This window comes from Nitrospira sp. Nam80, assembly GCF_965152575.1.
On the sequence record NZ_OZ224216.1, the window covers coordinates 855,668 to 913,338 of the forward strand.

The window sequence follows — 57,671 nt, forward strand, 5'->3', positions numbered from 1 at the left end:
CGACGGCCTTCGACGACGAGCAGATGATGGAAATGGAATTCAGTGAACAGCGCCTGAGCCTTGGCGAGGGTGTCATCCATCGAGACGGTCACAGGCTTTCGAGACATGATCCGGCCGATGGTGACGGTTGCCGACGGAGCTGCCGAGTCTCGTGAGGCTGAGTGGTGTTCAGGGAGATGGGGCATACGGTGCTCGCTGGGTTTTCCGGAAAAACGGCTCGCTCCGTATACGTGTATCGGTAGAACATGCCGGATTCTTGAATGGGGGCGGCGTAGATGACATTGCACATTTTCTTGTTTGGCAGTAGGATGCGCGCCCTACGTATTGCAGAGAGAGGCGACGCGGATATATCACAGCGATGATCCGATCTGAAAGGAGCAGTGGGGTGAACCAAACGGGCCGAACATACCGGGTGTGGTATGGACCTGCGGTGCTTCTATTGGCATGGAGCATTGGAAGCATGGCCGGGTGCGGTGCTGTGCCTTGGAGCTATCTCAATCAGGCCGAGCGCGGCGTCACCTTGACGGATCTAACCGCGCATCCCACCGAGTATCAAGGAAAGGTGGTGATCCTGGGAGGCACCAGGCTCGGCGAGGAAGAGCATGACGGGCATGTGTGGCTGCATCTCAGGAACCGTCCGCTGGACAACGAATATAAGCCGCATCTGCCCCGCGACCCCGCGAGCCAGGAAGGCAGTACCTATTGGGTCGCTGTGACGGATCGTTCCGAATTTCCGCCGCAGTATCAACATTGGGCGCGCATGACGGTTGTCGGCCGCGTGATTGGTTGGAAACATGAGTCGTTTGGAGGCCCCCGCGAACCAGTGCTGGGACTGATGTACGTCAGGGGGTGGGGATTGAGCTCCCGTCAGGACGGAGCGTGGGAGAACCGAATCGACCCGCGTTATCTGCTCACTACTCCGCGTGGGCTCCTCTACCCGAGACAGCAGACTAATTAGGCGAGGGTTGAAATTAACCTGCTCTTCTCCTGCCGCTGACCCGTCCGTAACCGGATAGGGATATCCTAAAGGTGAATGACCGGTTCCTCTTCATGCACAGACCATTCTGTCAGCAGCCGGACAGAAGTGAACAACCTCATCTTCATACGGCCGACGCATATACGTGAAATTCTTGTCAAATCACAGATGCCACTGTATAAGGGCCATGGCGCAAAGTTTGCCAACATCGACCGGACCCCTATGAGAATGGCCTCTCGTAACAGGCGACTCTGTCATGTCGGATAGAATCGGATTCGATGGGCCGGAATCGCCTCCACTGCTCGGTCGCGCGAGACTCTCGAGCGGCTGCTGTGTCACGAGATCCTTTCCCTTGGGGCAGTGAGGGCGGGGAAAGGGACGCTTGTGGGTGAGACGCCTCTCGGCCGACCATCGACGAAATCTAGAATTCTGAATGATGAATTAGGAGGGCTGCATTCTCAAGGCTGGATGCGGATTGTTCAACGATGAATCTTGTAGCGAGGTATCGTGCACTCGAAGAAGAAAGGATAATGATGATGAAGGAGATGTTGGCCGGGCTGCGCGACATGATCCGATCCAGCTCGTGGTTGTGGTTTCATGTCATGGTCATTATGCTCAGCACCGGCATCGCCTGGTCCTTGCCGACGATCGCAAAAGCGTTTTTGGTCCAATGGTCAAAGCTCGAACATGACCATATGTTCCTTCTTTCCATGGAAGTGACGGTCGCGGTGACGCTGATCCTGGTGCTCAACTTCATCGGCCGGAGTATCAGCGACCGCCGACTCACTCGCATTGCGATGGAAGCCGGCCTCGTGTCCTTCTTTCCTTATCACAATCGTCAGGCAGAGAAGAAAATTCGGGAATTGCGGGAACGACATGGATTAGGCCGGACGATTCTCTCAATCGGATCCACCGGCTACGGCACCTTTGTCGACAACGAAGGAGAATTACACGCGATCCTCGAAAAAGCGCTGCAGGTCAATATCATGTTGATGAATCCCTATAGCGAAGAGGCCGGGCTGCGCGCCCGCTCGCTGGTGCAGGCCGGAGCGCCACCGCCGCGCTTTCAGGAAGAGCTGGTTGAGACCGTGCGGCTATTCAGAAGACTCAAAGCGGCGGGCAAGGTGCTGAAACTCAAGTTGTATTCCGACCGCCCGCACGTGAAGATGGTGATCCTGGGCGATTATCTCTGGCTGCAGCACTACCATACCGGCATCGACGTGAAGAGCGTGCCGGAGTATGTGTTTCAAAATAATCTCAAGAACCATGGGCTTTACACCTTGTTTTCCCAGTACTTTATGAAGCGCTGGGAAAATCCCGACATTCCGGAATATGATTTCGACACGGGAGAGCTGGTCTATCGCACAAAAAGCGGTAAGGAAATCAGACGAGAAGGTTTTCCTCTTGAAAACGTCGGCGAGCCGCGCGAAGTGATTCAGAAGGTGGCGCCCGAGCTTGCACTGCAGGCCGGCTCTCTCGCCGGCATCTGATGAAACCGGTCATCCAGGAAGAGAAAACCGGCTGCGGGATCGCAGCGGTGGCGACATTGGCCGGCGTGACGTACCGGCAGGCCCGCCGGGCCGCACAAGCATTGAATATCTCCGCGGCAGACCCGCGGCTGTGGTCAAACAGTGTGTATATCCGCCGACTGCTCGCCCACTACGGCATTCACGCGGTCCCCGGCGACGCGAAGTTCGTCACGTGGGACCGTCTGCCTTCCAAAGCGGTGCTCGCCATCAAATGGCATCGGGACAAGGGACGAGCGTCCTGGCATTGGGTGGTGTTCTGGCGCGGGCCTCACGGCGAGGTCGTTCTCGACTCCAAACGCTCGCTTCGCACCAATCGGCGAACGGATTTCGGCCGTATGAAACCCAAGTGGTTTATCGGGATCGAGGAGCCCATTGCTCCCGGCTGACGCGGGTCCTTCTCTCACTCAGTCCAGCGTTTGGCGATAGCGCATGATGCCGATGGTCAGGACCACCACGGTGAAGAGACCGATCTGCCACATTTGCAGCAGGACATCTTCGATGCCGTTGCCTTTCAAGAGAATGCCTCGGACAATCCGCACGTAATGAGTGAGCGGAAAGATCTCGCCGATCACCTGGGCCCAGCCGGGCATTCCGCGGAAGGGAAACATGAATCCCGATAACAGGAGCGAAGGCAGGAAGAAAAAAAAGGACATCTGCATGGCCTGGAGCTGATTTTGGGCGACGGTCGAGAAGGTCAACCCCACCGCAAGATTCGCCGCAATGAACAGCAGCGACACCGCAAGCAGAAGCCCAATGCTGCCGATCATCGGCACATGGAATAGGCCCCAAGCGGCCAAGAGGATCAGCGCGAGTTGAATATAGCCGACGAGAATATAGGGAACGATCTTGCCGATCATGACCTCGATGGGGCGGGTGGGCATCGACAGCAAATTTTCCATGGTTCCCCGCTCCCGTTCCCGCGTGATGGCCAAGCCGGTAATAACCACCATCGTCATGGTCAACACCACGCCCATCAATCCCGGCACGATGTTGTACTGCGTGATCGCTTCAGGATTGTAGAGGGGATGGATGCGTAGGTCGATCGGAGCTGGAGCGGCCGCAAGAAAGCCCAGCGGGCCTTTCAGATCATTGAGCAACGACATGTTGATCACCGCGGTCAGCGATCCGATCGCGTTGCTGGTGGCAGCCGGATCCGTGGCGTCGGCTTCCACCAACACCTCCGGCCGATCGCCGCGCAGCAAATCACGTGTGAAGTTAACAGGAATGTTGACGACGAATTGGACCTGCCCACGCGCGAGCAAGTCGTGGCCCTCAGATTCCGTACCGACCAGCCGGGCTAGACTGAAATACCCGCTGTTTTGAATTCCATAGAGCAAGGTCCGCCCTTGCATCCCGCGGTCGGCGAGCACGACGGCGGTCGGCAAATGCTTGGGGTCCGAATTGATGACCAGGCCGAAGAGGATCAGCTGGATCAGCGGGATACCGATCATCATACCGAAGGTCAGCCGGTCCCGGCGCATTTGAACGAACTCTTTGACCACGATCGCCCAGAAGCGGTTGAGGGAGAAGAGGGATCGGCTCCTCATGAGGCGACTTGGTCCTCCGCCCGTTCCATCAAATGAATAAAGGCTTCTTCCAGGCCTACTTCGGATCTGCTCCACTGGTAGGGTGGCTTGTGAAAGGGAGCGAGAGATCGCTCGAGCGACGCGGCATCGTCTCCGCTGACATGGAGTGTATTGCCGAAGGCCACGGCCTGGGTCACGCCGGGAAGGCGCCGGAGCTGCTCGGCCAGCGACGCCAAACCGGGACCCCTGACCGCCCAGGTCGTGAGGTGCGTTTGCCGGACGACCTCTTCGACCGTCCCATGGATCAGCAACCTGCCCTTCAAAATGAACGCGAGCCGGTGGCAGCGTTCGGCTTCGTCCATATAATGGGTGGCGATTAAAAACGTGAGACCTCGTGCGGACAATTGGTGAATCTCTTCCCAGAATTCACGGCGCGCATGGGGATCGACTCCGGCGGTCGGTTCATCCAGCAACAGCAGTTTCGGTTGGTGGAGCATGCAGGCCGCCAGGGCAAGGCGCTGTTTCCATCCGCCCGATAGCTCGCCGGCCAGCTGGTCCCTGCGCTCCGCTAGCCCCAAACGCTCCAGCGTGTCATTCACGGTTTGGCGGCGATTCGGCATGGAATACATCCGTGCGACGAAGTCCAGATTTTCGTTGATGCTCAAATCCTCGTAAAAGCTGAACCGTTGGGTCATATAACCCACTTGCCGCTTGATCGCTTCACTCTCGGTGATGACGTCATGCCCCAAGCAGGTGCCGCTTCCCACGTCCGCTTTCAAAAGGCCGCAGAGCATTCGGATAAAGGTCGTCTTGCCGCTTCCGTTCGGTCCGAGAAATCCGCAGATCTCGCCCGTGCGGACCTGCAGATCCACATGATCGACCGCCGTGCGGCTCCCAAATCGCTTCGTCATGCCGCGAACATCGATGGCGAATTCACCGGGCATGGTTCATTCCCAAATGCACATCCACCGGCTGGCCGGGATGAAGAATCGTAGAAGTATCGTGATCAAACACCGCTTCGATCATGAAGACCAATTTGCTGCGGGCCTCCTGACTGTAGATAACCGGCGGCGTGTATTCCGCCCTGGGCGAGATGAAGCTCACCGTTCCGGTCAAGGGTTGAGTCAATCCATCGACCGTGACCTGAATGGAATCACCATGCTGGACTGTGCCGAGGCGGGGTTGCGAGACGAAGGCTCGGACTTTGACGTTGCCCGGAGGTAAAAGGACGACGACCGGTCTGCCGGCCGGCACCCATTCCCCTTCTCGATACAGGGTGTCGAAGACCAACGCGTCCTGCGGGGCCGCCTGGCGTTTTTGGGACAGGTCCCACTGCGCCTTCTGAAGCGCCGCCTCCAGCGCCCGCACGTTGTTCTCTGCGGCGGTGATCTGATCGCTTCGTGAGCCCAGCCGTGCCGTTTTCAAATCGGCGTCCAATTGCGCGACACGCTGTCGATTCTGATCCCGGACTGATTGCGCCCGCAGATATTCCAGTTCAGCGGTCGCCCCCGGCGTGCGCATGAGCGTGTTCTGGCGCGCCAATTCCTTTTCGGACAGAGCGAGCGCCACGCGGGCTTGCCTGAGCTGGGCTTCAATCGACGCGATCTCCGACGGCCGTTTGCCTTTCTTCACGTCTTCCAGATTGGCCTGGGCTTCCGCCAGCTTGCGTTCGGCTTCATCCCGTGCGGCGGTTTCGGGGATGCTGTCCAGTTCGAAGAGCGGCACGCCGGCCTGTACCTGCATGCCCCGGCGGACAGTCAACGATCGAAGCGCGCCGGCCAATGGAGACGCCACATAGACAAATTCTCCTTCCACGTAACCTTGAACCACATCGGGCTCGGGACGATCACAGCCGGCGAAGAGAATCAGGGACGCGAGCAGGCCGATCATCCGGCGCACCTCGAACCGAGCCAATAAGGTCGAGACGTTCATAGACGGGACCTGCCTGTGCCGGTGAGGACCCCTTGAAGAATCACGGCGATGATGGCCGAGAAGCCTGTCTTTGGAGTGAGGCCCAAGTCCGCCATCTTGGCCGGATTCAGAATCGCCTGGACTCCGGCCAATAAGAGTTCCGTAATCAGCGCCGCCGGAATATCCTCTCGTATCAAGCCCGCCTTGCGCGCATCGTCAAAACATCGCCCGAAATAGCGGCGAATGAGCCGGCTGCGGCGGGTCTCGATCAGCGCGAACAATTCCGGCGCCTCCCGCCGGATATCGCGTACGAATGCCGGTTGAATCTCTCCGGTGTGTCGTTGGACGCAGGCCAGCAGGTCATGCAGTACTTCGGACATGTTAGAACGGTCGGATGCCACCCGCTGAAGATCCGCGTCGACCTCGCGAAACTTATCGACCAGAACCGCCTCCAGCAACGCCGATTTGCCGGGGAAGCACCCATAGAGCGTCTTCTTGCTCATCCCCAGTTCATGGGCCAGGTCATCCATCGTGACCGTGCGAAACCCGTGAAGAAAAAAATGGCGCCTCGCCGCGGCGATGAGACGTTGAGTCGCGGAACGGTTCTTGGATCGGCCATGAATGTGTGATGTGTCGCGTTTCACGGCGGTGGTCTTCGAATCCACTATGGAAACTAGTATAGTGTTATCAGTTTCCTGTATGTTTCTACAAGTCCGGTAAGGGCCGAAGCCGTCTGCCCTTCGGCTGGTTCGGAAAGGGAGGCAGCGGCAACGATGAAACGGAGCGCCGGGATACTGCTCTATCGGAAGCGCGATAACGTATTGGAAGTGTTTCTGGTTCACCCGGGTGGTCCCTTTTGGAAGAATAAGGACGACGGCGCCTGGTCCATTCCCAAAGGTGAATGCGACAAGGAAGTGGACCTGTTGTCGGAAGCGAAGCGGGAGTTCTTCGAGGAGACCGGCGCAGAACTTCGGGGAGGGTTTCAGCCGCTGACACCCGTGAGACAAGCGGGGCGCAAGGTTGTCTATGCCTGGGCGGTCCGGGGCGATCTGGAACCCGGCAAGTTGAGAAGCAATACCTTCACGATGGAATGGCCGCCCCGGTCGGGAAAGCGCCAAGAATTCGTCGAGGTGGATCGAGGCGACTGGTTCACGCTCTCCAGGGCTCGGGTTAAAATTCTGACGGGCCAGCGTCCGCTGTTGGATGAATTGTCGAGACTGATCGGGGCCGACTAGAACACGAATATCATGGTGACGCATGGATTACTGCCAAGGGAAGGACCACAATCATCATGACAGGGAACGAACGGACCGGCCTTTGTATAATATGAAAGGTGTCGTGCCGTTGCTCCGTCGAAAGTCAGCATGATTGAAGTCGTCGTGATAGTGATCTGCCTTCTCTGCAACGCCTTGTTGGCGGCGGCGGAAATGGCCTTCGTGGCGGTAAGTCGGCCCGTGCTCCGCCAACTTGCTCGGCAGGGCCATAAGAAGGCGGTTCTTCTCCTCTCCTTGCGGGAAGTTCCGGAACGCACCTTGTCGGTGATTCAAATCGGAATCACGGTCGTGGGCGCGCTCGCCGGTGCGGTGGGTGGAGCGGGAGCGGAGGAACTGCTGAGCCCGATTCTCGAAACAAGACTCGGCATGAGCGCCAGCGCCGCCGATACGATCTCGATTGCGCTCGTCGTGGTCCCCCTCGTTTATTTCACCGTAGTTGTCGGCGAATTGATGCCGAAGTCCTTGGCTTTGCGGAATAGTCTCAAGCTTGCTCTGTTCGCGGCGCCGTGGCTGTCGGCCTTTGATAAGCTGCTGGGACCGATTGTGACTCTGCTCGAATGGTCCACCAAGCGGCTACTTCAATTGCTTCGCGCGCTTCGCGTGTGGGACAGCGGGCAGACTCAAGAAATCAAAGCCGGTGATCAGGCGGATACTACCGTCTCACTCGATGCCCTGTCTTCCCATCACCGCCAGTACGTCCTCAATTTGGTCGATTTGGAAAGCAAAACGGTGAAGGAAATCTTTGTTCCTTGGGCAAGTGTCGTGACCATCGAATTGACACAATCCCCGAACGAGGTGGAACGCGTTATCTTGACATCGGGCCACACCCGCCTGCCCGTCATGGGAGCAGGACGGGTGACCGGCATTCTCAACTCCAAAGAGTTCATGGCGTTGCGCGCGTCGGGCGGAGAGGATTGGGCATCGCTCGTGCGGCCGCCCGTCGTGTTACAGGCCGGCACTCCGTTGCTGACCGGGCTCAGGTTGCTACAAGAACGGCGCATGCATATGGGCGTGGTGTATGCCGATCGCCTCCTCCTGGGCATCGTCACGCTCGAGGATATCCTCGAAGAGGTGATCGGAGAAATTTATGATGAAGACGACGACGGCAAGCTGAAGAGACTGTTGAGTACGACGCCGAGAACGTTACGATTGGGTCGTGCATTGGAGCCTCGTTGATGCTGTAACGGTGTTCCGGTTCACAAGCCTCATGCTTCCCTAGGTTTGAAAATGACGCCATCTGCTCTGTCCCCCTCTGTGGCATTTCACCCCTCTCGAAAAATACCAGCCGGTGGCAAAAGGCCCCTTTCCCGCTGAAGAAGCGGATAATTCCTGTATTTCGCAGTAGTATGACAGGCTCGGAGCTAAGAAAAGAACTTGCATAGATCCGCTACAGGCTATGATATTGCACGCTTACCGCATGTACCGGACCGACGGGCCGTCCACCAGTCGTCTCTACGCCGGAAGATGGATCGTTTTGGCCTGCCTCTGTATATCGTTAGCGCTATCCCACGGATGTCAGCGAGATCCTGCCTACCAAGAGGAAAAACAACTGAACGGTTCAGACGTGGATGGCGACAAATGGATTCGTCTCACCGCGGCTGAGGTGGCGCAAGCCGGCATTGAAACCATTACCGTCACCCGCGGGGTATTCCGCGTGCATCGACAGTTTCCCGCCACCGTTCAGCCGAATGAAAATGAGTTGGCAGAGGTAACCACACTTATCGGCGGCCGCATCGTGGACGTTCCTGTGGACTTCGGCCAGGACGTGCAAAAGGGAACAACGCTCGCGCTCCTCCATAGCACGGACTTGGGCTTGGCGGAAGCAGCCTTTCTCAAGGGGGCGGCGAAACTGCATGAGGCGGATCTGGCTTACCGGCGGGCAAAGAACCTCCTGGACAACAAGGCGATTAGCCAGGCGGAATTCTATCGCCGGGAAGCGGAAATGAAAAGCGTACGGGCGGAAGCCCGGGAAGCCAAGCAGCGACTGGAATTACTTGGCGTGGCGGACCAGGAAATTCGACGGCTGGAACGGGAACAGACCATTCGTTCCGATGTAGCCATCACCGCCCCGTTCGCGGGAAGGGTCATCAGCCGTAACGTGACCAGAGGGGAAATAGTCGACCAGCATAAAAGTCTGTTCACGGTGGCCGATCTCTCGGATGTATGGGTAGTCGGGAGCGTCCCGGAGAAAGACGTCCAATTCATCCACAAGGACCAACAGGTCGAGGTGGTGGCCGCGGCCTATCCCCATGCGATTTTTCCGGGGAAGATCACCTATGTGTCCGATGTGCTGGATCCCGCTACGCGAAGCATGCGGCTGCGGGTTACCGTGCCGAATCCCGATAAGGTCTTGAAGTCGGAGATGTTCGCGCTGGTTCTCGTGTATGGGGCGGCCATGCCGGATGTCGTGAGCGTCCCGCTCGCCGCCGTTCAAAACGGCGGAACCGATCCCGTGGTCTTCGTTCGACGGGACGGGCTGGAGTTCGAAGTGCGCGCAGTGAAGGTTGGGGAAGAAAGCGGCGAAGTCGTGATGATTCGCGACGGGCTGCAAGCAGGGGAGCAAATCGTCATCAAAGGCGCGTTCGTGCTCAAATCCGAAGTGGAAAAACTCAGCATCGACCCCACGCAATGATCGCCGCGCTGTCGGAATTCTCTTTGCGCCAGCGTGTCCTCGTCTTGGGGCTTGCCGGGGTGCTCGTTTTCCTTGGCTTCAACGCCTTCAGATCTATTCCTATCGACGCGTATCCGGATGTCACGAATATTCAGGTCCAGGTGCTGGCCGAAGCGCCGGGGCTCTCGCCGGTCGAGGTGGAACGGTTCATCACCTATCCGATCGAGCTGCAGATGACGGGGCTGCCGGGCTTGTCCCAGATCCGGTCGCTGTCGAAATTCGCCCTTTCACAGATCACCGTGGTCTTTCATGACGACGTGGATGTGTATTTTGCCCGGCAATTAGTCCTGGAGCGGATGCTTGCGGCCAAAGACCGATTGCCGGCGCACGTCGAACCGATCATGGCCCCGGTGACGACGGGATTAGGCGAAATCTATCAATATTATTTTGAGAGCCGGCGCGCGCAATCCGGTGACCCGGCCGTCTTGCAGGCGGAATTGATGAATCAGCGGACCCTGCAGGACTGGGTGTTGCGGCCGTTGCTCAAGCAGGTGCCGGGCGTCATCGACGTGAACGCGCTGGGCGGCTTCGTCAAACAGTATCAAGTGCTGGTCGATCCGCACAAGTTGCGAAAATATGATTTGACGATTCACGAGGTCTTCCAGGCGGTGGAACGAAATAACATCAATGCCGGCGGAAACGTGCTGGAACGCCATGCTGAGCGGGCGATCGTGCGCGGCGTGGGATTGATCAAGTCACTACAGGATATAGAGCGAATCATCGTCAAGGAAGCGGGCGGGACGCCGGTTTTCGTCCGGGATGTCGCCGACGTGCAGATCGGGCACGCAGTCCGCCATGGCGCCGCCATTCTGAACGGCGAACGAGAAGTCGTCGCGGGCACGGTGTTGATGCTGCGCGGCGGGAACGCGCGGGAGGTCGTCGAATCGGTGAAGGCCAAGGTCGCCCACTTGCATCAGGACGGAATTCTGCCGGCCGGGGTATCGATCGTGCCGTTCTACGACCGTATCGAGCTGGTGACCGCCGCGGTCAATACGGTGCGCGATGCCCTCGTCGAGGGCATTGTCCTGGTCGCCTTCGTCTTTCTGTTATTTCTCGGAAATATCCGTAGCGCGATCGTCGTGACGTCGGCGTTGATTGTCACGCCCTTGATCACGTTTATCGTCATGGAACGGGTGGGACTCTCGGCAAATCTCATGACGCTCGGAGGGCTCGCCATTGCGGTGGGAGAGATCGCAGATGGGTCGGTGGTCGTCGTCGAGAAGGTGTACCGGCATCTGACCGAGAGCCGGAAGACGATGCTGGGCCGGATCGAAGTGATCTTTCGAGCATCCAAGGAGGTCGCCCGTTCGATTCTGTTCGGCATTCTCATCATCAGCGTGGTGTTCCTTCCCATCATGACGCTCGAAGGAATGGAGGGGAAGATGTTCGCGCCGCTGGCCCATACGCTGGTGATCGCCTTGCTGGCCTCGGTGCTCGTCACGTTGACCCTGACACCTGTCCTGGCCTCGCTGCTGTTACATGGCGGCCGTCTCGACGAGACTCCATTTTCCGCCTGGATGAAGCGGCGGTATTCCCCGGTCTTGACGTGGGCGCTGGAACATCGCTCGCTGGTGCTGCTGAGTTCCGGCATGGTCGTGCTGCTGGGCCTCGCTCTGCTGCCTTTCATCGGCCGTGAGTTCATTCCCCAGTTGGAGGAAGGCGCCCTGACGCCCCAGATCATCCGTTTGCCCAGTGTGTCTCTTGCGGAAGCGATTGAGATGGAGAAGACGGCTCAGAAGGCGATGCTGGAGTTTCCCGAAGTCCGGCTTGCCGTGAGCAAGATTGGCCGGCCGGAAATCGCGATCGGCCCCGAAGACCCGAACGAGAGCGATCCGGTCGTCGCGTTGACCCGTCGCGGCACATGGACTACCGCTCATACACAACCGGCGCTGACCGACTTGATTCGCCGGCGTCTGGCCGAAATCCCGGGTATTTCCGTTCTCATGAGCCAGCCGATCCAGGAGCGGGTGGATGAGCTGATCAGCGGGATTCGGACCGAGTGCGCGATCAAATTGTTCGGGGACGATCTTGACCTCTTGAAAGCGAAGGCCGACCATATCGCGGGCATCATGCAGACGATTCAGGGAGTGAAGGACGTGAGGGTGGAGCAGGTGGCGGGCCAGCCCTATCTGACCGTCGATATTGATCGGGAAAGAATCGCTCGATTCGGAATTAATGTCTCGGATGTGCAGGACATCGTCACCAGCGCGGTGGGCGGCAAAGCAGCGACACAGATCTATGAAGGGGAGCGGCGATTTCAGCTCGTACTGCGATTTCCCGAAACTTATCGCAACAGCGTCGGGTCGATCGGAGATATTCGCGTCCGGTCCATATCCGGCGCTCCGATCCCGCTCAGTGATCTCGCCAAGGTCGAGATGCGGGAAGGCCCGGCCCGCATCAGCCGCGAGCAAGTACGCCGCCGCATCTACATCGGTTTCAACGTCGTCGGTCGCGACATCGGAAGCGTGATCGACGAGGGACGGAAGAAACTGGATGAGTCGGTGTTCCTGCCTCAAGGATACGGGATCAGCTGGGGCGGTGCATTTGAGAATATGGAGCGGGCCAATGCCCGCCTGTCGGTCGTGGTGCCGGTGACGATCGCGTTGATTTTCTTCCTGCTGTTTTGGGCGTTCCATTCCATGCGCTATGCCACCCTGATTATTCTGAACCTTCCGTTTGCGCTGGTCGGTGGCGTGGTTTCGCTGTGGCTCAGCGGCCAGTACCTGAGTGTGCCGGCCACTATCGGCTTCATCGAGTTGTTCGGTCTCGCCGTCGGCAACGGCATTGTGCTGGTGTCCTATATCAACCAGCTCCGCAATGAAGGATTGACAACCGACCAGGCCATCGCATCCGGCTGCCTTTTGCGGCTCCGTCCCGTCTTGATGACCATGCTGACGACGCTGTTCGGGCTGTTTCCGCTCGTCGTCTCGCAGGGCATCGGCGCCGAGGTGCAGCGGCCTTTGGCATCGGTAGTGATCGGAGGACTGTTCAGTTCCACGCTCCTCACGCTGGTAGTGTTGCCGGTGCTCTATCGCGTGTTAGGTGAAAAGGACCGGAAGAAGGAGTATGCGCCGGAATGGGTATGATAAATGGCTTTATAGCTGCGGGATCGGCGGCCGGGTCGGCGGGACCGGGGACGGTTCCGGCGGCGGCAACGGCGGCTGTGGCGATGGGAAGGGATCCGGATCGGGCGGCATCGGACTTGGGTCGGGATCAGGATTGGGCCTGCGGGTAAGGAGGCCGTGCCGTTTCTCCCGTGGAGAGGGTCCGCAGGCTCCACTTCGAACAGATGCCTTCGTTCCAACGCCGATGAATTGTGAACCCACCATATCCGCCGCCTTCCCGTCTCCCCGTCAAGTCCCGCTCATCACTATCATTATGTATAGACGTCCATAGAGCAACCGGAAAGAATCCTAGTTATCGGACTAGGGAGCTTCCGAGGGGCGAGAAACCGCGTCCTCTCTTATAACTCTATAGAGCGGCTGACAGCCACGAGCGCAGAAGGCTTCTTTGTTTGTGAGAATGAGGAGGACATGCAATGATCATGAGGGAAGCGGCTCTTCGATTAACGACCGCTCTGGGAGTCAGCATCTGCCTCATCGGCCTTGCGCACGCGTTGGATTACGACCGAGCGGCCGGTATGATGCCCTCGGCGCCGCCCCACTTGCGAAGCGGGCAACAAGAAATCGGCCATACCGTCGAAGGAGAGGTCGTGCGCATCGACGGCGAACATTACTTTGTCGAGGATCCGAATGGAAACGAGGTGCGGTTGGTCGTCAATCAGTCTACACTACGGATGGGACCCATCAAGGAAGGGGAGAGGATTGAAGCGAGGGTCAATAGTGACGACCATGCGCTCTCTATCCGATCCGTCCGAAGCCAGGAGCATGATGCGATGCCGGGCGGCACTTCAAGTCGGGATGGGCGCTGAACCCTACGCTGCATGTTGAGAAGAGTATGCTCCCTTCTCAAGGTTTGTCGAAACACCGCGGATCTGAATAATTGCTCCACCAGTCCCTGGCTGCCGGTCATACTTAGCCTCTGCCTCTGGGTTCCCATTGAAATCGCGTGGGGGTATGAAGCAACACCAGTCGAAGAACCGACCCCCGAGGCAGGACAGGAGTTCCGCACGAGGCTGTTCGGTGAGGACGTCTATGTGCCGCCTCGAGACCGGCGTAATGTCACGGCGGCCAGCTTCGGCATTCAATGGATTCCGAACGGTCCAAGCCAGCTCGAAGTCCTCCCGTTCGGCGCGCTCTATCTATGGCGAAACTGGGACAATGATAACCGGCGACTCCGAGGCGCCTTTTCCATCGCCGTCAATGATGTGGATTACACCATCGGTCTCCGCACCTATCCCAATTGGTCCCTGATCTTTTCCCTGGACAATTTCATCGTTCCGCTCGGCCGGTCCGAATACGTCGAGGGACAGCGTATCAGACAGTCCGAAATCGAGTGGAATTATGTCTTCGGCGGAGTAGGCCTGGGCTATCGATTACCCATTCATCCGTTCAGTCAGGACAGCGCCGTCAACGTCTTCCTGACTTATGAGCCGGGCTACCGCTGGTTCAAGGGAACGGATCATACATCGCCCCAATACATTGTGCCGAAAGATACCTATGAAGGCCGCATTCATCTTCGGATCCGCGTGGATTCGCTGACCCGGAACTTGATGGAGCTGCCTCATCGAGGATTTACCATGGGCGGTGATTTCATGCATGGCCATCGTGCCAAGTGGAGCCAATGGGGCGGCCCTCCGTTTGATACGCCGGATTACAAGAACGAGCGGACCTATTTGACCGCGACCGCCTATGCCCTGGTCGCGAGCGGGGTGCCGTTCGTAGACAGCGACAAGCATCGTCTCATTACGAGCCTGCACGGCGGTATCGGGAAGGATCAGGACCGGTTCTCGGCCTTTCGCCTGCCTGGGCGTCCGACCGGGTATGAATGGGAAGCGGTCTCGCTTCCGATGATACATGGAGTCGCGTTCAATGAATTATTTCCACGGCGCTATGCGGTGGCCAATTTGCAATATCGGTATGAGGCGCTCTTCTTCCTCTATCCCTATATCGAAGGGACGTGGGGACTGGTCGAGCGCCCGCTGTTCACAGGGGATGGCGGAATTAAGAATGTCACGGATTCAATGCCGGCTCTCGGCGGGGGGATCGTCTCCGGCGCGCCTTGGCGGTCCCAAATCGAGCTCAATTATACGTACAACTTCGGTATCTTCCGAGATCCGGGCGGAGGACCGCCGACGAAGGGCGGCCACGGCATGTTTATTTTCTGGTCGAAAGAACTGGGAAGTTCCGGTTCATAGGCGCGGCTGCCATTTGATGATTGAAGCGGCGCGCGACAGGAATTGATCATCACAGGACCGATCAAGGAAAGCGATGGACGTGAAGGACACATTGCGGGTCTTGACCGAGGCAGCGGAACGGTTCGTCAATAAGGCGCCCAACCAAAAACGTCTCGCAGAGGAACGGACCGCCTTACTGGATGCCATTATGCAGGCACAGCTCCTCTTATCGATCTCCGCAACAGGACACAGGCATCCCACCTCTCCGCCGATCTCCCCGAAACCTCCGAAGCGCCGGAGGCTCCGTCTGGCAAAGTAAGCGGCCGCTAAATTTCGAGCACCAGCCCGATTTCCACGACCTGCTCGGCCGGCAGGTGAAAATAGGAGCTGGCACGCTGGGTGTTTCGCGACAGGAAGACGAAGATCCGTTCCCGCCATATCGCCATACCCGGTTTCGGCGTGGCCAAAAACCCCAGCCGGCTGAGAAAGAAACTCGTGTCCTGAAGCGGAATCTCGCAGCCCTGTGCGGCGCACCGTTCAAGAATGCGCCGAATATCGGGTGACTCCATAAAACCGCACCGCGCGATGATCCGGACGATATTGCCGTCGAGCGCCGTGATCTCAATGTCGGTGCCAGGGGCCACGAACGGCACTTTTTCAGTGACGACAGTCAGGAAATACACCTCGTGATCGATCACCTTGTTGTGGCGGACGTTTTGAAGGAAGGCCGGCGGCGTCACATCCGAAGATTGGGTCATGAAGACGGCCCGTCCCGGCACGCGACATTGGACGGTTGAGGTCATCTCGCTGAGGAACCGTTCCAGCGGAGGAAACTGATCGCGAATATGTTTGGCTACGATCGCCCGGCCTCGCGCCCATGTGCTCATGATGGTGAAAATACCGAGGCTGAGGACGACCGGCACCCAACCGCCGTGGGGAAGCTTGCGGACGTTTGCAAGAAAAAATGCCATGTCGAGAAGGAGAAATGCGCCGATGACCAATCCGGACAGCAGCCTGTGCCATTTCCAGCGCCGGCGGATGACGTGGTACATCAGCAGCGTCGTGATCACCATGGAGCCGGAGACTGCCAATCCATATGCGGCCGCCAGGTTGCTCGATGAGCCGAAGGCCAGCACCAACCCCACGGTTCCCGCAAACATCACCCAATTCAGCATGCCTACGTAAGTCTGTCCTCGTTGCGCCGCGGAAGTATGGGTGATGCGGAGCGGAGGCAGATAGCCCAATTGCACCGCTTGGAGACTGATCGAGAAGGCTCCGGAAAGCATCGCCTGGGACGCTATGACGGTGGCCATGGTCGCCAACCCGATCAAAGGATACAGCAACCAGTCCGGGGCCAGATGGTAGAACGGATTGGCCAGTGCCCCGGCGTCACGGAGCAACAGCGCGCCTTGTCCGAAATACTGGAGCAGTAGCGCCGGCAGGGCGACAGAGAACCAGCTGAATTGGATCGGCCCCCGTCCGAAATGACCCATGTCGGCATACAACGCCTCCGCGCCGGTAAGGACCAGGAACACGCTGCCGAGCACCATGAATCCGAGTTTCGCATGGTGAGCCAGAAAGGCAATCCCATACAGCGGATTGACGGCATGGAGAATCTGCGGGGTACGTACGAGGCTCACCGATCCCAACAGGCCCATGGTGACGAACCAGAGCAGCATGATGGGGCCGAACAGCGAGCCGATGCTGCCGGAGCCACGGCGTTGGATGATGAACAGCCCGGTCAGGATGACAACCGTGATGGGCTGAATGTACGGATCGAAGAAATTGGTCGCGATCGAGAGACCCTCGACCGCACTCAACACCGAGATTGCCGGCGTAATCATGCCGTCGCTATAGAGGAATGCGACACCGGTCAGGCCTAAGATTACGAGCAGACCGAGTCCCCGGCGGGGGTGGACGGCATGGGAACGCTGAGTGAGCGCCATCAAAGCCAGCACTCCGCCTTCGCCTTCGTTATCGGCGCGCAGCACGAACAGGAGATATTTGACCGTGACGACGATAAACAGCGACCAAAAAATCAGCGACACAATGCCCAGGACATTATCGGTCGTGACGGCCAACCCATGTGTCTCATGAAAGCATTCACGCAGGGCATACAGCGGGCTGGTGCCAATATCGCCATAGACGACCCCGAGCGCGCCAAGAAGCAGTGATATGCGGGGAGAATGGGAGGAATTCTGTGACATGAGCCGATCACTGCGTCGTGGCGGCAAGCGGAGGACTCTTCGCTATCCAGCTCATTTGATAAGGAGTTCGCTTTGCTGATCCTGGAATTCATCTTGATAGATGCGGAACAGTTCCAACACGACGGCCAGGAGAATAGGGCCGACGAAGAGGCCGATCAAGCCGAATGAAGCCAGGCCGCCCAGCGATGCAAAGAAGAGAAACAGCATCGGCAATTGCGCCCTGGTACCGATAAGCAACGGCTGTAGAACATTATCCATTAGACCGACGAGACCCGCGCCCACCACGACCATAACAAGGCCTTTCACGATTGATCCGCTGAAAAACAGATAGATCGCGATCGGGATCCAGACGACGGCGGTGCCTCCGAAGGGGAGGAGCGACAAGACGGCCGACAGCGCTCCAAAAAATATAGAAAAGGGCACGCCGAGCGCCCAGTACGTGATCCCGGCCGCCGTTCCCTGCGCCAAGGCGGTCACCAGGGTGCCCTGCACCACCGCCTTGATCGTGCCGTCCATGCGCTCAAAAATCTTGGCCTTATGATCGGGATCGAGCGGGATGGCGCCATACAGGCCTTTGTAAAGACGATCGCCGTCGCGGAAGAGAAAAAAGAGGGTGAACATCATCACGAAAAAATCGGTGAGGAATAGGAGCGCGTTCTTTGCCAAATCGGCTCCCTGCGAAAGCAGAAAGGTGCTGACGACCTTGCCGCCTTCCAGAAAGGACGACTCCAGATTCCCGCTGTTAGACAGAATGAGGCGGCCGAACAATTCCTGGCTCCACCTTCCCACTACCGGCAACTGGGAAATGGCGACACCGACATCGCGCAAGCGTCCCTCGCGAAACCACTGCGTCGCCGTCTCATAGGCCTGGACTGCCTCATTGATCCCCAGAAATATTAAATAGACGGCCGGCAGCACGGCGATCGCCATCACCATCGAGGTCATGAGTACGGCCGCGATGTGTCGCCGGCCGTTGAGGCGATTGAGCACTGTCGCGTGAAGCGGATAGAACGTGGCGGCCAGGATGACGGCCCACAGAATCGGATAGAAAAAAGGGCTGAGAATCACCCCCAATTGCCAGATAAGGACAACGAGGATGCTAAAGAAGGTGACGGAAAATATTTGCTTACGGCTCACCGATCATCCGTTTTGAGTCAGTCTACCGGCGCGGCCGGGCCGTTTCCGAGCGGGTATGGACAGCCCGCACTATATCATCTTTGGGTGGGTGGAATCCGTTCATGCCTCGGCTGCCTAAAACATTACCCGGCACGTGCATTCGAATGGAGGAGGGCGGGAAGACTGTGCCGTCAATCAGGCGGAACGGACGGTGTGGTGGAGTCTAAGGGAAGGGTTTCGCCGCCGCCTTTTTCGCCGAGCCATTGGGCGTAATAGCGAACGATCTCCACCTCCTCATCCGTCAGGCTCTCCATCGATGCAAGGCTTAAGACTGTTTCGCTGGAACGCATGAAGTCCCGTATTTCCTTCCGGATGCCGGCGAACGCCCGATGATCTAACCGCATGAATTCCTCCTTGACTCGACCATGCAATGTGCAGATGATACCGGACGCGAAGCGGCAATTCTGTAGGCTGGCCGACAATGGCGCAAGAAAGTCACGATCCTTCCCGTAATCTTCTGTTGGCCGCCCTCCCATCGAGTGAACGGCAGGCCCTTCTTTCACGTGGGCAATTCGTTGAACTGAAAGACAAGCAAATCATTTATGAGCAGGAGGCGCGCGTCGACAGCGTGTATTTCCCCCTGACCGGAGCGATTTCGCTGCTGACTCGCATGGGCGACGGAAATGCCGTGGAAGCGGCGGTGGTGGGCAAACAAGGATTCGTCGGGTCTCCGGTCTTGTTCAATGCAGACACTTCATTTGCGGAGGCGCTGGTGCAAGTGCCCGGATGCGCGCTTAAACTGAGCGCGGCGGCATTTATGGATGCCGCCGCGCCTCTCTTGTCTAAACTGGTGTTGCGCTATGCGCAATTCTTATTGAAAGAAGTGTTCGTCTCGAACGGATGCAATCGTTTCCACACGGTCGAGCAGCGAATCGGCCGCTGGCTTCTGGCCCATCGTGTCCGCACATATAAACAGACATTTCCCTTTACGCATGAATTCCTGGCGTATCTTCTAGGCGCGCAGCGAAGCACCGTCACGGAAATAACCGGCGAGCTACAGAAAAAGGGATTGATTCGGTATACCTACGGCGAGATGACGATCGTGAATCAGGCCGGCCTCGAGGCGGTGTCATGTGAATGTTTTGGGAAAGTGCGGCAGGAATTGGATGCGCTCTCGGCCTATGTCGAACGGGTACGCCGCACCGCATAACCAGGCGCGTCTACCGTCATGCGGCGCGCCCCTTCCGGTTGCTTTATTCGTTGTGTAGATCGGCATTGAGCTAATCGGCCGGATTCCTGGTGATGATGGGACCCCTCGCCGGGTGGGCGGCGTTCATGTGCGGCGCGATGCCTCGCGCCCAACGTGAAATGCGGTTTCCGACGGCGGCCGGCTCGGGCTTCCATACCGCGTGCGAGTCGGGTACGATGGAGAAGGTGCTGGGAACAAGGATCACACAGGTACACCGCCGATGGTGCGGGGTCGCGCTCGGCATTGCCACCGGCCTCTTTGTCGCCGAGGACTGCCTCGTGTGGGGTGGAGATCCGTATCGGCGCCCGGCGAGCGGCCTGCATTTCTTGGCGGGAGGCGGTGACAGCAGTCCGCCATCCTTTCGAAAACGGCCCGTCGCCGAAGGCGTGGTGGCTCGCTATCTGCTTGATCCCCGAGGCGAGGTCGAAGGCCTGTTGCTCAAGGACGGCAGCCAGATGTACATCACGTCACGAGCGTCGGATAAGCTGCTGCAGGCGATCAAGCCCGGCCAACACGTTCGCGTACACGGACACCGATTAGACGGTGCGCCGTTGGTCCAGGCCGATGTGATTCTCAACACCTCGACCGGCACGATTTTCACCGTTCCGTTTCGCCTGGATTTTCCGATTCCCGACCAAGAACAGCGTCTCTCCATGACTGAAATGAAAGCGGAAGGGACGATTGAAGTCCTGCTCTTTCACGTGAAGGGCATTGTGCAGGGAATGCTGCTCTCGGACGGCACGCAGGTTCGCCTGCCGCCGGATATCAACGATGAACTGCGCGGTTCTTTCCGAATCGGCGAACATATCATGGCGGAAGGAAACGGGACGTCGAATGAACATGGGCGATGCTTGGAAGCCTTGATGATGAGCGCCGATGGAGGCCGGATGGTTCCCCTCGACGGAACCGTCACCAGACTGCGATAATCTTCAGCGATTTCTCCTCACCCGTGATGCGCTACATTTAATACTCCACAGTTCGTTTTTGCGCCGAGCGCCGTTCATATTCCCTGCTGCTTGTCGCGCAACACTTGTATGAGGAACTACTTGCTCACGCATCGAACAGCGCGCACTGTGCGAAAGCACTCTTTGCCCGTAATCCCTTCCACCAGAGATCTGCGATTTCGCACTTATGCAAGTCAGATCCTCATGGCATTGACATTGCTCCTTCCTCGAACATAAGCGACGGCACCAGGATCCATCGGACGCACCCGAGAGAATGTAGGCTGAGACTGACAAGGGCGGGCTGAGAGAATCTGACATGGAAATTGGTCAATGTTCCGGCATGTTGGACTCCGGATCGGAACTAGGCTGATCCCTATCCATCAAACGCTCACACTCACCGAAAGGAGACGTCATGATGACGTTACACAGTGCTCGCGGGCTGATACTCTCTGTCTTCTTGGTCGGGACGGTCGTAAGCGCCGGCGTGAATCGATCAGAGGCCTATGTCGCGCAGCCGTGGATCGATAAGATTGCACTGGAACTGATGGTTCAGAAAAATATGTCGAAAAGCGGGAACTTTGATCCATATTTCAAACAACTGGAGGTGGTGAATGAAGCGGCCGCGAAGGGGGACTTCGGCGGCAAACGAAAGGGAATGAATCGATTCCTGGAGATGCTCGAAACCAAGGAGGGTGGCATCACTGAGGAATCGGCGCACAAGATTTTCGCCACCGTCGTGAAGGTGACGCCCTATGCCGTCCTTCTTCCTCTCAAGAGCGAGGACAAGCTTGATGCCGATGAGAAAGCGCTTATCGGTCGATTGAAAAAATTCGCGGCTGCGATCAGGGATCAGGACGAGCGAGCCGCTCTTTCCTTTTGAAGATCAGGTTGTGTTCCAGATTTCGGGCTGGGCATAGCTTCATTGGGTGCTGGAACAGCGAAGATGGAGCGCAATGGAGTGAAGTTGTGCATGGTACAGATCAAACGGGTGTATCTCGATCCAAGCCCGGGTGACGGTCTACGGATTCTGGTTGATCGTGTCTGGCCGCGCGGGCTGACGAAGGAGAAAGCAAAGGTCGATGAATGGCGCAAGGAATGGGCTCCGAGCACTGCGCTTCGCAAATGGTTTGCCCACGATGTCGCCAAATGGAAAACCTTCCGGGAACGGTATCGCACCGAGCTCAAAAAAACAGTTGATCAGTCCGGCCTTCAGGATCTCGCTCGGCGAGCAAAAGGGAGCACGGTCACATTGGTCTATAGCGCGCGGGATCAGGCGCATAACCAGGCCGTGGTGTTGAAAGAATGGATCGAAGAATTGCGCGCATAGTTCCATGACGCGAAGCCGCATCACAGCGCCATAACGATCGAGATTGCTTGTGGTGCCATGTATGTGTGTGAGACCGCTTCTAATGACCGGGAATGGCGGTATGAGCTTCGCCGCATGGTCGGCCTACGCGGGATGTCTTGCGCTCACAATGGCGTGTACTTTGACGCCCCCATTGCCCGAGGACGAGTCCATGACCGAGGGGCAAAAAAACCTGGCGGCCATTCGGGCCATATTGTCCAACCGTCCATTTTCGCATTCCGAGGGACTGCGGCAAGAGCGCTCTCCGACCAGCACAGCGGCTGTCTGGCCTCCTGATTGGCTGGCGGCTCTTGCTCCCTTCGCCTATGCCGATCAAGACCTTCCCGATCAAAGTGTGCCATATGTAGGCCGCCCGTCCGCTCGTATGTCGCCCGGTCTATCCAGCGCGCGAGACTTCAGGGTGACCATTCCATGGAAACCGCCCGTTCCCGCGCCCCCTTTGGCGGATGAACCATTCAGGCCGGTTCCACCCTATTTCCATCCAAGCCCGGCCGTATCGACTTATCCAGGGGTGCCGCGTTGCGTGCCGGATTTTTCCGGCGGCCAACGGTGCCGCTGAATGGTCCGCAGCCGGTGCGCGGCGGAAGCGGTGGGCTAACGCTCGTCTGGATGGTTGAGGAGGTCTCTCACCTCGTATCAGTTCTTCCGGCAAGAACGGTTTTGGAGGAAGACGAACGGGCTTTGGCCGTCTTGCTGCGCCGAAGGCAGTTTGTCACTGTACCCTGAGACATAGAGAACCCGCAGGTCCTTCAAGGTTGTCCACAGGCGGCGCGCGAGTTCTCGCCCGTCGATGCCGGGCATGACGATATCGGTGATCAACAGATCAATATGCATGGCTCTCCGGCGCACAAGATCAAGGGCCTCCATGCCGTTATGCGTCTCATGCACGGTGTAGCCGTGCACTCTGAGGATATGCTGAGTCAGGCCCCTCGCGGCGGGATCATCCTGAACCAGAAGAATCTGTTCGGAATCTGGTCGCCGTCCGACTGCGTGGGAGGCCGCAGCAATGGAGAAACGGCGGGGACGACCTCGGGTAAGTAAATGATGCTGCTGCTGGTGGCTCATCCAGGCGCGCTGTCTACGTCGATGGAGCCTCCGGTTTGATGCACAATGCCATACACGGTAGCGAGTCCCACACCCGTGCCCCGGTCTTGCTGTTCGTGGTAAAGAAAGGATCAAAGATGCGGCTTTCGTGTCGGTGTCCATTCCGGTGCCGGTATCGTGAACTTGGTCAGGATGGCGGCGTTGATGGCGGTCACAATGATCGCGGTAGGGGCGTCCCCGTAAAGGACCGCGACCCGTGCCGTCCTCAGATCGAGAGATGGGGCGCCTGTGTGACGTGGTTCCATGGTCGCCAGGAAACCATGTCCTCGACTGGTCGCCAGTAAATGAACGACACGAGTTGCCTCATGTATGGAGCCCGGTTCAGATATGGAACCCGTTCAGAAAACGACTCGAACGTTGACAGAACCGACGTGCAAGGTGGTGCTATACACGCCGTTCACCGTCGGGTTGAGATTGCCGCTGATAGTTCGGTTCTCGTAGAGCACGGCCTTGTAAGCCAGATCCAAACCGATGCCCTTCGGGCGTAAAGCTCGATCCGATCCACCACAAGGAATCACCCCGGCGAATCGCCCGTTGCCTTGACAGAAGAGTCCCAGCCCCCCAGAAATCGCATGGCTGTCACTGTCCGGGATGGCGGGATTGAACGTGGCGTCCGGAATCGCCTTTTGCGCATTCCAGTAGCCGGCTCGGGCCGCGATATCCCATTCGGGCAAGATTTCCGGCTTGAGCCATTTATATTCCGTCCCCACCATGATCGTGTAGGAACTGGTCCAATTGAGCGGCACCGGCAGCGTGAGGCCGTTGGAGAGGGAGGTATCGAGGTTCCGGACCGATTTCCACCCCGTGTAGTCAACGTCCAGCTCCAATTTCCACTCGCGGGCCGTATCGCGGACCGGCCAGACCGCGATGCCGCCGGTGATGATCTGCGGAACGACGAAGGTGGATTTCGCATCGGCGACTCGTGCCCCGTTGGCCAGCAATTGCCCGTCGAGATGCATCGTGGCCTGGCTGCGATAGATCAGACCGATGTTCACGAGCGGCAGCCCCTCGGCATTCCGCAGCGCGGTATAGAGCATGCTGACATTGAATCCGGCGGCGGTGTCCTTGCCGTTCAATTCCATGCCGGCGCCGGCCGGAATCCCAAGTCCTCCCGGCCAAAGAAACTTTCGCTCGGAATGGCCCTCTCCAAACAATCCGGTGAACGTATAGATGTCCGCTCCGACGCCGAGCGCCAGGTCGCGAAACGGCTTGAAGGCCAAGGACGGTCTGATATCCACCAATTCAAACGCCGCCGTGGTCGTGGCTGTGGCAAAAGGGCCGTTCTCGGGCCACCGGGTCAGGGTCCCGAACGGATTAAAGACGGCCAAGCCCAGGACCGTCGTGTCGAAGAATTTGAGGCCCAAATCTTTGAGATTGGCCGTCACATAAAAATTGGAAGGCGGCGGGATCGCGACGGCTCCCATGAGATCGCCGTGCGCGGTCTGGCCGGCTGCATTGCGGAAGTCGAATCCTCCGCCGATGAGAGTCGTCCCGACCGAGAACTGCATGCCTCGGAGTTGCGTCATCCCGGCGGGATTGTAGTAGCCTGCCGAGGGATCATCGGCTTGAGCGGTGAAGGCCGATGCTTGACCCGCGGCGGATGCGCTTTGGTCGTAGATCCGGAAACTTCCTGCGCGACCGTCCGGGGGGAGCGAGAGCAGAACGGCGACGAGCAGAGCGGCCGCTGTTGCCGCGATACCGCTCAACCGGCCGCACTTGAGGAAACGATGAGCCGGCTCCATGAAGGGTGTATGGTTATCCCTACATTTTGGAAGATTGGCCACTACGTGGATATCCTGATCCAACAATCCGCGGCTGGCGCACATGTAAGGCACCGGCTCGGAATTGTCAAGCGACGAAATATGGCCGTGATAGAAATAGTGAGCGGTCGAGCTGCAGCCGCGCACATGTTAATAGGGCGCCGTTCGATTTCACCGGCTCGATAGCGTATTCTGTGGCTCGGAGGTGTTGCGAGTGAGGCTGATCCGTCGATGGATGCGACGTGCGGTGGTCATGATTGCGGCCGGGTTCATCCTCATCTTGATCGCGGCTGTCTCCTATGGGTTGTATTTAAGCAGTTCTATTAGGCTGCCGAAAGGAGACGAGCACCCGCCGCTGCTTCTGTATGGCGCTCCGTTTCTGCTCAAACCCGATCTGGCGCTCGCCGAATCCCACCTGATCGAGCGTCTGACTCGACTGGGATATCGGGAAGTGACCGTTCCGGTTCATGCCCCTGGAGAATTTCGCCTGGAGGCGGACGCCATCGACATTTACCTCCACGGGTTTCCGGACATGCATATGAGTCCTGCTCCGATTCGGCTGCGGCATGCCCAGGGCCTGGTGCGGGATGTCGTGTCGATTGAACACGGCGATGCGGTATTCCCGGCGTATTTGGAGCCTCAGTTGATCAGCGGGATGCGCGGGGATTCACGCCAGGTGCGAGAGTGGCTGCCGCTCGCCGACATTCCCGCGCGGTTCGTCGACGTATTACTCTCGATCGAAGATCGCCGTTTCTACGGCCATATCGGAATCGACCCGGTGGCGATCCTGCGCGCGTTGTGGACGAATTACGGACGCGGCACGGTCGTCCAGGGAGGCAGCACGATCACGCAGCAATTAGCGAAGAATCTGTTTTACTCGCCCCATCGCACCTGGACCAGAAAGTTGAAGGAATCGGTCGCGGCGATGGTGATGGAAACGATGTATTCGAAGACGGACATTCTCGAAAGCTATCTCAACGAGATCTATCTCGGGCAAGTGGGATCGGTCTCGGTCTACGGCGTGCGTGAAGCGGCCCACCGCTATTTCGGGAAGCGGCTCGACGAGCTGGCGATCGAGGACATTGCCTTGCTGGTCGGTATGATTAAAGGTCCGAATACCTATTCGCCGCTCAAGAACCTTCCGCTCGCGAAGCAACGCCGCGATGTCGTTCTGACCCGGCTGCGTAACCTTGGAGCCCTCTCGGACGCGGACTGGGACAAGGCGGTGCGCGCGCCGGTGCAGGTGGCGCCGCCTCAAGACACGTTGGCGGACGCGCCGTTTTTTGTGGATTATCTCCTGCGACAGACGGAAGAACTCACCGGAACCCCGCTGCCCGATGGGGTCAAAGTGTATACGACGCTCGATCCGGTGTTGCAGCATATTGCCAGCCAGGCGTTGGTCACCGGACTGGAGAAACTCGAGGCCGCCCATCCGTTTTTGACGGAGGGGCCGTCCCGGCTTCAGTCGGCGCTGGTTGCAATCGATCCGGCGACGGGCGGCATCCTCGCCATGGTCGGTGGGCGAGACTATCGAGCCAGTCAATTCAATCGCGCGGTGCAGGCGAAGCGCCAGCCGGGATCTCTATTCAAACCAATCGTCTATCTGGCCGCCTTTGAGGCCCGCCGCGATATTGCCAAAGGGCAGCCGGTGACGCCGTCCAGTTTCGTCATTGACGAACCGGTGACGTTTGACTCCGGGGGCGGGTCGTGGGCGCCGCAAAACTATGATCGCCAATTTCACGGCACGGTAACCGTACGGAAGGCGCTGGAACAGTCGTTCAATATTCCCGCCGTGAGGCTGGCGCAGACGGTCGGAATGAAGCGGATTCACAAGCTGGCTCGCGACCTGGGCATCAAAAGTCCTCTGGCGGACAATCTCTCAACCGCTCTCGGCAGCTCGGTCGTGTCCCTGCTCGACATCACGTCGGTGTTCGGGACGTTGGCGAACGGGGGGCTCGCGATTCCTCCCGGACCGCTGCAGAGCGTCGCGAACTCGGAAGGAGATCCCATGTGGCATACGACTCCGGAGCGGCGCCAGGCGGTGTCCCCACAGGCCGCCTATCTCACCACCTCACTGCTGAAGGGGGTGATCAACCGCGGCACGGCGGCAAAGGCCCCGTTGCTAGGGCTGCGGGGAGTCGTGGCGGGCAAGACGGGGACGACCGACAGTTATCGCGATGCCTGGTTCATCGGATATACCCCTGACATCGTCATTGGCCTGTGGGTTGGGTTTGACGACGAGCAACCGATTCGACTGACCGGAGCTCAGGCCGCGTTACCGATCTGGGTCGAGGTCGCACGACGAGTGATCCCGGCCGAATCCCGGGAATTTCCCGTGCCGCAGGGAATTGTGCGGCGAGACATCGACCCACAGACCGGACAGCTCGCCACTTCCAAGTGCCCGGAACGGGTCACGGAAGTTTTCATCGAGGGAACTGAACCCTCGGTCTATTGTGAAGTCCACGGCAGCAGTTTGTGGGAGCGGTTCAAACACACTTTTGGAATTTCCTAGGTGGCCTCGCGGCGGTAGTGTAGGCTTGCTTCATGTTTATGTGGGGCCATGCTCATACCAATGCCGAGAGGGAATCAACAATGATGAAGAAGACGGGATTTGTCGAAGAGGAAAATATCACCTTGTTGGCTAAGGGCGTTCTGATCAAAGGAGAGATCCGCGTCGAAGGAACCGTCCGTATCGACGGACGACTCGAAGGTGAAATTCATACCAAAGGCACCGTCGTCATTGGGGAAGACGGAGTCGTGCAGGGAACCGTCAGCGCCGGCATTTTAGTCAACAGCGGCAAGGTGAAGGCTACTGTCACGGCCAGTGAACGAGTGCAACTATTGAAGACCGGTGTGCTCATTGGCGAGATCCACACCCCGAGCTTTTCGATGGAAGACGGCTCTAAATTTCAAGGGCTGTCCGATATGGGGATTTCTTCATTCGGTGAGGAAGCCGCCAAGCTGCCGAGCAATGTGCGGGAACTCTCCACCCAGCGAGGGAAGGCGATGGCGCTGGCCGCCGAGAATCCATGATTCGCTGTGTGCACCACCCGTGACGCCGTCCCGCTGATTCCGTACCGCCGCCCCTACGATCTGAACCCGCACGAGTGACGGAGGCGTCCTTTCCGTCTGTCTGCTCGGACCTGTCTTTCCGGACGCCGCCTGCTTCAATCCAACGGAATCGTGATCGCCATGCCGCCCATGACGTCATTGCTCCGGAAATCCCGCTTAGGACTCAAGGGATGGTTGTTGTGGCAGGCGACGCAGGCCGAAGACACCGCACGATCGGCATAGATGGCCTGAAAATACTGTTTCCGGCCGCTGGTCACGACTCCGGTAAACGGGCGATCTGGATGTTGCGTCAGCGTTTCGAGCGCTTTTCGCTCGAACTCCGTGGCCGGCGCATTGCGTTGGTAAATGGGCCAAAGGCTGATCAGTCGATAGCGGATGCCTCGACCACCCTCGGCGACCAACTTTCCGGAATGTTGCAAAAATTGGGCGGGCAGCGGCAAGGCGTTTTCATTTTCCCAATGTTCGGCGGCCGAAACGATCCCTTTGGCCTGCATCCGGTTGACGACATGATTCGTATAGATGGTGCGGTCCGCCTCAAGGACGGCATGGACATATTCGGCGACCTTCTCCGGCGGGATGCCGGGCGCAGCCGGCGGATCCTTGGCCTGGAGCGAATAGCTCCAGCCCAAAGCGAACAGCATCATGAACCAGAACGCGGCGTGGCCGCTTGACCTGAGGATGGGAGACATGATTCCTCCTTCCGAGCCGGCGCGCTGGCGGTGGGAAGCGTGATAATGCAGGTCGTACCCTGGTTTTCCGTGCTTTCAAGGCGAATATCCCCGCCGAACTTCTTCACGATCCGTTGCGCCACCGTCAAGCCCAACCCCGACCCTTGTCCCTGGCCTCTAGTGGTAAAGAAGGGATCGAAGACCTTGCTCAAATGATGCTTGGGAATCCCCGGTCCCGTGTCGCTGATCTTGATGGTCAGGGTCCCGCCATGCTCTTCGGTGCTGAGCAGCAATTGGCCTTGTCCGCGCAACGCCTGCACGGCATTGGCCAAGACATTGGTGAAGGCTTGACGCAACTGGTCGGGGAGGGCATTGACCATGGAGGCGGACACATAGCGCTTCTGCACATCCACGCCCAGCGCGTCATACGACGTTTGCACAATAGTCCAGGCCTGATCCAATTCCGCATTGACATCGACCGGCACGCGTTGGCCCTTGGCTTCGCGCGAGGCAATGCCGGCGAAGTCGCGAATGATCGCCGCCATTCGCCGGCCATGTACGACGATGTCGCGGGCATAGGATTTGACTCGAAGTAAATCGACTTCCTCCTGGATGGCTTCACCCAGACCGAGAATTCCGAACAACGGATTGTTCAGTTCATGCCCGATTCCGGCGGTCAGTACGCCTAAGCTGCCGGATTTCTCCGCTTGCACCAGTTGATCCTGGAGGCGGCTCTCGTCCGTCGTATCTCGCAGCACCAGCCCGATTCGCTTTCCTTCACCATGCCGGCTGTCCATCTGAAACCATTGATACCGGTACAATCGTGATCCGATCTGAAGCTCGTGCCGCTCGTCCCGAAAGTCTTGTCCAAGTCGCGGAGAGAGGGGGTCGCGAGGCTCAACCGCAGCCAGGCGGCTCGGATCGCCGTGGCCTCGGGACGTCAAGACTCCTCCATCCGGTTGTCCGAGTTCTCGTCTGAGCTTGTCCTGCATCGCCTGATCCAGATGGAGCAGATCAAACAGAGTCATGCTGGACAGATGTTGGCCATTGATCGAGAGGGCGTCCTTCGATGCTTTATTCACATACTGAATATGCTCGTTCTGATCGATCATGATGATCGGTGTGGGGACGGCGTCCAGAACCTGGTCGGTCGATTTCTGAAGATACTGCACCTCTTCGGTTTTTAATTGGACCTGGCTCGTCAAGCCGGCGAAGGCGGCTTCCAATTGCGCGTTCATGCGATTGAATTCGACCGCCAACTCCTCGAGTTCATCTCCGGTCTTGATCTGAATGGGTTCGCGCAGCTCCCCTTTCCCAATCGACCGGGCCGCTTCCTGGAGTCGGCGAACAGGCGTGACGATGCGGCTGGCCGCGAGATACCCCAACGTCGCCAGCAATCCCACCGCCACCGCGGCAAAGATCGACATCCAGGTGAAGAGATGTTTGACTGGGGCAAAGAGTTCGGCGGACGATTGCCACACGAACGTATGCCAGGCGCCTTGATCCAGTGAGCCGTTGGTGGCCCGGCTGGTTTCAGGGAGAGGGGCGAACCCGATGATGGCAGTGCCGGTGCCGCCGTGCCCATCGCTCGATGCGCTGACCCATCCCGGTTCACGGGGAATGACCAGTGGAATCAAGGCGGGATCGGAAAGGCGGACGCCGGTAGGAAGGATCGGGCAACTCAAGACGATCCCACGACTGTCGATCAGCATCACATGCCCGGTCTTACCGAACCGGATCGGATGCGTCGATGGAGAGAAAAACTCCTTGGCATCGATCAGCCGATGCAGCACCCCGACCACTTCATAGCGGAGATTATCCATGATCGGCAGTGAGATGCTGAATACATAAGCTTTGGCCTTATCGTCAAAATAAACATCTTCGATATACAGTTGGCCGATACCCTTGTTGAATGCGCCCTTCCACCATGCCGTTCGGTCATGCGAAAAGTCGGGCAGGCTCGTCAGCGCCGCGACTAAATCACCTCGGACATCGGTAATGAAGAGCATTTTGGTCGCGGCCCGTACCACCTGAGGAAGCAACTGATCTTGCTCAACATGAGAGCCGGCATAATATTCTTTTAACAGGCGCCCCAAGCGGCTGTCGGTGATGGCCCTGACCGCGGCCGGATCCCGAGCGTCCCATTTGGCTTTCAATTGCGACCGGCCGGGGGCCTTATCGGTTTCCGTGACGGGCTGAAGCGCATCGCGCCGCCTTTCCAATTCATTGATGATGAGTGGGTCCGCCGCGATTCGAGACGTTCGAGCCACCTCCTCCGCCACGAGCAGATCCAGTTTTCTCGCCGCTTCGGTCGCAAGCGCCTTAAAGCTTTCACCGCTGACCTCTCGGATTTCTTTCGATCCCTGGAAGAACGCCATGGTCAAGCCGAGGATAAGCGGCAACACGCCGACCAGCAGCATGGAGACGATCAGCTTCCGTTTGAGTCCCCAGCCGTGCCGGGCCGGGACGGTGGAAGCGGGAGAATCGGATGGAATCGTCATGGGGTCACGGGGCCGTAAATTGTATGGGCTGGGACGCAGGAGAAAATTCAATGTTGAACGCCGTGCCTTTTCCCACGGTACTGTCCACCGCGATATGGCCGTTCATCTTCGAGACAACGGACATGACATTATAGAGTCCCAAGCCCGTGCCCTTGCCGGCCGGCTTGGTGGTGAAAAGTGGGTCGAAAATCCTTGGAAGGAATTCCTTCGGAATGCCGCAGCCGGTGTCCTTCACTGTGGCGATCACCGAGCCGTTCACGGCGTCCGTGGTCAAGGTCAGCGTGCCGCGCTCGGCCATCGCCTGCACGGCGTTGGTGATCAGGTTGACGAATACATGAAGCAGTTCGTCGGGATTGCCTTTCACGACCGCCCGTGGATCATAATGTTTGACGATCGCAATGTCTTGGAGTGTCACCGCATACCGCGCGATTTTGAGCGCTTCGTCGATTTTTTGATTCACATTGACCGGCACATCGTCATGCGCGGTATTGCGCCTCGCGTACCGAGTCAGATCACGGCAAATGGCGCTGGTCCGCTTGACGGCTTCAATGATCTCCCTTGCCTGCTCCTGCACGGCATGGATATCTTTTTCTTGGGCCAGATTCTCTGCAAGCCCGAGAATGAGCTGGAGCGGATTGTTGATGTCATGGGCAATGCCCGCCGCAAACGATCCAAGCCCTGCCAACTTTTCGGCATGGAAGAGTTCGGTCTCGAGCTTGGATTCATGTTGGATCAGATTCCACAATAGCTTGGCCGTGGACCCGTTCAGGACCTCGGCTCCCGGATTCTTGTGCGTAAGAATCGTGTCTCGCATGGCCGGATCGCCCGTCACGTCGAGAATGAGATTAACGCCGTGATTGCCGATGAGATCCGGGGCTTCGTCCGTCACGTGAATGCTCAGATCCCGCGCCCGTTGCAGGCCCGGCGCACCGGGGTCTTTGTCGGTAATCCCCACGATATCGACATCAGGAATCTGGTGCAGGAGTTCAAGGAGCGCGACGCCGCCTTTGCCGGCTCCGACAATCGCCACCTTGGTCTGTGACCTGTCCATTACGATGCCAATTCTCCTTGCAACCTCGTCTGCGCTAGGCCTAGCGCGCTGTCACGAATCGGTCCGGGGGACAAACGAGTCCCCCGGGTACCAACGAATCTTCAAGATCAGCTCCCAAGCTACAACCGGGCCAATTCCCGCTGTTCCATGGCGCGAGCCACGGCTGCTTTCAGCTTTTCGCCTTCAACCGGTTTCACGAGATAGTCAATTACGCCGCCGCGCAAGAATGAGGTCGCCATGTCTGTGTCCGGAAATCCGGTGAGCACGATGATCGGCACGCGCGGCCATTCTTGCTGAAAATACGCGATTGCTTCAACACCGTTGATTTTCGGCATCCGGATATCACAGACAATGACGTCCAGGAGCAGGCGGTTTTCGCCCGTATTGATCGTTTGAATAGCCTTCTCGCCGTCCTCGGCCTCCAGCACTTCGTATCCGGCTTTCTGCAACGTCATTTTGACAACCTTTCGGATGTCGGGTTCGTCATCCACGACCAGTACTCGTCCATTACAAGCGGTATCACTCATGAAAAAGCCGGATCTGAATTCGTCCATGGAATCCTCCTTATGGTTAAGTCCGGACCTGCTGAGTTGCAGGCCTTCTGGTTTCGATAGGCATAATGGCAATGGACGTGCCAAACGTGGCGCCAAGAATTCTATGTCATTTCAATTGGTTGCTAGACGGACAGGAAAGCGACAATCAAACGGGCATGGTTGAGAACAACCAGATCGCATCAAATGCACCACCATAGAATAGTATGATTGCTGGATTCGTGATTTCGTGAAGGTGAGACTTCGCCAAATCACCAAATCGTCAATTACACTCACTTCAGCGGCCCCCCCCCCGTCCGAATTGCGTTCGCGTCGGGGGATGCGCTATTCTGAAGCGGAGTTATGATCAGCGACGACACCGTCACGACCTATATACGCCAGCTGTTGCCGGATGCCACGGTGACGGTGTTCGATAAAACCGGCACTCGGGATCATTTGATGGTGCGGGTGACATCGGATTTGTTCAAAGAGAAGACGCTTTTGGATCGCCACCGCACGATTTACCAAGCCTTGGCAGTCCCCCTGCGCGATGGACGTATCCACGCGCTTGAAATTACAGCAACAACGCCGGATGAGACATAAGGAGGGCCCGATGGCGGATCCTATTGAACAGGAAATTCAGAAGGAAATCACCGAACACAAGATCTTGATCTACGGCAAAGGCACCAAGACCATGCCGATGTGCGGCTTTACCCGTGAGACCATGCAGTTCTTCGATAAATACGGATACCCCTACGAGGTCATCGACGTGTTGGCGCAGCCGGCGAAGCGAGAGACCCTGACTCGGATGACCAGTTGGCCCACTCTTCCCAAGGTTTTTATTGACGGTCAGTTCTTTGGAGACACGGATGTCCTGGACCCGATGGAGGCGAAAGGGGAAGTCGAGCCGCTGCTGAAAAAGGCGTTCGGGAGGTAATCCCCGGAATCATTCCCTTCTCCCTGCGATCGCATGACGCAAGGCCCAAGGTTGAGCACGGCCTTCTTCTTCCAACCGTACGTATTTCTCGATCTCGCGTGACTCATGCGGGGGCCCCCTGGTATCCTACCTCTGCCTGGGATCCCCCGGCACCGGCCGATCAGGACGCCGGCCGTTGATTTGCAAGTCAGCGCGCTGTAAGTCGATTCTCGAAGGAAATCCGGAAGGAGTGATCGGGTGTCCTCCGCCCCCCATCCCGCGACAAGGCCGACTGTCCTGGCTCCATGCCAGGTGCCGTTGTGTGTGGATTTGGACGGCACCCTGATCAAGACCGACCTTTTCTAGGAATCTCTGCTGCTCCTCCTCAAGCGCTCTCCGTTGCTGATTTTCATGGCGCCGTTGTGGCTGTGGCACGGTAAGGCATATCTGAAGCGTGAAATCAGCCGAAGGGTGCGACTCGATGTAACCGCGTTGCCCTATAACGACGATGTTGTGGAATATCTCCGCAATGAGCGCCGGGGCGGCCGCACATTGGTATTGGCGACCGCCAGTCGCCTTGAGCTTGCCGCGGACGTCGCAGCGCATTTGGGGCTGTTCGAGCAGGTTCTCGGTACGGAGACGGTGAATTTGAAAGGAGCGGCCAAACGCCAAGCGCTCGACGAGCGGTTCGGCCGTCGCGGATACGACTATATCGGTAATTCCAATGCCGACCTGCCGGTGTGGGGCCATGCCAACGAAGCTCTGATCGTAGCCCGTTCGCCGTCTTTTGTGGCGCGGGTCCGAAAGGCCGGTGTAACGGTAGGCCGCGTGTTTGAAGAGCAGCGCAGCCTGGTTCCCGTCCTGTTGAAGGCTCTTCGTGTGCACCAGTGGGCCAAAAATCTGTTGGTGTTCGTGCCTCTGATTTCTTCACACCAGGTGCTGCAGGGCTCGCGGGTGCTCGCTGCCCTCATCGCGTTCTTCTCCTTCAGCTTGTGCGCGTCCGGGGTCTACATCCTGAACGATTGCCTGGATTTGGAAGCGGATCGGCACCATCCGAAGAAGAAGCGGCGTCCGTTTGCCGCGGGCAGTCTTTCCATTCCGGCCGGCCTGGCATTGTCGATGGGATGTTTGATTCTGAGTTTCGCATCGGCCGCGGTGCTTCCGACGCCGTTTTTCTTCGTCTTGGCCGTCTATTTTATTCTGACGACCAGCTATTCTTTGTACGTCAAACAGTTCGTCCTCATTGATGTCATCGTGCTGGCGCAACTCTATACGGTTCGTGTCTATGCCGGCGGGGCCGCGGCCGGTATCGTACCGTCCCACTGGCTGCTGACGTTTTCACTGTTCATCTTTCTCAGTCTGGCGCTGATGAAGCGCTTCACGGAAATCAAGTTGGTGAGCCACATGGATCACGCGAGCCAGCTTGATCAGAGGGATCTACGGGGCAGGGGATACCGGACGACGGACGCCGAGCATATCGCCAGTATCGGATCATCCAGCGGATTGGTCGCGGTGCTCGTGTTGGCGCTCTATATCAGCAGCAAAGAGGTGTTGGCGCTCTACTCGCACCCGGAAGTCTTGTGGCTGGTTTGTCCCGTCATGCTGTATTGGATCACGCGGGCTTGGATGTTGACGTATCGGGATCGCATGGATGATGACCCCGTCGTCTTTGCGGTTCGCGATCAGAAGAGTTATATCGTGGCCCTCCTGATCGGTGTCATCCTCGTGCTCGCGAAATAGTCTGTCCTCATTTCTCATTCCTCATTTCTTCCTAGATTCCCCACCCTCCGCTGATTTGGATATTCGCTCCGTTCACATAGCGGGCTTCCGGAGAAAGTAGATAACGGACCGCGCCGACCGTATCATCCACCGTGCCGACGTAACCGGCGGGGATGCGTTTGACGACGGCAGCCAGTTCTCCCGGCGGCGCGCTGCCGGAATCGATAAAGCCGGGCGAAATGGCGTTCACCGTAATGCCGTGGGGAGCGAGCAGCTTGGCCAATGTGCGGGTCAAGATCAGCACGCCCGCTTTTGCGATGTAATGAGCGGTCACGTCAGGTTGCGCTTCCATCTGGTCGGCATTGGCCATGCTGAAATTAATGATCCGGCCGTGTTTCCGCGCCTTCATGCCCGGCGCGGCTGCTTGGACCAAATAAAAAATCGGATGCAGATTGCCGTCGAACATCTCGCGCCATCCTGCGATGGTCTCATCGAAAAGATTCACCCGGTGGTACGGCCCTGCCCCGTTGATCAGCGCATCGAGACCGCCCCACTCGCGTTCCACTTCGCGCACGAGCTGCTGCGCCGATTCAGGAATCGATACGTCGCACTGCACGGCAAGGGCCCGCCCGCCACGGTCTTCAATTCCCGCCGCCGTGTCCTTGGCGGCCTCCGCACTCGTTCGATAACAGATCGCAATGCGCCAGCCTTGCGCGGCCAAGTCGAAGGCCACGGCCCGACCGATTCCTTTGGCGCCGCCGGTGATGAGCGCGATAGGCTGTGTCATAGGAGTGCCTCTTTCGATTATGACCGAGTCCGCAGTCGTTTGCCGATGAGACTGAGTGCGCCGGCCGTCCTCATTGAAAAGTTTCGTTCCGCTTGCGGCCGTTCCGAGTCCGCCGCGCTGTCTTGGATGACCGCAAGGAGGTCGTCGAGCGTATCGACATCTCTCCATGCAGGCAACAAGGCCGTTGTGAGCCCCCGGGCGGCGGCTCGTTCACGGGTCGTTGCAAGCGCGTGATCGGTGGACCAAGGGATATCGTCAAATAATTCGCCTACCGGCCGGGTGAGCCCGATGAGATAGTAGCCCCCATCCTGCGCAGGACCGAGGACGAGATCATGCGTCGCAAGCAAATCGAAGGCCTCCCGGTAATGTGTCAGGGGAACGGAAGGCACATCAGTGCCGATCACCACGACCCGCTTGAAGCCGTCCGCAAACAGGCTCACGAAGCTCGCATGCATGCGGGCGCCCAGATCATCCCCTTCCTGGTCCAGCAACCGGACTGCCTGTCTCTCCGCCATGATCTTGAAAAACACATGCGCCGATGACGGGGCGCACGCCAGAATGCGCTCGACCGGCAGACGAAATTTCGTGATCGCCGCCTTGGTACGCTCGAGCTGATCAAGAACAAAGCTGCCATGAAGGGTGGCGGCTTCATCCGGCGTCAGCGGCGGGCAAAGCCTTGTCTTGACTTGCCCCGGGATCGGGGCCTTGGCAAAGATGACCAACGCGGCATCCGCCTGCACCGCCTGCGGCCTCGCCACCGAACTTCGCCGCTCGTCTCTCCTCTCTCGCCTTCTCATCTCGGCGATCCTATGTCTATTTCCTCATTCCTAATTTCTCATTCCTCATTCACAGTTTATTCCCGCACCGCGGCATAGAATCGTGACAGAGTCCATGGACTGACGCCAAGCCAATAGAGAAAGCGGATCATCCACATCAGGAGAATCGTCCGGACCGGGCCCTGCTGTTCCCACCGTCGATAGGAAGTCGTGACCGTATCCCGGAGCGCAGCGACATGTCCCTCCTTCTTCAATCGCCGGGTAAAATCGAGATCTTCCATCAACGGGATGGGACTATACCCCCGCATGCGCTCGAAGACCTTCCGCCGTACGAAAATCGCCTGGTCCCCCGTCGCGATGCCGCTCATTCGAGAACGGATATTCATCATGGTACTGACGAGCCGGCCGAGGTTGGTACGCCGGTCGAATTCAACGTCGAAGCGCCCGCCCACGCAGCGCGGATCTTGCAGTGAATCAGCGATGCTGCGCCTGGCATGGTCCGGCAGAATCGTATCCGCATGGAGGAACAACAAGACATCACTCAGGCTCAACTCGGCCGCCGTATTCATTTGAAGTCCACGCCCCGGCGGGGTGGTAATCGACAGCACGGGACAATCTCTAATCGCGTCTCGCTCCTGTGACAATGCAAATTGCACCACGATGTCTCGCGTATGATCAATGCTTCCGCCGTCGGCTACGATAATGTCGTCAAAGCCGAGCCGAAACGTACGTTCCAAAGTGGTCGGGAGGGCCGATTCTTCATTGAGAGTGGGAATGATGACAGAAATGGTCATGCCGGCTGTACTCGTAGCTCGCATCTCGTCGATCGTCTCTCGCACGGCGGAGGTATCGGACGAGATACGCTTCACGAGCAACCAGCGACGGCTCTGTTAAGCCGGCTTTTTCGGCTCGTTGAACATGAAATACATGACGATCACCACGGTCGCCCAGAATACGACCTGCTTGTGCCAAAAATGGATCTCGCCGTAATGGTAGAAGCCAAGCGCCAGAAGAATGGCGACGGCCATGATCGAATAGCGCCATGTCGGATTCTCAACTACGGAATTGGCCCACACGGCCAGGCCGGCGAAATAAATCAAGAGCGGGACGACATCGATCTCGAACCCTCCGCTGATCGACAGAAAGATGTTTAGGAATCCGATAAACATCAGCGCCGTGCCGACCATCATGCCGGCAACATTGGACTGGCGCTCGCCTCCCTCCTCATCATGGTCATGGCGGGGCGACTTCGAAGCCGGCGGGTCCGGGAGATTATTGTGTGACGCAGGTGACATCGTTACGCCTTGAAATGTTTGCTGAGGGTCAAGCCTTGTCGCTGATAGGAGGATCCCAGCGCAGCGCCGTACAATTGCGACGGCAGCCGGCTCATGCGGTCGTAGACCACCTTGAAGAACGTTTGCCCGTCATGAATCAGAAACGGCACATCGTGCGGGCGCACTTCCAGCACGACCTGGGTGCCGTGCAATTCGCCCTGCCCGTATCCGAACCCGGGATCGAAAAAGCCCGCGTAATGAGTGCGAAGTTCGCCGCAGGCCGCTTCATACGCAACCATCTCCGCGGCGTAGCCGGGCGGCACCCGGATACGTTCTTTGGATGCCAGAATGTAGAACTCCTCCGGTTCCAAGAGAAGACTATCCTGGCGATGGCGCATGAGCGGTTCCCAGAAATCCAGCGCGGCATAGTAGCCGGTCTTCGACCAGTCGATCACATGACTATTCTTCTTGGCTCGATAGCCGATCACCGGACGTTCGCCACGATCCTGCCCCTTGAGATCAATCCGGAGAAATAGCCCCCGATCGGTCCGCACATCACGGGCGGCGAGCGGCTTGGATCCCCCGGCGTTGTGATACAGCAACGGCTCCGCCTGATGAAGGCGCTTCAACTGCGTGTCCGGCACCATCGCCGCACCTTGGATAAATCGGATCTGATTCAGCGAATATCCGGTCTTGACCTTGATCGTAAAAGACCGGGGAACGATCTCCAGGAACAAAGGCCCTTGATAGCCGGGCCGGATCTCGTCGAACCCGGCGTTCATGTCGGTGACGACGCGCGTGAAGACATCCAGCCGGCCGGTCGTGCTCTTCGGGTTGGCCCTGGCTCGAACCGTCGCAGGGAGCCGCAGGCTTTCCATGAGCGGGACCAGATACACGTGGCCTTTTTCGAGGATGGCGCCCTCCGTGAGGTCCATCTCATACATCACCAGATCCGACTGATAAAAATCCAGCACGTTGAGCCGGCTGCTGATTTCCGACAGTTCCGGAAGGAAGCTACTGATCAGGCGATAGGCCTTCCGTCCCAGCCGTAGATCCAAACTGGCCGGTTGAACCTGGCGCTCCTCGATGGGAAACTCCGCGCGGATCACCTGTCGCGCAATGAGCGCTTTGATGTGCTGGTACGGCAGGATGCCGCCCCGGCTCCCGGGCGCCTTCACAGGTCGTCCAATCCTCCGTCGCATCCGTTCGGCGAGCCGTTGCACGGCCGGCCGGCTCCGACCATCGGCAGTTGGCGACTCGATCCGTTCTTGGGCTGCGGATAATGAAACGTTTTGCGCTCATAGTTGCGCAGGATGGCGCCGTCCTCGTCCATATGCACCACATAGTCTCCCGGCAGCAAGGGGATCTTCCCGCCGCCCCCCGGCGCATCGATAACAAAATGCGGCACCGCCATTCCGCTGGTGTGACCTTGCAGCGCCTTGATGATATTCAAGCCGACCTCGACCGACGTGCGGAAATGATTGGTGCCTTTGGTCAAATCCGCCTGATAGAGATAATATGGTTTCACGCGGGCCAACAGAAGCTGATGAACCAGCTGTTTCATGACCTCCGGATCATCATTGACTCCCTTCAGTAGCACAGTCTGCGCTCCAAGGGGAATCCCGGCGTCGGCCAGCATCCCGCAGGCCGCCTTGACCTCCGGCGTCAATTCGTCGGGATGGTTGAAATGCAGGTTCATATAGACCGGGTGATAACGCTTCACGATCTCGCAGAGCTTCGGCGTAATGCGCTGCGGCAGGCTGCCCGGAACGCGCGACCCGATTCTGATCAGCTCTAGATGAGGAATCGTGCGCAATGCCTTGAGAATTCGTTCGAGCAGCGGGTCCGGCAGCAGCAGCGGATCGCCGCCCGACAGAATGACGTCCCGGACTTCGGTATGCTCGCGCAGATAGCCGATGGCGCGGTCCAGTTCTCCCTTTTTCAGAAACCCGGGCTTTCCGACTAGTCGCTTTCTTGTGCAGAAGCGGCAATAAATGGGGCATTGATTCGTCACCATGAGAAGCACCCGGTCCGGATAGCGGTGCACCAAATGGGGAACCGGGCTCATGAGATCTTCTTCCAGTGGATCGTCCTCGGCGTCGGCATCCACCATTTCTGCAACATCGGGAACGACCTGTTTCCATATGGCATCGCCCTTGGCCTTGATCGTGGCCAGCACCGTCGGCGTAATGCGCATCGGATAGTCGCCGACGATCGATTCGATTTCCTTCTCATCCACGCCCAACCGGTGAGCCAGGTCTCTGGGCTTGACGATGCTCTCGGCCAGCACGCGCTTCCAATCCTCCACGTGTTTATCCTTTCTCCCGCCGTTCTGCGGCGCCGCGGCAGGCGACATCGGTCAGCCGGCCGGACAACAAGCCGTCATTCATGCTTCGCGACATAGTGGGTGTCGAGGTGAGACAGGATCTCGTGCGTCTCGGTGAGAATGCGGTCACCGTCCCGGAGCACCGGAACGTAATATTGTCCGGAGACCTCATACACTTGCTTGCGGAGGGGCCGAAAATCCGGGACGATGACATCCTCGTAGGAGAGGCCTAGTTCGGTCAGCTTCTTTCGCACCAATTCGCATTCCGGGCACCAGTGCACATGATAGAGTGTTAACGCCATGGTTATACCAAATTATGAATTAATAATGGTGAACGTTTGAGTTTTGGGTTATGGGTTGTGAGTTCTGAATTAGGAATTGTGAATTCTGAATTAAGCCGAGTTGGTGTCAGAGGCTTCGGCACAGGGCGCCATAATGGCGTCTTCCATGCCGTGAATGATCTTTTTGTCGGCGGAACAGACGGTGGCCAGGATTCCGCCCAACTGGATCTTGTCCTCCGCCACGAAATAATAGGGCGAGAGACGGGCGCGCCCGGACATGGGGACCACCCGATCGCTCTCATCGGCGTAGGTGCAGTCGAAGAGGCGGCCTTTGTGAAACTCCTGTAGGACGTGCGGTGTGGCGGGAAACGCCGCGAGCGCCTGCGTCAGGGCGGCCGACCATTCCGTCTGCGCGACATCATGTCCGATGACCACGCCGCGGCTGCCCCACGCCAGCTCGGAAAATCCCGACGGTTTCACGACCCAGCGCCGTTCCTTTTGCGAGGCGGTTCCCAACTCGCGGTAATCGGAAATGGGATGTCCGTTCATCACAAGATCGGGGATGACGGCAGTGGGCGGGACCGGTTGGGGATCGAGAATCCATGTCCGGGGCATCACATTGGACAGCCTGCTCTGAACCGGTTCCCCCAACTCGCGCAGCCAGAAGTCCTGCAACGCCGGGTGATGGAACAGGCCGAAGGCAAGTTTTTCCTCCAACGCCGGTTTATACGGAGGCGTGACGGCGACACGGGCCTTCTTCGCGGCATACATGACTAATTCGGCCTTGGGAACATTCTTGAGATCGAACAGTTCGAAGAATCGATAGACAAGGCCGACAGGCCGGTTTCGACCTTCAACAAAGAGGAAAAGGCCTTCCTCGGTGAACCGGATTTCTCGCGGTTCCACGCAATAGGTTTCGAGACCGATGTCGGTGAGACGACCGGCCAACCACCGCATTTCAGGTCGATAGTCGCTCGCCTCCTCGGACACGATGATTGCGGCACAGCCTGTGTGCTTTCCGCGCGCCGATCGCAACATGGCTGCGAACCCATGGATCATGCCGTCCTGCCCGCCGATAAGCCGTCCGGCTTCTTCATTGAGATCCGCGTAGGCTTGCGCCAGGCAGGCGGTGAGGCCGATTCCTCCCGGCACGGAATCCAGCTCGGTGATGACCATGCCGGTTGAAGTAGGAAGCACATCGGGTCGGATGACCGCGGGAAGCGCGTGGCGAAATCGGTTCATACGGCCGAAGGCGATGAGAGCGTCGGGTTTTCCTTGATCCAGGTATCCTGCCGCCCAGGAGGGCCGTATTCCACGCGCGCTTTCAATATAGAGACGGTTGAGGGCGCGGTAGAAGGCCAACAGGTCCGGACCGAGCTCCTGAAAAAACCTCACCTGTTCCGCCGACAGGCGAAAAGGAACGGGGGAAATGCGCCAGCGAGCCGCACGCCCGGTGGAGCTGTGCTCTGCCGCCGCCTCATTCAATGGAGGCGTGAAGAGACCCGCTCGAGTCAGGGAGTCACGAATGGCGGTGCAGCGTCGGCGGGCTGATTCGGAACCGACGGAGTCAGACAGATTCTGTGTCAGTGCCAATGATCATGTCCTCGAGGCGGTGAGACCGGCGCGACGCGCTGGTCGCCCGTCTCTGGTTCGAGGCTGGAGGAATCGTAACATGGCCCCTCGCACCCGTACAAGAGCGACGGGCCGGTTCAACTCAGGAGTCTGAGCGATATTTACGCCGCCGGAGTCGGTCAACCGATCCGCCACATCTCGATTGGAACCTGTCACTTTCTTGCCTCGCACGGTATCCCATCGTATGATGCGCTCATGACTCTACCCCTCGATGTGCCGAAGATGCGCCCGCTTCCGATGGTCCCGCAGATCGTCCCAAGCCGGACCTGTTTGACCTGCGAGGTCTGCTGCCGTTTCCCGGAGGCGGACAGTTTTTTGCGGCCTTATTTTACGGCTGAAGAGATTGCGCAGGCCGTTGCGCTGGGTCTTGACCGGTCTTTCTTTCCCAATCCGGCCGGAGGCCAGATCGACTTGGTTCCCCATCCGTCCGGAGAAGGATTTACCTGTCCGGCGTTCAACGTCGATACCTCCCGCTGCCGCATCTATGACGGCCGGCCGCTGGATTGCCGGCTCTACCCCTATGCGATCATGTGGGACTCGGCAACGAAAGATGTCGTGCTCGGATGGGACAACAAGTGCCCGTTTATGGACGGCGCTCCTTCTCAAGATATCGCCGGCACGGCCGATCGAACGGCTGCCCTATTGGAATCGGACATGGTCGCGCCGACCTTGTCGCAACATCCCCGCCTCATCGGGCGGTTTCAGGAGGACGTCGCGATTATCCGGCCGCTTCCGCGGGTCAGTGAGGCGTTGCAACGGGCTGCGAGCGCCCATGCCATGCGGCCGTTGACGCCGCAGGATCGTCCCCGCGTTGAAGCGGCCCTGGCGGCAACCAGGCCGAATGTGCCGATGCCGCTGGCGGCTTTCTCGTTTGCCGGCCACTATGTATGGCATTCCTCGCTGAACTACTTCTGGAGCGAGATCGAGCGGCATCTGTGTATTTTTGCCGGCTCGCCCGATGGAATCTTCATGGCACTGCCTCCGCTGGGACCCGGTCCGCTGCTGCCGTCGCTGACAGAAGCGTTTCGATACATGCGGATCAGAAATCGTGGAGCCCACACCACACGAGTTGAAAACGTGCCCGCCGAATATCTGCCCGAGATCGCGGCGCTCGGCTTCCGCCACGTGCCGAAGGAACCGGATTATCTCTACCGAGCCTCCGATCTGGCGGGTTTGCCCGGTGATCGGTATAAATCTCAGCGTGCCGCCTGCAATCGGTTTGAACGCGACCACCAGAGTCAATGCGAACCGTATCAAGCGGCCCACCGAACCGCTTGTCTGGAACTGTTCCGGACGTGGCGGGCGCAGAAGGAAGAAGCCGATCGACATGAATGGGGCGGGCTCTTGTTGGCCGATGCCGTGTCGGCGCATGAGGTTGCATTGAACGACCCTCAATCTGCCGGATTGATTGGTGCGGTCGTCAAAGTCGACGGCGCGGTGCGGGCCTACACGTTCGGCATGTGGCTGACACCGTCGATCTTTTGTGTCGCGATCGAAGTGGCCGATCGTACCATTCCCGGGCTCGCGCAGTTCATTTTTCGAGAATGTTGCCGGGCGGTTCAAAGCCGGGGTGCCGAATATATCAATACCATGGACGATTCCAACCTGCCGAACCTGGCCCGGAGCAAAGGTTCGTATCATCCCATGACGATGCTGTCCAATTTCATCGTGGTGGAACGGTGACCGTGTTTTCGGAGACGAACCCGGTTGCGGAACGGCCTCCCTACACCTGGCTTCCGGTCCTCATTCTCGGCATGACCATCGTCGCCGCGGTCATTGGAACGGTCATGGGGCGGTCCATCGAAACCAGCCTGGTGGAAGCAGCCGGACAAAATCTGACTTTGGGTGCCGCTGAGATCGCGGGGAAGCTCGACCGGCTGCTCTTTGAGCGCCACGGCGATGCCCAAATGATGGCGCATGCCTTTGCGGGGCGGATGGCCGACCGGAAATATCTCACGGACTATTTGCAGTGGATGAAAGAGTCGCATGAGCCCGTCTATCTGTGGCTCGCTGTGACGGACCCTCAGGGCCGTATCGTCGCATCGACGGACAATGCAGTCTCAAAGCTTGATGCGGGACAAACATCGTGGTTCCAGACCGTGCAACGGACGCACAAAATGTATATCGAGGAGTTGGAAACGTCCGCTTCCGGCGGCCGGCTGGAGGCGGTCGGGATTACAGCTCCGATATTCGGAACGAGGGGCGAATTTCTCGGCGCCGTCACGACCAGGGTCGGCTTGGGCACGCTCGAGGAAGTGCTCATTGAAACGATCCGGGACATTCAACGAACCGAACCCTCGACCGGTCCGTTCGACTATCTCTTCCTCACCAATGCGGGATACGGCTTTGTTGACTCGATCACCGACGAGACAGCCGGGCTGAATTTCAAGACGCTCCAGCTTCCGTCCGCCGTGTTGAGTGAATCCGGCAAACCGGGATACGTAGAGGAGGAGCATTTACGCCGTCGTACGCGGGTGGTCACCGGCTACGCCCAAACGAAGGGATATGGCGACCATGCCGGGCTTCGATGGACAATTCTCTTGCGTAGGGATCGGGACATCATCCTGCGTCCGATCCGAGCGATGACCTGGAGACTGGGTACGGCGGGTGTGGTCATATGGCTGCCGATGATGGGGTTGCTTCTGTGGGCCACCGGCCGCTTGCGCACGCAGTATCAGCAGGCTCATCAGGAAAGCGAATGGGCTCGCGCCGCGGAAGCCGCGCTGCTGCAAAGCCAGGAACGGAACCGGGTGATCGTGGACACCGCTTTGGATGCAGTGGTGTCCATGGATGCTGCCGGCGTCATCACGGACTGGAACGCGCAAGCGGCCAATATGTTCGGCTGGAAGCGCGAGGAAGCCTTGGGACGCCGCGTGTCTGAAACCGTCATTCCCGTTCGGGACCGAGCGGCTCATGATCAGGGGCTTGACCATTTCTTGAAGACTGGCGAGGGGCGCATCCTCAATCGGCGTATCGAAATGATGGCTTTGCATCGAAAAGGCCATGAGTTTCCCGTTGAAATCGCGATCTCGCCGGCTCGTCTCGGTGACGCCTATATCTTCAGCGCCTTTGTGCGCGATATCACGGCACGGCGGCGAGCCGAGCGGCGGCTGACCTCGCAGTATGAAGTCACGCGGGTCCTGTCCGAGTCCCGCACGTTGGAGGAAGCAGGCCCCAAGATCCTGCAAGCGATTTGTGAAAGCCTCGAATGGGAAATGGGCGCGTTCTGGCGATTGGATCGGCAAAGTCAGGCGCTCCGCTGTCTAGATCTGTGGCAGGCCCCGGCCTTGAAAGCGGAAGAATTTGTGCTGGCCACGTGGCACCATACCTTTGCCGTCGGGGACGGACTTCCCGGCCGAGTCTGGAAAACGGGCAAGCCTACCTGGATCTCCGATGTGCTGCGGGAAGCGAATTTTCCCCGCGCCGAAGCTGCGGCCAAGGTCGGGTTCCATGGGGCGTTCGGGTTTCCGATCAAGGTCGGGTCGGAAGTGGAAGGCGTCATCGAACTATACAGCCGCGAAATCGAGCAGCCCGACGAAGAACTGTTGAAAATGGTGACCGATGTCGGGCTAAAGATCGGGCAATTCGGCGAGCGCGCGCGTGCCGAGGAGGCGCTCCGGCGGACGGAAGCCTTGCTCCAGCAATCTCAGAAAATGGAGGCGGTGGGCCGGCTGGCCGGAGGGGTCGCGCACGATTTCAACAACATGCTGACGGTCATTCGCGGCTACAGCGAGCTGGTGTTGAGCCGGCTGGGACCGGGCGATCCGCTGCGTAAGGAGATTGAAGAAGTCAAGAAAGCGGCCGACCGCGCCTCCGGATTGACGGGGCAACTGCTCGCCTTCAGCCGCAGGCAATTCATCGCGCCGAAGATGCTCGATCTCAACTCCATCATCCATAATGTGGAGGGGATGCTGAAGCGTCTCCTAGGCGAAGATATCATCGAACTCTGTACCGTACTTGAGCCGGAGGCCGGCCAGCTCAAAGCCGATCCGGGGCAGATCGAACAAGTCATCATGAATCTCGCCGTGAACGCCAGGGATGCAATGCCGAGTGGAGGCCGTCTGACGATCGAGACCGGGAATGTCGAATTCGGCAATTATGGGTACCGCGCGCCCATGGGAATTGAACCGGGAGAGTATGTCTCGCTCATCATACGGGATACGGGGCATGGCATGGATGAGGAAACCCAATCCCATATTTTTGAACCGTTCTTTACGACGAAAGAAAAGGGCAAGGGAACCGGCTTGGGGTTGTCCACCGTGTACGGCATCGTGCGGCAGAGCGGTGGCTACATTGAAGTGGAGAGCAAGCCGGGGCGGGGTGCCACGTTCAAAATCTACTTCCCCCGTGTGGACGGGACCGTCGAAGAAACCGGCGGCGAGACGGTCGCCGCCGACTCCATCCGAGGAAGGGAAACCGTGTTGCTGGTCGAAGATGAGCCCGGTGTGCGACGATTGGTCAATGAAACATTGCGGCTCCACGGTTATACCGTGTTGGAGGCCCGGCATGGCATCGAAGCGTTGCTGACCGGAGCCAAACATATGGGGCCGATTCATCTCTTGCTAACGGATGTCGTGATGCCGCAGATGAGCGGGCCGGAGGTCGCGGAAAAGCTGGTCGTCGTCAGGCCGGAGGTGAAAGTGCTTTATATGTCGGGGTATCCCGACCATCCGGTCTTCTCCAAAGGCGGCGTGGAAACCGAACGATGCTTCCTGCAGAAGCCGTTCACACCGAGCGCGCTCGCGCAGAAGGTTCGGGAAGTGCTCGATAGCGCCAAGGTTTCGTGACGGCGTCTCGCGTTAGTGCCGATCGGCCCCGGCCGCACAGTCCGGCCTGATCCGATCTTGATCTTCCGTGTCATTCCGTTTATCGTGACGATTGAATCATCCTTCTACGCCCACGTTAGTTCATAGTTGCCTGAACCGCATGGACTCGTCCCAACCGCATAAGGGTCAAGAAGTCGGGATCGATCGATATCGCATTGCATGCGAACCGTTCTATGCGGAGGTCCGAGGAGAAATCGGCCTGTTTTCGATTGCCGCGCAAACCCGGATGCCCGTGATGCTGAAGGGGCCGACGGGCTGCGGCAAGACGCGCTTTGTGCAGCACATGGCCCACCGGCTCGGCCGTCCCCTAATCACCGTTGCTTGTCACGAAGATCTCACAGCGTCCGATCTGGTCGGCCGGTATCTCTTGAAGGGGCAGGAAACCGTCTGGATCGACGGGCCTCTGACAACGGGAGTCAAGCACGGCGGTATCGTGTATCTTGACGAGATTGTGGAGGCGCGTAAAGACACCACGGTCATTATCCATCCCCTCACGGACGACCGCCGGCTTCTCCCGCTTGAAAAGAAGGGACAGGTCGTTGAAGCGGTCGATGAATTCATGCTCGTCATCTCCTACAACCCCGGCTATCAGAGCGTGCTGAAGGATTTGAAGCAGAGTACCAAGCAACGGTTCATGGCGATGGAATTCGATTATCCGACGCCGGAGGTCGAGACCAAAGTGGTCGCGCATGAAGCAAAGCTCAGCGGGGACGTGGCCGAGCGGCTCGTGAAAGTCGGCCAAAAAATACGCAATTTGAAGAACCACGGGCTTGAAGAGGGGGTCAGCACGCGCCTGTTGATCTATGCCGGGATGTTGATGAACCGCGGAGTCGCACCGGATCGGGCCTGTGATGTCGCGCTGGCGCGGCCGATTACCGATGATCCCGACATGCAACGGACCATCATGGATCTGGTGAAGGCCGTCTTCTGAAGAGGTAAGAAGGCGAAGGCAACAATTAAAAGTGAAAGCTAGGGAGTGTATGAAATCACCGGTAATGCGAGTCCGTATGGCCCCCTTTTTTACTTTTACCTTTTTTCTTTTAGTGCTTACCCAGAGCGGCTGCAGTTATCTCTTCTATCCCAAAGCGAGCACCTACCTCGATCAAGCCAAAGGCACCACCGGAACCGAGACCATCACGAATCTGGTCGGCATGCTAGAGACAAGCACCAAGGAGGCCCGTTCCCCGCAGGCGTACCAGCGCGGCATGGACGATTTGCACAATCAGCTCCATGCACTGGACGATGCCTTTTGCCAGGTCACCAAGCAACAGGCGGAGACACCGGCCTATAGGAAAGCCGCGACGCTTCGCAAGGAGCTGTGGACGATTTTCAAGCCGCTCTGGCGCCATCGCGACGATCAGGCTGTGCGCGACGCACACCTGGACTTGTTCAGCGCTCGCTTGCAGGATCTGCGTGACGCCGTGCAGGGCATCAAAGGATAGCGATCTGGCACCGCACCGGCTGGTCTACGAAACCGATCGAGGGACCGTCCTGTTGATTCACGCCCAACCCAAGGCTTCGCTCACTGAACTTACCGGACAACATGGTGACTCGCTGAAAATACGTCTGGCTGCCCCGCCCGTGCAAGGTGCGGCCAATGACGAGCTGCGCCGCTTCCTAGCGGAGCGCTTCCATCTTCCGGTCGCCGATGTGCAGGTGCTGTCCGGACAGACTTCCCGGCTCAAACGCGTGTTGCTGAAAGGCCTTTCGGTGGAACAGGTCTGCGACGTGCTTGCTCTCCCCGTCCCGGTGAAACAGGCATGACGACGTCTTTGACCTTGTGCCGGCTGCGATTGTCACAGCCGCTCCTTGCAATGGTCATCGCCTGGATATTCTTCATCCTTGGCGGCTGCTCCGGGCCGGCGCCTGTTCTCTATCCGAACGAGCATTTTCAGTCTAAGGGCAAGGATGCGGCCGAGGATGACATTGATGCGTGCCGTGACATGGCGGAGGCGGCCGGCGCCAAGGAGGCTACCGGCCAGGCCGGGCAAGTCGCGACGAATACCGCGGTCGGAGCCGGGGTCGGGGCCGCGAGCGGCGCCGTCGGCGGCGCTATTTCAGGAGCGGCGGGCCAGGGCTCCCTGATCGGTGCGGCATCCGGCGCCGTATGGGGCCTTCTCACCGGGTTGTTCCGCGGCGGCAGTGCGCAGCCGAGCCAGGCCTATGTCAGCTTCGTCAATCGATGTCTGCAGGACAGAGGGTACGAAGTTTCGGGATGGCAGTAAAAGGGACGCCGCGATTCCTCCAACAGCCGATCAGCCTGGTGGCTGTTGCACTCATTTTCTTTACCGGGGTCGCGGCCTGTGCGGGGCCGGAGCCGATCCTTCGTTCCAACAATCGGCTACTTCTGTATGGGAAAGACGCCGCAGAACGTGAAGTGGATGCGTGCCGGGAGAAGAGCCAGCGCGCGGGCCTGAAGGATGGGACGGACCGGAGCGGCAATGCCGCCGCCGGAGGAACCATCGGTTTGGTCGGAGGAGCCGCTGTCGGAGCCGCCACCGGGCTGGTTGGAGGGCCCACGGGCGTCGCAATCGGCGCCGGCGCGGGGGCAGTCATCGGAGGCCTGTTGGGACTGATCGGGGGGGCGTATAAGCCGCTCCAACCGGATGCGCGCTTCACCGCTTCTATGGAGCGTTGCCTTAAAGAGAAGGGTTATGAGGTAAGCGGTTGGCAATAGTGAGCAGCTCAAAAAGGAGTGTGCTGTATCAGATTGACACATGACGAATCGGAGAAATTCCGATACCACCTATGATTATCCACTTGGATACACAATGGTTTGGTTAGATACAGTTCCAGTGGTCCTGCCTTTATTCTGTTCGTCCCATGTCTTTGAAATTCTGTTGGGAATACGCATTGCGGCATCCAGGCAGAATGCTTGCTTTCTCGCACTGAATTAAATGAGTCGGAAGAGCCCGCTCTACAGGGTTCCGTTCCGTGCCATGACATATCAGGTCGCTGATTGAGATCCACGGCATGACGAGTTTCTTTTCGGGGACGCCGTGCTTCGTACGCCGGGATTCATGCATACGACATCAACAGGGTGAATTCTGCTGAAAGAGGGAGGGACCATGAAATCTGTCATGATTGCCGTCGGCGTCATCCTGGGGATCGGGTTGGTTGGGATTGTCAGTGGTAAAGAAAAGGCCGGATCGTCCGCCGTATCCCCGAAGCTGGAAAACCAATCCGGCTTTCGCTATGGCGGGGGAGATCTCAACGATTCCGAGCGGGCGGGGGCAGAAATCTGGTTCAAAGCCACAGCGGGGAACGAACGATTTTTTACCTATGTCTATCCCCAGCGTTTCGGCGTCATGGTGGATTGGTACCGTGTGCTGGGGAGCAATAACCGTGAACAGCGGTTTACCCGCTGGGGGCTGATCAATGATCCGGATTGCTGCAAACCCGGCGATCCCAATTGCCCCGCAAAGAACGAAGAGGAGACGTATGGGTTCGATTATTGTCCGGGCGACGAGATCTTGTTGAGCTATGTCGGCAAGGAGGGATATCAAGACCCGGCCTGCCAGTTCAAGGATGCTGCGCTGGCCGCAAATGATCCACATGGTCCCAAGGATCAACGGCAGTCCCCCTGCGACCTGCGATTCGGTACCTCGACCGGAGCGATGGGCATCCGAAAATTTCCCAACCCGCGGTTCGACAAAGAACAATGGCGTCATGCCAACAAAGGCAGGCCGGGGACCTGGGCCGGCTATAACGAACGGGTCAAACCGGCGGATGAGACCCAGCCGATGCGGAGCCGGATCACGGATGGGTCGATCGAACCGCCGTTCCTAGTCGGAATTTCTTGCGGTTCCTGTCACATCGCCTTCAATCCGCTGAATCCGCCAAAGAACCCCGCGCATCCGAAGCATGAAAACATTTCCGGCACGGTAGGAAATCAGTATTCACGGTTCTCGCAGATCTTGGGGTCCGGCATGGATCCGCGATCGATCGAATATCAGGTCTTCGGTCATGCGAGACCTGGCATTGTCGATACGTCGGCGATTCCCAACGACCAGATCAATAATCCGGGAACGATCAATGCCTTGATCAATCTCACCAAGCGGCCGACGCACCCTCAGGTCATCATCAAATGGCGGAAGGCGAATCAATGTTCGGCGGGCGGAGACGAGCGGCAATGTTGGTGCGAGGCCGGTCGGTCGGGTAAATGTTGGGAACGAGGGCGGCAGGAAGAAAAAGTTAATCAGATCCTCAAGGGAGGAGAAGACAGCATCGGCCCTCTCGAGGCGGTTCAACGCGTCTACTTCAACATCGGGAGTTGTTCGGAAGAATCATGGGTCAACCACCTTACCGACATGCGGCAATTGGATCCAACGCAGCGGGGCTTCGGACAAACCCCGTTCGAGATTGGACAAGCGCGACGTGACTGCCCGCAATTCCGCGCAATTGAGGACCGGCTCGTCAATATCTTCGAATTTCTCGCGTCGGCCGGGCCGTCGGATTTATACAAGGCACGAGGACTGAAAGATAACCGTGATTTGGTCGAGCAGTTGAACAAGGAATTCGGCTCGGGCGCCGTCGAGCGAGGACAACAGGTCTTCGCGAAGAACTGCGCGCGCTGCCACTCCAGTCAGTCAGAACCGTTCGAGTCTCGCAATTTTCGCCAGGTCTCTCCGGATCCCAAGGACAAGGGAATCCGGATCGATTGGATGGGCAACGACAATCTCACGGCCGTGACGGAAGTAGGGACCCATCGGGGCCGTGCGCTGCATTCCAACCATATGGCCGGGCATATCTGGGCGGAATATGGATCCGAAACCCTGCGCGCCAAGCCGCCGGACCCGAATATCCATGAACCATCGGACGGCGGCCGCGGTTATTATCGCAACATTTCCCTTCTCAGCCTGTGGGCCCATGCGCCGTTCATGCATAACAATGCCATCGGCCCCGAACTTTGCGGCGGGCCGGAAGACGAGCATTACAATGCGCCCTATGTCGATGAAAAGAGCCTGACGCGCTTGTCCGATCCGCCCGCTTGCTGGCCCTTCGATCCGAGCGTGGAAGGGCGATTCAAGCTCTATAAGGCGTCCATGAACGATCTGCTCAACCCCGGGACGCGGGTCCCGAAGATCACCTTATTCAATCGGGACGTCATCATTAAACTACTTCCGAAATTGTCCGACGGCGACGTCGAACGGTATGTCGATGCGACCATCGTGTTCCCCGAGGGCACGCCGTCCTCGCGAATCGGAAACTTCCGCCATAAGGAATTTGCCGGCGACCTGGTCCTCTCAAAGGTCGATTTCGGCAAACTGGAAGCAAAGTATGTCGCCCGGTACGGTCCGGAGAAAGGCCAAACCGTGGCCGCCACGATTCGAGACCGGGCCAAGGACCTCGTGATGAATCCCAAGAATCTGCTGACAATCGGCGCGGAGCTGCGCGAGGTCTACAGCAATAGCTTGATGCTGCGGGAAGATGACGGACACCGATTTGGTGAGGATTTGCCGGATAAAGATAAACAGGCCCTCATCGCATTTCTGGCGACGCTATGAAGCGGATGTACCGCTCTTCTCTCTGAGGAGGCAGGTGATGAGACGATATGACTCGCTGGTACTGGTATATGGGACATTGTTCCTTGTGTTGCTGGCCGCTTGCGACCGCGGCGCGCCGCCGCCGGTGAAATTCGGGGAAAGCGGGGAGGGGTATGCCGCCAAAATCGACTTTGCTCGCCTCGAGCATGACGTGCCGCTGACCCCCGCCGATCTCATGAAGATCACCCCGGTCAATCTGGAAGCCGCGACCCAAGAACAAGTGGATCAAATCTACGCGCGCTTGACTGCCGGTCCTATTCCGGACGGACCATACGAAGGCCAAGCCTTCTTTCCGGCAGGCAGCAGCGGCCGCGCGCGCTTTGCCGAGATTGTGGGCGGGGGCCTGAAAGGACTGATCGTCGATGTAAAAACCACCAAGCTCGAATATGTGGCGGAAGCGGTGTGGAAAGGAAAAGTGTTCGAGCGATCCCACCGCATCTTGCGGAACCGGATCAACGACCTGGCTATTCTGAAACCGTTGGTGGGGCCTGATGTCGGGTCTATCCAGAAGCTCGATGTGGATGCAAAGGATACCTGGTTGCTTTTTCCGGCGAAACTCTATTGTGGGCAAAGCCTGTTGGACGGGCGCCGGGAATCTATCATCATCGACTATGCGTTTACCGATAATCTTCCGGGATATCGAGAGAAGCCGGATGCGCTGGCCGGGCGGGACGGTTTTGAAATTCGTGACGAGATTCGCATGATCCGGCCTGGCTTTTACTTGGGGCGCGCGTACATGAAGAGACTATTCGTCCTGAACTTTACGCTCTATAACCGGGACGTGGCCGAAAAAGATTCGGGCGCATTTCAGGCCGGCGGCCTGATTCAGGAAAACTGTTGGGTGGGGCCGCAACGGGCGACGGCAATGGCGAAGTAGCGGCGTTTTGTGAAACGCTATGGGAAAGGCTAGCCAGGCGATGAAGGTCCCGTGGCCGATGATCCTGCTCGTCATCGGCCTCGTGATGATCGTGATGGCGACTGCCTATGGGCGCAAGAATGGCGAACCATCCGTCTTCTCAGAGATCCAGGGGGATCAGGTCGCCCGAGCACAGGGACCGGAAGCGCAGTGGGTCATCAACCCGGACGATCCGGGGCAGGATGTGCCGGCGGTGGGGCGTTCCCTATTCGACTATGTTGTGACCGAACGGCAAGGGGGGCGGATGGTCTACCGGGTGCCGTTTCCATTCACGGCACTGGTTCAGAGGATTGAATATGAACTGGGTTCGGAGGATCGAAGGTCGCCTCTCAAACGCGTGTTGATTCCGCTGAATCGCTCGCTGCAGAGGCATGCAGCCAAGCCGGAATACTTCACATATCCGCGGGCCGTTGTCGCGGTCGATACCGAGCCGTCGATGCGGGCCGGCTCCTCCGGCCTGTTTCTCAAAGATCGCTTATTTCTCGGCTATCAGGAAAAAGCCGAGATCCTGGAAGTCATCAGCTACAACGAGACGGCGGGGCGATTCGAATTTCAGGTCGTGCGGGACTATGGCCCCGGCAAAACGCCGAAGGTCCTATATGCCAATCGGGCCCTCTGCACGGCCTGTCATCAGAACCAGAGCCCGATCTTCTCGCGGCCCCTGTGGGAGGAAACCAACGGGAATCCGACCATCGCCACATTACTCGAACAGCAGCGCGCAGACTTTTACCGCTTTCCACTCCATCAAGGCATCGATATTCCCAATGCGATCGATGAGGCCACGGACCGAGCCAACGAATTATCGGCCTATCAGCTGGTCTGGCGGGAAGGATGCGAACAGGTTCGCTCGTCCGAAGACTCCGTTCGCTGTCGGGCGGATCTATTCCGGTTCCTCCTGCAATCCCGTCTCACCGGCGTACCGCCGGCTCTCAATCAATCGACGCGCTACCGGGAGCACTTCCTTCCGCGCATGGTCACGCAGTGGAAAGAAAATTGGCCGCACGGTCTTCGGATTCCCAACCCCGATTTGCTGAATCGTAACCCGCTGGACGGCACGGCGGGCGAACGGGCAAAGATTCGGTCTATGTTTGAGCCGACCATCCCAAGAGAACCGTCGGCGGTCTGGTCGATCTCGACGGCAGCGCTGGAGCCGGTGGACCGGGTCATCGCCGGTCTGTCCGGATTTCTCGCGGACATTGATGTTGAGCGGCTGGATCGGTTTCTTTCCCGGCAGGTCGCCGGATTCGCTGTTCCGGTTCGTCGATACGACAGCCGGTGCGAGGCCGATGTGAGAACCAGAAGTCGGGCCGTGGATCGGGTCGTCTTTCGCTGTCGAGAACCGGAAAGCGGAGAAGCCGGAGGCGGCTTCTCGATGGAAGGCGTTCTGTACATGAAGGGGGGGGCGGTGATCAACGGCTCGATCGACCGCCTCTCGGCTGGCCATGGCAATGAGGTGCTTGGCCTGAAGGTAGCCGGCGGGACGCTCATCTCCAAGGCGGGCCGGCACAGCGGAAGAATGAGCATCGTGCAGCAGAAGCCGAGCTTGAGTGCACGGCTTGCGGATGGCCGTGGGATCAAGGAATTGACGTTCGAAGTCGGCGGATTGGGGCATGGCCGACAAGCCGGTCAAACAGAGGCTGAGCTTACCGGCTCCGCCGTGATGGCGGTTGTGGAGGATTATGCCGCCGTCGACTATGCGATTGACAGGATGGCGCGCGAGACCCTGACCGGCAAATCCGATGTATTCGCACGGAAGCCGTTTCGGCGAGCCGGCGTGATGAAGGCCTTGTGGAGTGAGCTCGGGATGCCGTCTCTGAGGTGGTGTTGCGAACACACAGACGACATGCCGCCGGCCGTCGCCATGACCGATCAGGGGCGACACGATCGCGATAGTGTCGATCACGACCGGGATCTTCCGCCGGTCCTCAAGGTCTTCCACCGCTATTGTGCGCAATGCCATCACGAAGACCTGCCCTTCCCGCCGAATTTTCTCCATGGAACTCCTGAGCGGGTTCAGGCCCATATCCAGGACTGTGCCGAGCGCATTCTCTTTCGATTGGAAATGTGGAGCCTGGAGCCCCATGAACGACCGGAGGCGCCGATGCCGCCGGCCGCGGCATTGCGGCGGCTGAATCTCTCCCCGCAGCAGTGGACCGCACATCCTGATCTCGCATTGCTGAAGTCGTACAGCGCCGGTCTGGTGGGTTCGCCGGATGGAAAGCGGGTTCGATTTGAGACGCTTGCGGCGAATGGCTATGACAATCTCCGGGCTTGTCTTTCGTCGGGAGGCCCGACCGTGGCGGCGGCCGGCGCGAAACGGCCATAGCAGGCTGTTGAAGAACGATGTTGCACCATGGGAGTTCGCTTTGCCAGATGTTTCCAGGTGATTAGAAAATACCATGCAGGATGTTCAAAAACGCCTTCCAGCGAAGCGAGAACAAAGCTGGAGGGCTTTTTCAACATCCTGATAGAGGAGCGCCTCGCATGAGGGAGTCCGACGACAGGGATGACGCCGGGTCCGTGAAGAAAAAATGTGCGGTCGTGTTTCTCACTCTCTTCCTCATGGTCGGCGGCGTGGTGATCGCGCTGGCAGTCAGATTCGGCGCCGATACCCCCGTGGACTATGCCGACATCGAAGAGCATTTCAAGTACGGTTCGACCGGAGGAGAACGGGCGTCCGGATTTCCCTATTGGATCTGGAAGTCGCTTCCACAGATCTGTGGAGACAAGCTCCCGGAAGGCAAACAGTTTCCCGGGCAAGAACTCAAGGCGGTGGGGTTTCTCTATGAGGGAGACAAGGATCTTCCGATCGGGATGTCGAAACGCCGGCATATGGGGGTGGATCGCGTCTTTCTCAATTGCGCCGTTTGCCATACCAGCACGGTGCGGGACAGCCCTGACGGCAGCCCGACCATCATCACGGGCATGCCGGCCAATACCGTCGATCTGATGGCGTTCGAAAAGTTCCTGTTCGCCTGCGCCAAGGATGCGAAGTTTTCTCCCGAGTACATCATCCCCGAGATTCACCGCCTATCCGGTGAACATTTGAAAGCGCTCGATCGGTATCTGGTCTATCCGTTCGCGATTTATATGATGAGGGACCGGCTGCTGATGTTGGAGGACCGATTCTCGTCCATGCTGCAGCGGCCGGCATGGGGGCCTGGACGGGTTGATACTTTTGGTTCGGCCAAGGCGCTGTTTAACTTTCCCATGGACAAGGCCCCGGCATCCGAACTGATCGGCGTCACCGATTTTCCCTCCATCTGGTTGCAAGGACCCCGCAAGGACAAAGAGATGCAGCTCCACTGGGACGGCAACAATGCGAAAGTCGAGGAACGGAATCGCAGCGCGGCCTTCGGAGCCGGCGCCACGCCGGCGACGCTCGATCGACATCGAATCAAGCGCATTGAGGCCTGGCTGCTCACGCGCGAGCCGCCGGCCTATCCCTATCCGGTCAATGAAGCCCTCTCACTCAAGGGCGCTGCCGTGTACAAGCAGTATTGTGCCGGCTGTCACGGCTTGAACGGACGCAGTTTTGAAGGCCAGGATGTCGGCAAGGTCACGCCGATTCAGCAGATCAATACGGACCCGCACCGCTTGAATTCGTATACCTATGATCTGGCCGTCAATCAGAATCTGTTGTACGCCGAGACTAATGATCCTACGGAGCGCTTTTCTCATTTCAGGAAGACCTTCGGTTACGCCAACATGCCGTTGGATGGCCTATGGCTTCGGGCGCCGTATTTGCACAACGGCTCCGTGCCCACCCTGCGAGATTTGCTCGAGCCCAGCTCCCGCCGACCGAAGACCTTTTATCGCGGCTACGACGTCTACGATCAGGCCAAGGTCGGGTTTGTGTCCACGCGCGAGAACGAGAACGGCCGAGCGTTTTTCAAATTCGATACGGCCGTTGCCGGCAAT

The 57,671-nt window shown here is 58.4% G+C and carries 54 protein-coding genes (2 of these 54 running past the window's edge); 32 read left to right on the forward strand and 22 right to left on the reverse strand.

Annotation, left to right across the window (positions count from 1 at the left end; translation table 11 throughout):
• Positions 1-107: the 5' portion of a CBS domain-containing protein gene (locus ACWGXE_RS04170; protein ID WP_447601567.1), read on the reverse strand. Its footprint begins 295 nt before the window's first position; the window shows 107 of its 402 coding nt (coding positions 1-107); the start codon lies at positions 105-107; its stop codon lies off the left edge, out of view.
• Between the two features lie 278 nt (positions 108-385).
• Between ACWGXE_RS04170 and ACWGXE_RS04175 the strand changes: the two genes are divergently transcribed.
• From ACWGXE_RS04175 to ACWGXE_RS04185, 3 genes are all read left to right on the forward strand, one after another.
• The gene (locus tag ACWGXE_RS04175) at positions 386-958 is read left to right on the forward strand and encodes a Slp family lipoprotein (protein WP_447601569.1); all 573 of its coding nucleotides are present in this window, start codon (positions 386-388) and stop codon (positions 956-958) included.
• 548 nt (positions 959-1,506) lie between these two features.
• The gene (locus ACWGXE_RS04180; protein WP_447601570.1) at positions 1,507-2,466 is read left to right on the forward strand and encodes a hypothetical protein; all 960 of its coding nucleotides are present in this window, start codon (positions 1,507-1,509) and stop codon (positions 2,464-2,466) included.
• A complete protein-coding gene (locus ACWGXE_RS04185) occupies positions 2,466-2,891 on the forward strand; it encodes a hypothetical protein (RefSeq protein ID WP_447601571.1) in 426 nt (141 codons plus the stop codon). The genes ACWGXE_RS04180 and ACWGXE_RS04185 overlap by 1 nt, the downstream gene beginning before the upstream one ends.
• 18 nt (positions 2,892-2,909) lie before the next feature.
• Here ACWGXE_RS04185 and ACWGXE_RS04190 read toward each other — a convergent pair whose 3' ends face one another.
• From ACWGXE_RS04190 to ACWGXE_RS04205, 4 genes are read right to left on the reverse strand one after another with little or no spacing between them, the layout of a single operon-like run.
• A complete protein-coding gene (locus ACWGXE_RS04190; RefSeq protein WP_447601572.1) occupies positions 2,910-4,052 on the reverse strand; it encodes an ABC transporter permease in 1,143 nt (380 codons plus the stop codon).
• Complete coding sequence (locus tag ACWGXE_RS04195) at positions 4,049-4,975, reverse strand: ABC transporter ATP-binding protein (protein ID WP_447601573.1); 927 nt, start codon at positions 4,973-4,975, stop codon at positions 4,049-4,051. The genes ACWGXE_RS04190 and ACWGXE_RS04195 overlap by 4 nt, the downstream gene beginning before the upstream one ends.
• Positions 4,965-5,963 (reverse strand): HlyD family secretion protein, encoded by a 999-nt coding sequence (locus ACWGXE_RS04200; RefSeq protein WP_447601574.1) that lies wholly within the window; start codon positions 5,961-5,963, stop codon positions 4,965-4,967. Before ACWGXE_RS04200 ends, ACWGXE_RS04195 begins: the two co-directional genes overlap by 11 nt.
• Positions 5,960-6,586 (reverse strand): TetR/AcrR family transcriptional regulator, encoded by a 627-nt coding sequence (locus tag ACWGXE_RS04205; RefSeq protein ID WP_447601575.1) that lies wholly within the window; start codon positions 6,584-6,586, stop codon positions 5,960-5,962. Before ACWGXE_RS04205 ends, ACWGXE_RS04200 begins: the two co-directional genes overlap by 4 nt.
• Positions 6,587-6,715: 129 nt before the next feature.
• On the opposite strand from ACWGXE_RS04205, the gene ACWGXE_RS04210 reads away from it, so the two are divergent.
• From ACWGXE_RS04210 to ACWGXE_RS04245, 8 genes are all read left to right on the forward strand, one after another.
• On the forward strand, positions 6,716-7,177 hold the full coding sequence (locus ACWGXE_RS04210; RefSeq protein ID WP_447601577.1) for an NUDIX domain-containing protein: 462 nt from the start codon (positions 6,716-6,718) through the stop codon (positions 7,175-7,177).
• Between the two features lie 129 nt (positions 7,178-7,306).
• The gene (locus ACWGXE_RS04215; protein ID WP_447601578.1) at positions 7,307-8,392 is read left to right on the forward strand and encodes a CNNM domain-containing protein; all 1,086 of its coding nucleotides are present in this window, start codon (positions 7,307-7,309) and stop codon (positions 8,390-8,392) included.
• 388 nt (positions 8,393-8,780) lie between these two features.
• The gene (locus tag ACWGXE_RS04220) at positions 8,781-9,848 is read left to right on the forward strand and encodes an efflux RND transporter periplasmic adaptor subunit (RefSeq protein ID WP_447601580.1); all 1,068 of its coding nucleotides are present in this window, start codon (positions 8,781-8,783) and stop codon (positions 9,846-9,848) included.
• Entirely contained in the window at positions 9,845-12,973 is a 3,129-nt protein-coding gene (locus ACWGXE_RS04225) for an efflux RND transporter permease subunit (RefSeq protein ID WP_447601581.1), read from the forward strand. Before ACWGXE_RS04220 ends, ACWGXE_RS04225 begins: the two co-directional genes overlap by 4 nt.
• The gene (locus tag ACWGXE_RS04230) at positions 12,964-13,122 is read left to right on the forward strand and encodes a hypothetical protein (RefSeq protein ID WP_447601583.1); all 159 of its coding nucleotides are present in this window, start codon (positions 12,964-12,966) and stop codon (positions 13,120-13,122) included. The genes ACWGXE_RS04225 and ACWGXE_RS04230 overlap by 10 nt, the downstream gene beginning before the upstream one ends.
• Positions 13,123-13,425: 303 nt before the next feature.
• A complete protein-coding gene (locus ACWGXE_RS04235) occupies positions 13,426-13,818 on the forward strand; it encodes a hypothetical protein (RefSeq protein ID WP_447601585.1) in 393 nt (130 codons plus the stop codon).
• Between the two features lie 12 nt (positions 13,819-13,830).
• A complete protein-coding gene (locus ACWGXE_RS04240) occupies positions 13,831-15,204 on the forward strand; it encodes a hypothetical protein (RefSeq protein WP_447601586.1) in 1,374 nt (457 codons plus the stop codon).
• Between the two features lie 79 nt (positions 15,205-15,283).
• A complete protein-coding gene (locus ACWGXE_RS04245; protein ID WP_447601587.1) occupies positions 15,284-15,502 on the forward strand; it encodes a hypothetical protein in 219 nt (72 codons plus the stop codon).
• A gap of 7 nt (positions 15,503-15,509) precedes the next feature.
• On the opposite strand, the gene ACWGXE_RS04250 is transcribed toward ACWGXE_RS04245, so the two are convergent.
• The 3 genes from ACWGXE_RS04250 to ACWGXE_RS04260 form a co-directional block, all read right to left on the reverse strand.
• The gene (locus ACWGXE_RS04250; protein ID WP_447601589.1) at positions 15,510-17,390 is read right to left on the reverse strand and encodes a potassium transporter Kup; all 1,881 of its coding nucleotides are present in this window, start codon (positions 17,388-17,390) and stop codon (positions 15,510-15,512) included.
• A 51-nt stretch (positions 17,391-17,441) separates the two neighbouring features.
• Positions 17,442-18,527: an AI-2E family transporter gene (locus ACWGXE_RS04255; protein ID WP_447601591.1), complete on the reverse strand. Its 1,086-nt coding sequence runs from the start codon at positions 18,525-18,527 to the stop codon at positions 17,442-17,444.
• Positions 18,528-18,697: 170 nt separating this feature from the next.
• The gene (locus ACWGXE_RS04260; protein ID WP_447601593.1) at positions 18,698-18,910 is read right to left on the reverse strand and encodes a hypothetical protein; all 213 of its coding nucleotides are present in this window, start codon (positions 18,908-18,910) and stop codon (positions 18,698-18,700) included.
• Between the two features lie 77 nt (positions 18,911-18,987).
• Between ACWGXE_RS04260 and ACWGXE_RS04265 the strand changes: the two genes are divergently transcribed.
• The 5 genes from ACWGXE_RS04265 to ACWGXE_RS04285 all read left to right on the forward strand — a co-directional run bounded on the left by ACWGXE_RS04265 (position 18,988) and on the right by ACWGXE_RS04285 (position 22,624).
• Positions 18,988-19,716: a Crp/Fnr family transcriptional regulator gene (locus ACWGXE_RS04265; protein WP_447601594.1), complete on the forward strand. Its 729-nt coding sequence runs from the start codon at positions 18,988-18,990 to the stop codon at positions 19,714-19,716.
• A 92-nt stretch (positions 19,717-19,808) separates the two neighbouring features.
• Positions 19,809-20,681, forward strand: coding sequence for a hypothetical protein (locus ACWGXE_RS04270; RefSeq protein WP_447601595.1), 873 nt, complete (start codon positions 19,809-19,811; stop codon positions 20,679-20,681).
• A gap of 430 nt (positions 20,682-21,111) precedes the next feature.
• Complete coding sequence (locus ACWGXE_RS04275; RefSeq protein ID WP_447601596.1) at positions 21,112-21,579, forward strand: hypothetical protein; 468 nt, start codon at positions 21,112-21,114, stop codon at positions 21,577-21,579.
• Positions 21,580-21,669: 90 nt separating this feature from the next.
• Positions 21,670-22,026, forward strand: a complete 357-nt coding sequence (locus ACWGXE_RS04280; protein WP_447601597.1) for a DUF488 domain-containing protein — start codon at positions 21,670-21,672, stop codon at positions 22,024-22,026.
• A gap of 190 nt (positions 22,027-22,216) precedes the next feature.
• Entirely contained in the window at positions 22,217-22,624 is a 408-nt protein-coding gene (locus ACWGXE_RS04285; protein ID WP_447601599.1) for a hypothetical protein, read from the forward strand.
• Positions 22,625-22,701: 77 nt separating this feature from the next.
• Here ACWGXE_RS04285 and ACWGXE_RS04290 read toward each other — a convergent pair whose 3' ends face one another.
• The gene (locus ACWGXE_RS04290; RefSeq protein WP_447601601.1) at positions 22,702-23,130 is read right to left on the reverse strand and encodes a response regulator; all 429 of its coding nucleotides are present in this window, start codon (positions 23,128-23,130) and stop codon (positions 22,702-22,704) included.
• 377 nt (positions 23,131-23,507) lie between these two features.
• Positions 23,508-24,953 carry an OmpP1/FadL family transporter gene (locus ACWGXE_RS04295; protein WP_447601603.1) on the reverse strand — a complete coding sequence of 482 codons (1,446 nt, stop codon included), beginning with the start codon at positions 24,951-24,953 and terminating at the stop codon, positions 23,508-23,510.
• 190 nt (positions 24,954-25,143) lie between these two features.
• Here ACWGXE_RS04295 and ACWGXE_RS04300 point away from each other — a divergent pair, with 190 nt between their 5' ends.
• Complete coding sequence (locus tag ACWGXE_RS04300) at positions 25,144-27,441, forward strand: PBP1A family penicillin-binding protein (protein ID WP_447601605.1); 2,298 nt, start codon at positions 25,144-25,146, stop codon at positions 27,439-27,441.
• A gap of 80 nt (positions 27,442-27,521) precedes the next feature.
• The gene (locus ACWGXE_RS04305; RefSeq protein ID WP_447601606.1) at positions 27,522-27,962 is read left to right on the forward strand and encodes a bactofilin family protein; all 441 of its coding nucleotides are present in this window, start codon (positions 27,522-27,524) and stop codon (positions 27,960-27,962) included.
• Between the two features lie 134 nt (positions 27,963-28,096).
• Here the strand turns inward: ACWGXE_RS04305 and ACWGXE_RS04310 are convergent, their stop codons facing one another.
• The 4 genes from ACWGXE_RS04310 to ACWGXE_RS04325 form a co-directional block, all read right to left on the reverse strand.
• Positions 28,097-28,690 carry a Tll0287-like domain-containing protein gene (locus ACWGXE_RS04310; RefSeq protein ID WP_447601608.1) on the reverse strand — a complete coding sequence of 198 codons (594 nt, stop codon included), beginning with the start codon at positions 28,688-28,690 and terminating at the stop codon, positions 28,097-28,099.
• Positions 28,642-31,170 (reverse strand): ATP-binding protein, encoded by a 2,529-nt coding sequence (locus ACWGXE_RS04315; RefSeq protein WP_447601609.1) that lies wholly within the window; start codon positions 31,168-31,170, stop codon positions 28,642-28,644. The genes ACWGXE_RS04310 and ACWGXE_RS04315 overlap by 49 nt, the downstream gene beginning before the upstream one ends.
• A gap of 4 nt (positions 31,171-31,174) precedes the next feature.
• A complete protein-coding gene (locus tag ACWGXE_RS04320; RefSeq protein ID WP_447601610.1) occupies positions 31,175-32,221 on the reverse strand; it encodes an ATP-binding protein in 1,047 nt (348 codons plus the stop codon).
• Positions 32,222-32,340: 119 nt separating this feature from the next.
• The gene (locus ACWGXE_RS04325; protein ID WP_447601611.1) at positions 32,341-32,775 is read right to left on the reverse strand and encodes a response regulator; all 435 of its coding nucleotides are present in this window, start codon (positions 32,773-32,775) and stop codon (positions 32,341-32,343) included.
• 339 nt (positions 32,776-33,114) lie between these two features.
• Here ACWGXE_RS04325 and ACWGXE_RS04330 point away from each other — a divergent pair, with 339 nt between their 5' ends.
• The 3 genes from ACWGXE_RS04330 (at position 33,115) to ACWGXE_RS04340 (ending at position 35,407) form a co-directional block, all read left to right on the forward strand.
• Positions 33,115-33,354 carry a BolA/IbaG family iron-sulfur metabolism protein gene (locus ACWGXE_RS04330; protein ID WP_447601612.1) on the forward strand — a complete coding sequence of 80 codons (240 nt, stop codon included), beginning with the start codon at positions 33,115-33,117 and terminating at the stop codon, positions 33,352-33,354.
• A gap of 10 nt (positions 33,355-33,364) precedes the next feature.
• Positions 33,365-33,688, forward strand: coding sequence for a glutaredoxin family protein (locus ACWGXE_RS04335; RefSeq protein ID WP_447601614.1), 324 nt, complete (start codon positions 33,365-33,367; stop codon positions 33,686-33,688).
• Between the two features lie 390 nt (positions 33,689-34,078).
• Positions 34,079-35,407, forward strand: coding sequence for a UbiA family prenyltransferase (locus ACWGXE_RS04340; RefSeq protein ID WP_447601615.1), 1,329 nt, complete (start codon positions 34,079-34,081; stop codon positions 35,405-35,407).
• 31 nt (positions 35,408-35,438) lie between these two features.
• On the opposite strand, the gene ACWGXE_RS04345 is transcribed toward ACWGXE_RS04340, so the two are convergent.
• From ACWGXE_RS04345 to ACWGXE_RS04380, 8 genes are all read right to left on the reverse strand, one after another.
• The gene (locus tag ACWGXE_RS04345) at positions 35,439-36,173 is read right to left on the reverse strand and encodes an SDR family NAD(P)-dependent oxidoreductase (protein WP_447601616.1); all 735 of its coding nucleotides are present in this window, start codon (positions 36,171-36,173) and stop codon (positions 35,439-35,441) included.
• Between the two features lie 17 nt (positions 36,174-36,190).
• The gene (locus tag ACWGXE_RS04350; RefSeq protein WP_447601617.1) at positions 36,191-36,970 is read right to left on the reverse strand and encodes a TIGR04282 family arsenosugar biosynthesis glycosyltransferase; all 780 of its coding nucleotides are present in this window, start codon (positions 36,968-36,970) and stop codon (positions 36,191-36,193) included.
• A 56-nt stretch (positions 36,971-37,026) separates the two neighbouring features.
• The gene (locus tag ACWGXE_RS04355) at positions 37,027-37,743 is read right to left on the reverse strand and encodes a TIGR04283 family arsenosugar biosynthesis glycosyltransferase (RefSeq protein ID WP_447601619.1); all 717 of its coding nucleotides are present in this window, start codon (positions 37,741-37,743) and stop codon (positions 37,027-37,029) included.
• Between the two features lie 96 nt (positions 37,744-37,839).
• A complete protein-coding gene (locus ACWGXE_RS04360) occupies positions 37,840-38,244 on the reverse strand; it encodes a hypothetical protein (RefSeq protein ID WP_447601620.1) in 405 nt (134 codons plus the stop codon).
• A 2-nt stretch (positions 38,245-38,246) separates the two neighbouring features.
• Complete coding sequence (locus tag ACWGXE_RS04365; RefSeq protein WP_447601621.1) at positions 38,247-39,401, reverse strand: 2'-deoxycytidine 5'-triphosphate deaminase; 1,155 nt, start codon at positions 39,399-39,401, stop codon at positions 38,247-38,249.
• A complete protein-coding gene (locus tag ACWGXE_RS04370; RefSeq protein WP_447601622.1) occupies positions 39,398-40,531 on the reverse strand; it encodes a KamA family radical SAM protein in 1,134 nt (377 codons plus the stop codon). The genes ACWGXE_RS04365 and ACWGXE_RS04370 overlap by 4 nt, the downstream gene beginning before the upstream one ends.
• A 74-nt stretch (positions 40,532-40,605) precedes the next feature.
• Positions 40,606-40,851, reverse strand: a complete 246-nt coding sequence (locus ACWGXE_RS04375; RefSeq protein ID WP_447601624.1) for a glutathione S-transferase N-terminal domain-containing protein — start codon at positions 40,849-40,851, stop codon at positions 40,606-40,608.
• Between the two features lie 90 nt (positions 40,852-40,941).
• Positions 40,942-42,423 carry a hypothetical protein gene (locus ACWGXE_RS04380; RefSeq protein WP_447601625.1) on the reverse strand — a complete coding sequence of 494 codons (1,482 nt, stop codon included), beginning with the start codon at positions 42,421-42,423 and terminating at the stop codon, positions 40,942-40,944.
• 234 nt (positions 42,424-42,657) lie between these two features.
• On the opposite strand from ACWGXE_RS04380, the gene ACWGXE_RS04385 reads away from it, so the two are divergent.
• From ACWGXE_RS04385 to ACWGXE_RS04435, 11 genes are all read left to right on the forward strand, one after another.
• Complete coding sequence (locus ACWGXE_RS04385) at positions 42,658-44,145, forward strand: phosphatidylglycerol lysyltransferase domain-containing protein (protein WP_447601627.1); 1,488 nt, start codon at positions 42,658-42,660, stop codon at positions 44,143-44,145.
• Positions 44,142-47,249 (forward strand): PAS domain S-box protein, encoded by a 3,108-nt coding sequence (locus ACWGXE_RS04390; protein ID WP_447601628.1) that lies wholly within the window; start codon positions 44,142-44,144, stop codon positions 47,247-47,249. Before ACWGXE_RS04385 ends, ACWGXE_RS04390 begins: the two co-directional genes overlap by 4 nt.
• A gap of 139 nt (positions 47,250-47,388) precedes the next feature.
• Positions 47,389-48,219, forward strand: a complete 831-nt coding sequence (locus ACWGXE_RS04395) for an AAA family ATPase (RefSeq protein WP_447601629.1) — start codon at positions 47,389-47,391, stop codon at positions 48,217-48,219.
• Between the two features lie 49 nt (positions 48,220-48,268).
• Positions 48,269-48,730: a hypothetical protein gene (locus tag ACWGXE_RS04400; RefSeq protein WP_447601631.1), complete on the forward strand. Its 462-nt coding sequence runs from the start codon at positions 48,269-48,271 to the stop codon at positions 48,728-48,730.
• Complete coding sequence (locus tag ACWGXE_RS04405) at positions 48,702-49,052, forward strand: DUF167 domain-containing protein (protein WP_447601633.1); 351 nt, start codon at positions 48,702-48,704, stop codon at positions 49,050-49,052. Before ACWGXE_RS04400 ends, ACWGXE_RS04405 begins: the two co-directional genes overlap by 29 nt.
• A complete protein-coding gene (locus ACWGXE_RS04410) occupies positions 49,049-49,513 on the forward strand; it encodes a glycine zipper family protein (protein WP_447601635.1) in 465 nt (154 codons plus the stop codon). Before ACWGXE_RS04405 ends, ACWGXE_RS04410 begins: the two co-directional genes overlap by 4 nt.
• On the forward strand, positions 49,504-49,965 hold the full coding sequence (locus tag ACWGXE_RS04415) for a hypothetical protein (RefSeq protein WP_447601636.1): 462 nt from the start codon (positions 49,504-49,506) through the stop codon (positions 49,963-49,965). The genes ACWGXE_RS04410 and ACWGXE_RS04415 overlap by 10 nt, the downstream gene beginning before the upstream one ends.
• A 391-nt stretch (positions 49,966-50,356) precedes the next feature.
• On the forward strand, positions 50,357-52,795 hold the full coding sequence (locus tag ACWGXE_RS04420) for a c-type cytochrome (protein WP_447601637.1): 2,439 nt from the start codon (positions 50,357-50,359) through the stop codon (positions 52,793-52,795).
• 37 nt (positions 52,796-52,832) lie between these two features.
• On the forward strand, positions 52,833-53,711 hold the full coding sequence (locus ACWGXE_RS04425; protein ID WP_447601639.1) for a hypothetical protein: 879 nt from the start codon (positions 52,833-52,835) through the stop codon (positions 53,709-53,711).
• Positions 53,712-53,751: 40 nt separating this feature from the next.
• Entirely contained in the window at positions 53,752-56,076 is a 2,325-nt protein-coding gene (locus tag ACWGXE_RS04430; protein WP_447601641.1) for a hypothetical protein, read from the forward strand.
• A 158-nt stretch (positions 56,077-56,234) separates the two neighbouring features.
• Positions 56,235-57,671, forward strand: the 5' portion of a protein-coding gene (locus tag ACWGXE_RS04435; RefSeq protein ID WP_447601642.1) for a c-type cytochrome. 90 nt of this gene lie beyond the right edge of the window; the window shows 1,437 of its 1,527 coding nt (coding positions 1-1,437); the start codon lies at positions 56,235-56,237; its stop codon lies beyond the right edge, outside the window.

Excerpts from the sequence above, each read along its gene's own strand:
- ACWGXE_RS04395 (WP_447601629.1), top strand. The coding sequence starts at position 47,389 with ATGGACTCGTCCCAACCGCATAAGGGTCAAGAAGTCGGGATCGATCGA.
- ACWGXE_RS04305 (WP_447601606.1), top strand. The coding sequence starts at position 27,522 with ATGATGAAGAAGACGGGATTTGTCGAAGAGGAAAATATCACCTTGTTG.
- ACWGXE_RS04320 (WP_447601610.1), bottom strand. The coding sequence starts at position 32,221 with ATGGACAGGTCACAGACCAAGGTGGCGATTGTCGGAGCCGGCAAAGGC.
- ACWGXE_RS04190 (WP_447601572.1), bottom strand. The coding sequence starts at position 4,052 with ATGAGGAGCCGATCCCTCTTCTCCCTCAACCGCTTCTGGGCGATCGTG.
- ACWGXE_RS04275 (WP_447601596.1), top strand. The coding sequence starts at position 21,112 with ATGATGACGTTACACAGTGCTCGCGGGCTGATACTCTCTGTCTTCTTG.
- ACWGXE_RS04270 (WP_447601595.1), top strand. The coding sequence starts at position 19,809 with ATGATGGGACCCCTCGCCGGGTGGGCGGCGTTCATGTGCGGCGCGATG.
- ACWGXE_RS04250 (WP_447601589.1), bottom strand. The coding sequence starts at position 17,390 with ATGTCACAGAATTCCTCCCATTCTCCCCGCATATCACTGCTTCTTGGC.
- ACWGXE_RS04425 (WP_447601639.1), top strand. The coding sequence starts at position 52,833 with ATGAGACGATATGACTCGCTGGTACTGGTATATGGGACATTGTTCCTT.
- ACWGXE_RS04420 (WP_447601637.1), top strand. The coding sequence starts at position 50,357 with ATGAAATCTGTCATGATTGCCGTCGGCGTCATCCTGGGGATCGGGTTG.
- ACWGXE_RS04315 (WP_447601609.1), bottom strand. The coding sequence starts at position 31,170 with ATGACGATTCCATCCGATTCTCCCGCTTCCACCGTCCCGGCCCGGCAC.
- ACWGXE_RS04180 (WP_447601570.1), top strand. The coding sequence starts at position 1,507 with ATGATGATGAAGGAGATGTTGGCCGGGCTGCGCGACATGATCCGATCC.
- ACWGXE_RS04265 (WP_447601594.1), top strand. The coding sequence starts at position 18,988 with ATGGCGCAAGAAAGTCACGATCCTTCCCGTAATCTTCTGTTGGCCGCC.
- ACWGXE_RS04385 (WP_447601627.1), top strand. The coding sequence starts at position 42,658 with ATGACTCTACCCCTCGATGTGCCGAAGATGCGCCCGCTTCCGATGGTC.
- ACWGXE_RS04210 (WP_447601577.1), top strand. The coding sequence starts at position 6,716 with ATGAAACGGAGCGCCGGGATACTGCTCTATCGGAAGCGCGATAACGTA.
- ACWGXE_RS04195 (WP_447601573.1), bottom strand. The coding sequence starts at position 4,975 with ATGCCCGGTGAATTCGCCATCGATGTTCGCGGCATGACGAAGCGATTT.
- ACWGXE_RS04285 (WP_447601599.1), top strand. The coding sequence starts at position 22,217 with ATGACCGAGGGGCAAAAAAACCTGGCGGCCATTCGGGCCATATTGTCC.
- ACWGXE_RS04350 (WP_447601617.1), bottom strand. The coding sequence starts at position 36,970 with ATGAGAAGGCGAGAGAGGAGAGACGAGCGGCGAAGTTCGGTGGCGAGG.
- ACWGXE_RS04325 (WP_447601611.1), bottom strand. The coding sequence starts at position 32,775 with ATGGACGAATTCAGATCCGGCTTTTTCATGAGTGATACCGCTTGTAAT.
- ACWGXE_RS04215 (WP_447601578.1), top strand. The coding sequence starts at position 7,307 with ATGATTGAAGTCGTCGTGATAGTGATCTGCCTTCTCTGCAACGCCTTG.
- ACWGXE_RS04290 (WP_447601601.1), bottom strand. The coding sequence starts at position 23,130 with ATGAGCCACCAGCAGCAGCATCATTTACTTACCCGAGGTCGTCCCCGC.
- ACWGXE_RS04185 (WP_447601571.1), top strand. The coding sequence starts at position 2,466 with ATGAAACCGGTCATCCAGGAAGAGAAAACCGGCTGCGGGATCGCAGCG.
- ACWGXE_RS04360 (WP_447601620.1), bottom strand. The coding sequence starts at position 38,244 with ATGTCACCTGCGTCACACAATAATCTCCCGGACCCGCCGGCTTCGAAG.
- ACWGXE_RS04355 (WP_447601619.1), bottom strand. The coding sequence starts at position 37,743 with ATGACCATTTCTGTCATCATTCCCACTCTCAATGAAGAATCGGCCCTC.
- ACWGXE_RS04235 (WP_447601585.1), top strand. The coding sequence starts at position 13,426 with ATGATCATGAGGGAAGCGGCTCTTCGATTAACGACCGCTCTGGGAGTC.
- ACWGXE_RS04280 (WP_447601597.1), top strand. The coding sequence starts at position 21,670 with ATGGTACAGATCAAACGGGTGTATCTCGATCCAAGCCCGGGTGACGGT.
- ACWGXE_RS04200 (WP_447601574.1), bottom strand. The coding sequence starts at position 5,963 with ATGAACGTCTCGACCTTATTGGCTCGGTTCGAGGTGCGCCGGATGATC.
- ACWGXE_RS04375 (WP_447601624.1), bottom strand. The coding sequence starts at position 40,851 with ATGGCGTTAACACTCTATCATGTGCACTGGTGCCCGGAATGCGAATTG.
- ACWGXE_RS04225 (WP_447601581.1), top strand. The coding sequence starts at position 9,845 with ATGATCGCCGCGCTGTCGGAATTCTCTTTGCGCCAGCGTGTCCTCGTC.
- ACWGXE_RS04430 (WP_447601641.1), top strand. The coding sequence starts at position 53,752 with ATGAAGGTCCCGTGGCCGATGATCCTGCTCGTCATCGGCCTCGTGATG.
- ACWGXE_RS04335 (WP_447601614.1), top strand. The coding sequence starts at position 33,365 with ATGGCGGATCCTATTGAACAGGAAATTCAGAAGGAAATCACCGAACAC.
- ACWGXE_RS04415 (WP_447601636.1), top strand. The coding sequence starts at position 49,504 with ATGGCAGTAAAAGGGACGCCGCGATTCCTCCAACAGCCGATCAGCCTG.
- ACWGXE_RS04410 (WP_447601635.1), top strand. The coding sequence starts at position 49,049 with ATGACGACGTCTTTGACCTTGTGCCGGCTGCGATTGTCACAGCCGCTC.
- ACWGXE_RS04345 (WP_447601616.1), bottom strand. The coding sequence starts at position 36,173 with ATGACACAGCCTATCGCGCTCATCACCGGCGGCGCCAAAGGAATCGGT.
- ACWGXE_RS04340 (WP_447601615.1), top strand. The coding sequence starts at position 34,079 with ATGGCGCCGTTGTGGCTGTGGCACGGTAAGGCATATCTGAAGCGTGAA.
- ACWGXE_RS04310 (WP_447601608.1), bottom strand. The coding sequence starts at position 28,690 with ATGTCTCCCATCCTCAGGTCAAGCGGCCACGCCGCGTTCTGGTTCATG.
- ACWGXE_RS04330 (WP_447601612.1), top strand. The coding sequence starts at position 33,115 with ATGATCAGCGACGACACCGTCACGACCTATATACGCCAGCTGTTGCCG.
- ACWGXE_RS04230 (WP_447601583.1), top strand. The coding sequence starts at position 12,964 with ATGGGTATGATAAATGGCTTTATAGCTGCGGGATCGGCGGCCGGGTCG.
- ACWGXE_RS04260 (WP_447601593.1), bottom strand. The coding sequence starts at position 18,910 with ATGCGGTTAGATCATCGGGCGTTCGCCGGCATCCGGAAGGAAATACGG.
- ACWGXE_RS04400 (WP_447601631.1), top strand. The coding sequence starts at position 48,269 with ATGAAATCACCGGTAATGCGAGTCCGTATGGCCCCCTTTTTTACTTTT.
- ACWGXE_RS04240 (WP_447601586.1), top strand. The coding sequence starts at position 13,831 with ATGTTGAGAAGAGTATGCTCCCTTCTCAAGGTTTGTCGAAACACCGCG.